The sequence below is a fragment of the Bacillus sp. FJAT-45066 genome (genome assembly GCF_002335755.1).
Classification (GTDB): Bacteria; Bacillota; Bacilli; order Bacillales; family Bacillaceae_I; genus Bacillus_CD; species Bacillus_CD alkalisoli.
This window is the reverse complement of record NZ_NISQ01000001.1, coordinates 1038087-1095757: the sequence shown is the minus strand read 5'-3', so window position 1 is coordinate 1095757 and position 57671 is coordinate 1038087. Positions and strand designations below refer to the sequence as shown.

Sequence of the window (57671 nt, the reverse complement as noted above, 5' to 3'; positions counted from 1 at the left end):
ATTTTATCTAGTAACTTGCCACCTAGTGACTCATAAAACAATTTGGACTTATTATCTTCTAACACAAGTACGAGCAGGGAATGTATTCCTAACTTTTCTAATTCTTTTATTACTGGTGTTACAAGTGCTTTGCCTAATCCCCGGCCTTGAAACTCCTCCAAAATATAAATGGCGCTAAGTTCTCCCATATACCCTGAATATTTACCACTTCTTTCTTTACAACCTGTAGAAAACCCGACAATTTCATCGTTATTGTTTTCGGCCACAAAAACGATGGAATGTGGAATATTATTAATCCATAATTCTTCACGTGTTTGATAGGATAGATTATTTAAGTATTCATTTGGGATGATGTTATTGTATGTAGTTCTCCAACTATCAACATGAACTTTAGCTATTCCACTGGCATCAGTTAATTTAGCCGGTCTAATAATCATATGAATGCTCCTTTCATTTTTAACAAAAGAAAGAAATACTAAGACGTGTGTTTTTTGTCATTATTTTCTTATTTCACTCTTACAGCAGCTAAATATTGTTATGAATTATTTTTTAAATTTTTCAGGATTTTCTATCCTTATCGATATGACCTCTCCGCAATTCAAGCAAAAAGTATATATTTTGGTAGAACCCATTGAAAACTTGCTATCTAATGGCTTTACAGGCATGTAATCAGTACCTTTTGCAAATTCTACCCCGTTACAATTAGTGCATTTTACTTCTTTCATACTAGCAACTCCTTTCTCTTACAGAATTTACGATAGAGTTTAAGAAAAGTTTCAAATTTAATGGATAATGTTTCTAGGAACAAATAATACCTTATATTATTAAATTGGCCTTGCACCTTCACTTCTCTTTCTGACATATGATAAACAAATTGGAAAGAACATGGGAGGTATTATATGTATACAAATCCATATTATCAATACGCACAACAATACTGGCGTACAACAAATGATTCGATATTAGTTTCTGATATCCAAAAAGCAATTAATGGAGAGTATAGCGCAGTTCAATGTTATGAAAAATTAGCTGAGATGGCGCCAACAGAAAAAGAAAGAGATCGAATATTAGAAATTCGAAAAGATGAAATTCGCCACTTGGAGGAGTTTAGTAGACTTTATTTAAACTTAACTGGTAGACAACCACAACCAGAAATAGGTGAAGAGTGCGCTGAAACATATACAGAAGCGTTAGAAGCTTCTTTTATTGACGAACAAGAAACCGTTGATTTTTACTTAGATATTGCGGATAAAGCGAAGGATATATTGATTAAAAAGGCATTTCGGCGAGCGGCGGCTGATGAGCAAAATCACGCGGTATGGTTTTTGTTTTTTTTTCAAAAAATATAGAATTAATAAGGTCAGACCGTCAAAACAAGAATTTCGGTGCAATAGGTGCACTTGGGGCGGAATCTCTAGATTTAGCACAGATGTTGACCTTTGCTTTGCAAGATGAATATTTGGCACAAGCTAGATATGACAACATTATAGCTACCTTTGGAAATATTCGTACTTTTGTTCAAATAAAGCAAAGTGAGTTAAGACACATTCAAGCGTTATTACCATTGTTTGAAAGATATGGTGTTCCGTTGCCCGAGGACATTTCAGCTTCTTTTGTCACCACTCCTGAAAATCTGAAAGCCGCATATCGCGCTGGTGTAGATAGCGAGATTGAAAACATTGCGATGTATGAGAAATTTTTAACGTTTGAATTACCAGTAGACGTACGAACTGTGTTTACACAAGTTGGTAATGCTTCTCGAAATCATCTTGCTGCATTTGAGCGAGGGTTGGCAAGGAAGTGAGATAGTATAGCTATGTTAAAGTCCCTAATGGCTTATCTATATTCTTTAGTTTTCAACTCTATTAAAATGGGTTATAATATGCGTATAATGACATATATTAAAAAAGACCGAATCGGTGCTCGAACACCGTTTCGGTCAAGCAATAGTCGCAGGTCCCTTCAAGGGGGCGGCTTGTCTAAATATAAGATAACCCACTCTGCCGTCAAGCTCAAGGGTGGGTTATTTTCTGTCTAAATACGAGACGATAGATACAATCAAACCGGCAAATGAAATCATAAGCACTAACGTCTGAAATGTCGTCATCACAAGCACCACCCCCTTTCGTTCTTGGGGTAATGCCGACCACCCTTGAGTTTACCTGAATAACTATTGCAAAATTATTATATCACAAATAAGAACGTATGTTTCATCGGTTTTTCTGAAACTTCTTCTCCTTTACCTCAATTATTATGTTAAAAGGACCTGCACTTCTGTTGGACTAATTCGTCCTAAATAGGTAATACTGTCGAAAACTTTATTTCTCTTAAGGAAAGACTCGTTTGTATTCGTGTTATCCCTAGTTTATTCAACTTCCGGATAAAATTCTCCAATTCTCTTCTATCTTTGTTAATCACCTTTAGCATGTAATCATGCTCTCCTGTTAACAAGTGGCACTCTAATACTTCAGGCATTGCCCCTAAAGCTTGCTCCAAAACTTCGAGTTGCTCCGCTTGATGGATGTTCGTGCTAATAAAAATAATAGACAACAAATCAAATCCGAGCTTTTCTTGGTTTAAAATGGAAACACGTTGCTGTATGTATCCTTCATTTTCTAACCTTTTAATTCGGACATGCGTAGCAGGCGGTGACAACTTAACTCGTTTTGCAATTTCTGAATTACTTAGATGTGCTTCCGTTTGTAAAATTTTTAATAGTTGTATGTCTATTTCGTCTAAAACTTTACTTACAATGGACTCCACTTTCAATCACACCTTTCAATTATTCTAAAAACATAACACCTGTTTCTCTAATACAAAATATTTTTAATTAATATTGATTATTCACATAACATTATTTTGTTTTTTTACTATTATAAAATAAATTAATCTGTAAATATACGAAAAATGTTAAAATTATTTCATCAAGTATTCAAGTATTACTGAGCGGAGTGGAAGTTATTTTATGGCATACAAATATTACGGATTACTACTTTTAACAAGTTTCCTATGGGCTGGCAATTTCATCGTGGGTAAGTTTTTAGTCGATCATGCTTCCCCTATGACGTTAACGATACTACGCTGGGCAATTGCGGTACTTTGTCTATTCCCAATAGTTTGGTGGAGAGAAAAGAAAATCCTACCATCACGAAAAGCAATTTTACCTTTATTTCTAATGGGTATTACTGGAGCAGCCCTTTTTAATGTCTTTCAATTTCTCGCTTTAGAAAGTTCCACTGCTATGAATATTGGATTAATTTCCACATTAAACATTATTACTATCTCTGTGTTTTCTTTTTTCTTTTTAAAAGAAAAATTAAATGGTCTGCAAATTTTATCTATGATTATTTCCTTATTCGGTGTACTCCTCGTTTTATCAAAAGGAAACATCCAACATCTACTTTCTTTTCAGTTCAATGTAGGAGATTTATGGATGCTGGCTGCGGTCTGTATTTGGGGTATTTACTCTGTTTGTAGTAAATGGGCTTCACACACAACATCACCAATGATGGCGATACTTTATTCAGGTATTTTCGGGTTGTTGATACTTTTACCTTTCAATGTGACGAGTTTACATATTACAAATGTTAATGCTTCTTTTGTGTGGGCTATTGCTTATACAGGACTTATCTCAACCGTTGTATGTATGGTTCTTTGGAATATTGGCGTTTCTAAAGTTGGAGCTACTACTTCTGGGCTGTTCTTAAACTTCAACCCCATCTTCACGGTTATTCTAGCATTTTTCCTACTTGGAGAGCAGATGACTTGGTTACAAGGACTTGGAAGTGTAATTGTTATTTTGGGAAGTTACTTTTTCACATATTTTACATCAAGATTTATTTCGATTAATATTGCGGTGAAGCCGAGGCTTGCGAAATAATAGAAAGTTTTAGGACAGGAGTTACGACACACCATTTAATAGATGGTACGTAACACCTGTCTTCTTTTTTATGTATGATATTTGTATTTTTAGAGAACGTTATGGAAGAAATCTTTTCATCGTTAGAAAGGGGTTTGTTACATCATGAATCAACACGAGCTTCACCAAGATATTAATACTTTTGCAGAATCACACTTGCCATTAACGTCATTAAACAACGAACTGGAGATTACAGTTGTTCCAGACGTTCATTGCTTTACAGATAAAATAGTGAACATTGTGTACATAGACCTTCCGGATAATCAGTTCGTGCTTGTTGATGCTGGTATGCCACATTCAAAAGAACATATTAAGGAAAAACTAGAAGAGAGATATGGTAAAGGCACTAAACCAGCTTGTATTTTGTTAACACATGGCCATTTTGACCATGTTGGCTCTTTAGCTGAATTATTAGAAGAGTGGCAAGTTCCTGTTTATGCCCATCTAGAGGAAATGCCTTATTTAACAGGAAAGCGTAACTACCCAGAAGCAAACACAGATGCGCATGGAGGAATAGTCCCGAAGATTGCACCGATGTTCCCTAATCACGGTGTAGATCTTTCAGGGTATGTGCAACCATTACCGGATGATTACAGTGTTCCAAATTTGTTAGGTTGGAATTGGGTTCACACACCTGGTCATACACCAGGGCATGTATCATTTTTTAGAGAAAGTGATGGATTACTAATTGCCGGGGATGCTTTTGTGACGGTAAGGCAAGAATCACTTTGGAAAGTGCTTGTTCAAAAACAAGAAATTAGCGGCCCTCCAAAGTACTTCACCTTTGATTGGGTTCATGCAAAAAGCTCAATAGAAAAGCTAGCCGCATTAAATCCTCAAGTAGCGGTTACTGGACACGGTTTACCTATGACTGGAGAAGAACTAACACATAGTTTACAAAAGCTAATTAATCATTTTGACACAATTGGGTTAGCATAAAAATAGGTACAGGTTAGCCTCTTTAGGGATTAACCTGTACCTTTTTCTTCTTATTAGACTTTCTAATCATGTTCTTCTATTCATTTAAAATGCGACAGTACCCCCGTCCCCAATTCACATTAATTTGCATTTTCATATTAAATGACAGCCTTCAATTTCTTCAACCACTCCTAATAGACTAATCTAATTTTTAGTAGATTATTTCAACGTAGGATAGAGTTAATCCTCTTTATTTTCTCTATCTAAATATATTGTTCAGCTATTAAAATCAACACTTTTTTGGGCGTCTTAATTCGAACCTATAATTTCATAACCATGAATGAGAAAAACACTATTAAACATAATAAGAAGGAATTTTTAAAATTGGAAGGAGTAGTTTTGGTGAAAAGATTATTATTAATTGGAATGATTTTGTGTTTTCAGCTAAACGTGCTGGTTGGACCGATTGGTGCTCATGCTCAAATAGAGGAACAATGCATTAGCCAATCACAGGTGAAAATCGAAAATGAATTCAGAAGACTCTGGATTGACCATGTATTGTGGACTAGTAACTATATTACAAGTGCAACTACCTCTGGCGCGGAGGATCAAAAACAAGTCCTAGCAAGGCTGATGAAAAATCAAGTAGATATAGGAAATGCAATAAAGCCAGTTTACGGGGAAAAATTCGGAAATAAATTAACGGCACTGCTAGAGGAACATATTGTTATTGCTGGCAAAATTGTTGATGCAGCGAAAAGCCAAAATGAAGATATGGTAAATCAACTAAATAAAGAATGGTATAGAAATGCTGATGATATAGCGGTGTTCCTAAATGGTATCAACCCGAATTTAAAAATGGAAGGTTTAAAAGAATTACTATATATGCATTTAGAATTGGTTGCAAATGATTTATCAGCAAGCTTATCAAAAGAGTGGGATGCTAGAATTGATGCAATTGATGATGGACTAACACATATAATCTTAATGGCAGACGCTATCTCCGCTAGTGTTGTTAAGCAGTTTCCTGAGAAATTTTAAAAATGTAGGTTTAAGAGACTTGAACTTCGACCTAGTATTTGCTGCTAGTTCGAAGTTCGTGCTCAAAATAATAATACTTCATTCCCCACCTATTACAGACAGGATTTCGGGGTAGGAGGAACTACCAATCATTTTTTGATGAGTCGAAACTCCTTCCCCCTTTATAGTATTTTAACGTTCAGGTTCTTACCTATTCTTAATAATTTCATCAACAATGCCATAAGCTTTTGCCTCTTCTGCAGTCATGAAATTATCACGATCTGTATCTCGTTCGACTTTTTCGACTGGTTGACCAGTTAATTGTGCTATTAATTTATTGGTGTCTTCTTTCAATTTTAAAATTCTACGCGCCGATATTTCAATATCGGTTGCTTGCCCTCTTGCCCCACCTAAAGGCTGGTGGATCATGATTTCACTATTTGGGAGAGCGAGTCTTTTTCCTTTTGTACCGGACATTAACAAAAGTGCACCAAATGATGCCGCCATTCCAATACAAATAGTTCTAACATCTGGCTTGATATAATTCATCGTATCTTGAATAGCAAAACCTGCAGTTGTAGACCCACCTGGACTATTAATATAAATGGAAATATCTTTATCTGGATCATCCGCAGCTAAAAACAAAAGCTGCGCAACTACGCTGTTGGCTATTTGGTCGTTTATTTCATCACCAATCATAACAATACGGTCTTTTAAAAGACGAGAATAGATGTCGTAGGATCTTTCTCCTCGGCTCGATTGTTCAATCACATACGGGATCATACTCATGATTAATTTCCTCCTTCTTACTATGCTGCCATCCTTAATCCATAGTGAGGAGTGTGTATACGAGTTGAACGATGCGAATAATTTAGAGCAGGAGCGTTTGATTGTAATGTTTGAATAGTCGGAATTGCTTGGATTAAAACAGTAGGATCTTGGATACGGATACTCGTATTTATTAATCTCGATAACCATTCTGTTTCCTCTTCCTCCCAAAAAGAATCGATGATAGAGGACTCCTCTTCCAAATTTCCTTTTTCGATTCGATTTTTGTATCGGTGAACGATGGATTTAACAGATCCCTCTGACATTTGTAATATCTTCGCAATTTCATGAGATTTGTAATGAAAAGCCTCTTTTAAAAGAAAAGTGATAGCTTGCTTTGGTGTAAGATTTTTTAATAATAGCTCCGTAATGATAAACGAGCTCTCCATTTTATCCACATACGCTGACTGTTCCACTTCTTCTAAAAGGTCCTCTCTTTTTCGTTTTCTCGTCGTGTCCACCCATTGATGATAAGCTGTTTTTTGCAAAAGCCGAGTACTAATAATGGAACTATTACGGTACTTATTTAAGATTTTCACAAACGTTTCTTGAGCAAGGTCATTACCATCCCATTCATTTTTAGTTAAAAACAAGCAATACCGTCTAAGTTTTTCATATTTTTTTAGTAATTGTTCCTCGACTATATCGTTGGATGCAACTGCTCGTTGTTTTTCTTTCATCGTTTTGTTCACTCCTTTAAACACCACTCATTATATTAACGTTTCAAACATAGAAAAATGATACGGGGGGAGAAAAAATATTTCACTTCCTTAAAATTTGAGCATTTGTTCAGTTGTGGAATTAAGTTTCTGGATAGGAGGATTTGCAACAGCCATGTTACTTCCTTTTCTTATCCATTATAAAATTCAAGTAAATACTTGGTGATCTAATATATTCTAATATAGCAAAGTCTGACTTAGACATTTACTTTTTAAAAGGCCTCCATATCATCTTACTACTCGGTGGGATTTTAAACAAAAATCCTAGTCTTCAGGTCTAACAGTTGCAACACCTGGACTAACCGATTGGGAAGCCATTGGTGGAATAGCATTTCTATTTTGATATTTCCGAATAGTATTTTCATGGTATATAATTATTAAAGGAGAAGCTTAGTGCTTAGCGGGCTCAGTAACTTCGATTCAATAGTTTGTTTAGATTACACCACAATCGACAACAGACATTTCTACGATATTAAAACTCAAAAGGAACAGCTACTAGACTTTTTTGGTTGCTGTTCTTTTATTTTAACGGACTGTTTCTCCTCTTGTCTTCCCTCATTCAGACCACAACTTGTGTATATACGCCTTCTTCTCACATAGCATATAGTCAATTCGAGTTTATGAAAGGTACTTTCTCCATTTTTCTTAATTAAAGTTCGGTTCATAGTGCTTATGAAAGGCACTTTCACCTTTTTTCTTACTCAAAGTACGGTTCATAATACTTATGAAAGGCACTCTCACCTTTTTTCTTACTCAAAGTACGGTTCATAGTGCTTATGAAAGGCACTCTCACCTTTTTTCTTATTCAAAGTACGGTTCATAATGCTTATGAATGGCACTCTTACCTTCTTTCTTATTCAAAGTACGGTTCATAATACTTATGAAAGGCACTCTCACCTTTTTGCTTATTCAAAGTACTGTTCATAATGCTTATGAAAGGCACTTTCACCTTTTTTCTTACTCAAAGTACGGTTCATAGTGCTTATGAAAGGCACTTTCACCTTTTTTCTTATTCAAAGTACGGTTCATATTGCTTATGAAAGGCACTCTCACCTTTTTTCTTATTCAAAGTACGGTTCATATTGCTTATGAAAGGCACTCTCACCTTTTTGCTTATTCAAAGTACTGTTCATAATGCTTATGAAAGGCACTTTCACCTTTTTTCTTACTCAAAGTACGGTTCATAGTGCTTATGAAAGGCACTTTCACCTTTTTTCTTATTCAAAGTACGGTTCATATTGCTTATGAAAGGCACTCTCACCTTTTTTCTTATTCAAAGTACGGTTCATATTGCTTATGAAAGGCACTCTCACCTTTTTGCTTATTCAAAGTACTGTTCATAATGCTTATGAAAGGCACTTTCACCTTTTTTCTTACTCAAAGTACGGTTCATAGTGCTTATGAAAGGCACTTTCACCTTTTTTCTTATTCAAAGTACGGTTCATATTGCTTATGAAAGGCACTTTCACCTTTTTTCTTACTCAAAGTACGGTTCATCCTGCTTATGAAAGGTACTCTCACCTTTTTTCTTACTCAAAGTACGGTTCATATTGCTTATGAAAGGCACTCTCACCTTTTTTCTTACTCAAAGTACGGTTCATCCTGCTTATGAAAGGTACTCTCACCTTTTTGCTTATTCAAAGTACGGTTCATAATGCTTATGAAAGGCACTCTCACCTTTTTTCTTATTCAAAGTACGGTTCATAATACTTATGAAAGGCACTCTCACCTTTTTGCTTATTCAAAGTACTGTTCATAAATTATATGAAGAGCATCTCAATTAAAGCATACTTTTCGGATCCAACGCCTTTTCCATTTCTGGTGTAAGCAGTCCTTTTTCTTCTAATACTTCCTTAATTGTTACTTTACGCTCATCTGCTTCCATTCCGATTTGCGATGCTTTGTCATAACCTACGATAGAACTTATCCCCGTTACTAGCGCTAAGCTAGCATTCATCCACTTCTCGCAATTTTCTTTTTCTGCATCAATTCCAGAAATACATTTTGAAACTAATGTGGAGATGGCGTTGGACATTATTTCAATCGCGTCTAAAAACGTATAGGCGATGAATGGCATCATAACATTTATTTCTAATTGTCCTGCCAGACCAGCTGTTGCTATAGCTGTTTCATAACCAATTATTTGACAACAAACCATATGGGTCATTTCTAAAATGGCAGGGTTTACTTTTCCAGGCATGATAGTAGAACCTGGTTGGACAGATGGTAACGCAATTTCTGCCAGACCAGTTCTCGGTCCCGAGGAGAGTAAACGTAAATCACTCGTTATTTTTATTAAATGTATAGCTAGTTCTTTTAAAACAAGCATCACGCGAATTGGGGCGTTTGTGTTTTGCATAAATGAAAATATATCAGTTGGAGAACGAAATGGTAAATTAGTATACTGACGAACCTCATTAATCACTTTCTCGCTATACTCTGGATGGATATTATTACGCGTGCCAATCGCCGTTCCACCTAATCCAATTTCATATAAACTGTCCGTAGCCTTTTCTAGCTGTTTATACATTTCTTGAATTGTTACTGCATATCCTGAAAATTCTTGTCCTAGTCTTATTGGAATAGCATCGTGTAGATGAGTTCGACCAGATTTCACAACTGGCATTAGTTCAATGGACTTTCTTTTAAGCTCTTTATGTAGCTGGTCTATTATAGGAAGTAACTTTTCTACTATCTTTTCAGCTCCTGCAATATGTATAGCAGCATGAAAAGTATCATTTGTTGATTGTGACATGTTCACATGGTCATTTGGGTGAATTCGTAGACCTTCAAGTTCTTCTCCTAAAATCTCTGTTGCTCTGTTAGCGATTACCTCATTAGTATTCATGTTTTGTGAAGTACCCGCTCCTGCTTGGAAAACGTCTATTACGAAATGGTGATCTAACTTTCCTTCAGCTACTTCTTCTGAAACTTTTATAATGGCATTTGCATAAGACGCTTGAAGGAGGCCATTTTCCATATTCGTTTTAGCCGCTGAAGCTTTAATAATTCCAAGTGCTTTGATAAACGATCGCGATAGTTTTCTTCCACTTATTTGATAATTATCCACCGCACGCTGTGTTTGCGCACCATAATAAGAGTCAATTGGGACTTTAACTTCTCCTAACGTATCCTTCTCTATCCGATATGAATTTGAAAAAGTCATGTTCTATCTCCTCGTAAAATAACATTAGTTCTATTGTCTCCATTTGCTTTCTATTTAAAACGAAAGAGAAATAGGATTTTTGTAATTACCCTCAGGGTTTACGACAAAAATTAGTGGAGTGTCGGATAAATAACGCAACCCTACACTCCATCACCTCTACTCACAATACCTTTGTCAATCTCTCACTCCGTAGCAAGGAAGCTACAGAACTATCAATCTCTTCTACTAATGCTTTTTTCGTCCATGATTTTTTGTAGGCTGCACTGTCATTGATGAGTACGTAAATGGCTCGTAATTCATTCACTTTGAACTTGCTTTTTTCGTTTTTATTAAGTTCTTTCCAAGAAATAAGTACATTCTTACTTTCACTTAAGAATGCGGTAGGAAGATTCAAGTTGTATTTTCTCAATAGTTCTGCAGGTGGCAAATAATTTAATAAATCTTGTAAAAATGCTTTTCCGTTCAAAGGTTCCTTTTTATTTGTTTTATTAGCAATCTTGGTTTCTTGGCCTACTCCATCTTTAATCGCGACAATAACTTCTTCTAATATATGAATATCACGTGCAAGTAACATTTTATCTACTGTTTCTAAAATTCTCTTACACTTTGTTAAAGTTTTTATGGCATCTTCTTTCTTCATACTCTCACCTCTATTAAACTAGGATCTAGTTCTCTTAAGATTTCCATTGCTAACTCTTTATACTTATACTGTTCTTCGCTGATACCCCCATTGGACATCGCGTCTGATATGTTGTTTAAATCTTTAATGACCGTTTTATACATTTTTAAATGTTTCAACTCCCCTAGTCCTTGAGGTAGAGATGTACCTTTTCGCATCGTTTCAAAAATTCCTAATAGTTTCGGCTTCTCCCCGAAAATTAGTTTTACAAAATGAGAATATTCCTTGTTGGAACAATATTTATCATAGATTTTATTTACAATCTTTATGTAGTGAGCTACACCTTTTGCACTCACCTTATCCATAATTGTTGGAATTAAATAATAGTCTGATAATAAAAAGCCGCTTTGGGTAATGAGATTGTTAGTTGGAGGACAGTCAAACATAATAAGATCATATTTTGCTTCTAATTGGTGGTCTTGAATAAAGTTATGGAGGATAAAGAGATTTTCTAGTCCGTTTTTTTCCGTTGTCATTTCCATCGCTATTTCGTCTAAACCACCATTACTATAGAACAGGTTCGATGGAATAAAATCGATGTTCGGATGATTTTTCATGCAGTTTTTAATCAACGTCTCTGTATTCAAGGAAAACCTCGTGTGATGTAATCTCTTCGCTTGAAGGTACATATCAAATACATAGTTTAACGATTCGTCATCCTCTAAATCGATTAAGTCTTTCTCTGTACTTTTCAAACACACTTCACTTAACGAACACTGTGGGTCTAGGTCAATTAATAAGATTTTGTAGTGTTTTGCTAAATAGTGAGCTAGGTAGTATACACTTGTTGTTTTACCTACACCGCCTTTGTAGTTGCCGATAAAGATTTTTCTAGCTTTCAGTTCTGTCATCCCCTTTAGTGTCATTGGTATCCTTTACCATATATAACGAAGGACGAGTTAAAATATTCTTATTAGATTTTTTTCACTGGAGAAATTGCGGAAACGACGTATATTTAATTATTGATTGTTTAACGGTGTGATATCTTAAACATGAGAAAAAGTGATAAAAACCCCGTCCCCAATTTCACAACATACAAAAAGACAAGCCTCAAAGATTTGGCTTGTCTTTTTGTAGTCTGTGTATAGATTTATTTTCTACTTGGATCATCTAACGCTTGGTATGCCTGTTGGTATTTTCCGCCTTCAGCTACTTTGGAATGGTACAAAGCCTTTAAGGCAAAGTTTTTTTCTAGTTGGTGTTCACTTATTAACTCTTTTAAGTTCTTTTGTAGTTCTTCATTATCTTTTACTAATTGTTTCATTTGTGATTTTAAGAATTTCATAATTCACTGACTCCTTCCCGACACAAAACGCATTCCATGATTATAGCATTATTCTACAATAAACTATATACAAAGTATTCCTAAGGTTTATATGAACGTATACATGACTGACAAGGAATTTCTTCCTTAAATATAGAATATATGTAATTAGGAAAAATATAGAAGGAGCAAATCAGATGGAGAATATAGAAGAACAAGGGAAAAAGGTATTATCAGCTGTTATTGGCTTACTAGTGTTTCATGGATTTATTTCAATTTTTGTCTATGCAGCTTTAAACGACCATACGCTAGGCGTTGCGATTATTGATGCAATCTTTTTAGGCATATACGCGCTTATTTTATCTCTCATACATAAAGGATACCTCTGGGCGAAAGTCATCAATGTCATCTTTTTACTCGGTGGAATTTTAGTCGGAATCCTATTCATTTGGTCTAACCATGGAACAACTGGAATGATTGTATGGGAAGCGATCTCCATAACTGTGTACGGAGTAGCCGTTTATATCTTGCTATTTTCGAAGAGTATTTCATGGTATATGCATTTTAAAAGAGAAGCTTAGGAGAAATGGGGACGGGGTTTATTTCACATTCTGAGGTCAAGTACTCCATTTTGTGTGAAAAGATCCCCGTCCTTACTTCACATCACTCTGGCCACATTTGATTGTTATACGCCATATCCCAGAACATGTATTCAAAACGTGTTGTGTTTAAGAAAATTTCTTCTAATTCTAAGAGTTCTGTTTCTGTTCTTCCTTCAGCTAATTGATCCATTAACTCGATACACCATTTCGCTAATGTTCCGAATTCTTCTGAGCTATACATGCTAATCCATTCTCCGTATAGTTCATGCGCGGCAGCTCCAGGAATCTCGCTTAGTTCTTTACCAATCTCCCAATAACTCCACATACAAGGCAATAATGCAGCCACTAGTTCGGCTAATGTTCCGCTTTGGCCTTTATGTAACATATAATGCGTATAAGCTAACGTAATAGGCGAAGCTTCCGCATTTTCCAACTCTTCTAAAGAAATGCCAAAACGAGCCGCATAGCTTCGGTGTAGAGCCATTTCTTCATGTAGAGTGGAATGCATTAATGCCGCAAATTTCTCCATCGTTTGTAAATCCGTTGCTTTAATTGCTCCGATACCAAACAACTTCGCGTAATCAATTAAATAAAGGTAATCTTGAATCATATAAAAACGAAACTTCTCCGCATCAAGCGTTCCATTGCCCATTTCCACAACAAACGGATGTGTGTGATTTTTCTTCCAAATATTTTCTAATTTCTGTTGTAAATGATCTGTAAATTTCATTTTCTTCATCTCCTAAACTATTTTTTTGTATGAGTCCAATCTAAAATAAACCGCAAAAGAACCTTCGTATAATCAACTAATTGTTGAATGGAAACTTGTTCATTAATGGAGTGAGCATGCTTTAACTCGCCCGGTCCATAAATCGCTGCTGGAATACCGGCATCGCCAAACCAACCTCCATCCGTTACGGTTGGGGAAACACTTAATACAGGCTGTTCTCTTAGCGTCGATTCATGACAACTTAACAACATTTGAACCGCCTTATGTTCAGGATCTACTTCTAAAGAAGGAAAAATCTCACCACGATCTTCTATCATAGAAGAGCCTCCCCATTCAAACGTTGGCGGATTTTCTCTTAACCACGGGTCTGCCTTAGCAACATGATGTATGTGTTCTTCTATCTCTTTTGCTACTTGCTCATATGTTTCATTAGGGTAAAAGTGAACCGTTAGCCATAAACGACATTCATCGGCTATGAATGCGGCATGCCTACCACCTTCAATCACGGCTGGATTGATTGTATTAGTTCCCGGCTCGTATCCTGGGTAGCTTTTCATCACAGACCAATGTCTTTCTAACTCTTGCAACCCTTGCATAACTTTCATCATTTTCTCAATGGCGCTTGCACCAAATAACTTTCCACCTGCATGAATCATATTTTTTCTTGTCGCGTCATGATGTGTTTGCTTACTTTTCACAGTTACCCAACCAGTAATGACTCCACCTTGACCTTGCACTTGTAGATTACTAGTATCGACGACAAGCGCAAAGTCTGCCGTGTAACCTCTTTTGCAACATTGTAAAGTTCCCGCTTCTCCTACTTCTTCTCCGATAACAGACTGAAACGTCAGATCTCCTGGTAATTCAATCCCCGCTTCATGCAAAAGCTGAATCGCTAATAAAGCTCCTGCAAGTCCGCCTTTCATATCGGCTGAACCTCGACCTATTACAACACCATCTCTTACGATAGGAGTAAACGGATCTGTTTCCCACTCTTCTGACTCATCTACCTCCGCAACGTCTACATGACCGTTAATAATAAGGCTTTTATATTGGTCTGATTTTGTTCCTTTTAGCACTCCGACAACATTCGGATCACCTGGGTACACGTCCCATGTATCAATGGCAAAACCTTTTTCTTGTAAAAATCCAGCAATAAAACGCTGAGCTTCCGCTGTATTTCTTGCTGGTGGTGCTGGAGTTTCGTACTGAATTAGTTTACAAAGTAAGTCCACTAATTCGTCCTGTCGCTCCTCTACAAGTAGGATAAGTTCATCTACATTATGCTTCAATGTATTACCTCCTTTTTCTTTTGGCTCTGTTAAGCACCGCTGTTGATTTCCGCGCATATCTCCGCTTTCCGCGGGCGGGCCGGGAGCCTCCTCGGCTTCGCCTGCGGGGTCTCCCCCTCCCCGCTTCTCCCGCAGGAGTCTCCGACATGCGCTTCAATCACAGCTAGATACTATTAAAAAACGACAATAGCCTTTAACATAATCTTACTTTTGAATCAATTAAAAAAACCACTTCTGCATAAAGAAGTGGTTTGGGTTTTAAAAAGACAGTACTATCCCTGTTACTCCACTTCCCTTCGCTAGCATTACCTAGAGCAGGTTCAAGGGTTAAGACAATAGTCTCTCTCAGCTTAAAAAGCACCCCTAGTGTTGAAAAATATTCTATTATAATTAAACTTTAGCAAATTATGTTAGCGATTACAAGTGAGAACTGGGAAGTGAGAAATGGGGACGGGGTTTCTTTCACATTTCTGGCCAATAGACAGTTATCACGTGAAAGAATCCCATTCCTTAAATTGCTACACTTAATTTTTTGTAGCTTTTATTATCATCGTGCTTGGGAATCTTCTTGCTTTGTATAAGGAATAATAACGATCCGATACTGCTTCTTCAACTGATTCATATTTTACCGATACTTCACTTTCTATCACACGATCAATGGTGAAGCCTGCTTTAATCAATTCATTTATATATGTACTAACCTTTCTTTGAGGAATTACGACAGGTGCCTCTTCCCCTTTAAATCTTTCGTATGTTGTAAAACCTTCATTTTGGTAAGATCCATTGAGATAAAGTTGTCCATCTTTACTTACTAAGTGAGTGTATAATGGATGATCCCAACTAAAAATAAAACTTCCACCATGTTTCAAATAGGAGTAAATTAACTGAAAAGTAGTTGGCAAATCAGTCGTCCACCCGATTGCATATATGGAATACACATAGTCAAAATACATTTTAGGTATTTCAATTTCTTCTTCCATCGGTGCGCAATACAAGTGAGGATTTAATCCGTTTAAAGTTACTTTTGCAGTTTTTATTTGTGCCTCAGATAAATCAACACCCCACAGTTCACTAGCCTTCTTCTCAGCCATAAAGCGTAAAGAATGTCCACTTCCACAACCAATATCAAGAACTTTTTTACCTTTAATTTCTTTAAATAATCTTAATTCCTCTTCGTTTTGGCTAAATGGCCCATAACTAGGTAAAGCATCTACCCCGTTAAAATGATGGGCTACTGTATCCCAACTTTTCTTATTTTGTTTAATAATATCGATACTCACACTTTTCCTCCAAATCAAATCGCTATTTTCGAGTTTTTCATTAACAATTCTCTACATTTATGTAATTCGACAACATTCACCACATTCCTATCAGTAGAATCACATATTAATAAATAGAAAGGTTTATAGACGATTGCTACTAAGAGCAAAACATTGGATAAATTTGAAAAAAACTAAAATAATAGCCAATATATGTTAATATTACAATAGAATAGAAAGGAGTCACAAAGTATATGAAGAAATTTACCATTATCATCAGTACAGTCTTCCTTGCTTTTATTGCCCTCATTATTTTTATCAACATAAACACATCTGACGCAATTATTTCGAAACGTTTTAATGAAGACACCGTTATTAGAAGTGTTACTGTCACAAAGTATGCACCACCAAAAGACCGTTACAGCCGTTCTGAAGAAATTGCTAAAGTAACAACGGAAGATGAAGAACTAATAGAAGAAATGATTAAAAGTTTCTCTGGCTTATGGTTAAGACGGGAAATAAATGCGAGAGAAAGATGGGATGGAGAATACAGGTTAGAAATTAAGGTTAGTAACGAGAGAGAGCCTGGTAAACTGTGGACGAATAACATTTTGATTAGCTTTGATGAAAGCGACCGTATCGCCATCTCAGCAAAAAGTGGTGGACGTTATTTTGTCATAAACGGCAATGATTACTATGAAAAGATGAAAAAAATTATTGATAAATTAGATTGGAAGTAGTGCAAAATGGGGACGGGGTTTCTTTTACATTTGTGGCCAATTGAGCCTTACCATGTGAAGGAAACCCCGTCCCAAAATTAGCACTATTTAATTATTTAAATCATAAAGGCCTGGAGCATGTTCGTTAGGCATATCAGGCATTTCTGGTACAGGATATCCATTTGGTGGTGCAATGACTGATAAATTCCCACCATTTCTGCTCGGAGTTGTACCTTGGAATATTTCGCCCATTCTCGTCTCATCTAATCGGAAATTGAATTGGGCATTATGGAAGCCCATTTCCACATATTTGCGACATTCTGGATATTTGTTTATATCATAATTTGGGACCGGAAAAAGTTTGCCCCAGTCTACACCTAATGTTTCTAGAGCTTTTGCAAAAGCATTTTGGTGGGCATTATCTCGAACAATTAAGAACGCGATCGTTTCTCTTAATGTTTTATTATCGCTCATTTCGTAAATCCTTGATTTTTGAAGAACACCAGTGGATTCAAGTACGACGTTATTTAGTAGGTTTGCAACAAGATTTCCATGATCATATACCCATGATCCATTCCATGGGTTGCCGCCCGCATCAACAGGTAGCGAAGCTTTAGCTCCAATAATATAATGATGTGGGTTTGCACCCGCTTGGATTACATCATCTAAAGGAGCACCATCAGAAGCTTGATTACCTGGCATATCTCCACCGGTATCATTTAAAAGCTGGTTAATCGTCGACTGAACGAGTTCCACATGACTGAGTTCTTCTAAAAACACCCCTCGAATAAGGTCCCGATATTGTTTCTCTTTCCCTCTGAAATTGGCGCTTTGGAACGAGAACTGCATCAGTGTTCTCATTTCACCAAATTGACCACCAAGGGCTTCCTGAAGTACTTTGGCCGCATGAGGATCTGGTTTATCTGGCACAATCATATTAATCAAGTCTTCTCTGTAAAAATACATGAAAATCCCACCTTCTAATTTATTCCTATTTAGGATGCCAGTTAACAAAAGGAATATTCTGAAATGGGGTTCTAATCTAAATTAAAATTCTTGGTGCCAAATCGGGACGGGGTTTATTTCACATTTGTTTGTGGCCTGTATAGCCTTATCATGTGAAGTAAACCCCGTCCCCAATTTCATATTAATTCTTTTAATAATCTACTATCTTTAACACTATATCTAGTCTTCAAGTTCCTTTTCAATTTTACTCATTGTTCCCATTATTGGGTTGAGTTAGCACACATTGGATAAATTCCGTTTTCTCTTTCGTGTATGCTTCACGATCATTGCAGTATTTCTTAGCTAATTCTCTTTTCAAACTAGCGTATTGATCAGTAAATTGCTTATTGTTTCGTAATAGGTCGCGGAATAATAATTGTACATCCCAACGTTTTTCGTATTCAAGTATTATATGTAAATGAGCTACTCGTTTGTCGTTTAAAACTTTCACAAAAAATCGTCGCCATGAACGACCGTCCAGTTCAGGAGGTACATAATTCCAGTTATGTTGAGCTAGAAGCAAAGAAATTTCGTTTATTAGTTGAAATGAATCTATTTTAGCCATAAGATCTATTACTGGCTTTGCTGGTAGATTAGGAATAGCCGTGCTACCATAATGCTCCACTTCTGTAACTCCGAATCGTGAGAGATGTTTGAGGAGTAGTGCTTTTTCTTGTCTACCTTTTTCTTCCCACATTGGATCCGGATCGACTATATGTATTTTTTCTTTAGCCCAAACTGGCCAAGTACTTTGATCATGTATAACTTTCATTTCACTCACTCTCCACATTTTTTCCTGTGTGGTGTAACTCCGGACACTAAAAGTAACATTCATTTAATACTCCATAATATACCTCATCTATATTCTTTCCTTTCATGGTCTATTAATATCTCTTCTTGTTAATTTCATTGCCTTCCTCTCCTTTATGTGGTGTTTGCTCCACAGTACTTTTTTAGCAGGTAGAGCAGTTGAGTTTAGTGGTCTGAATTACTTCTTTGTTTTCAACTCTTTGAATATCAGTTATAATATAGATATAATTTCATATAATAAAAAAGACCAACCAGTGCTTCAACACTAGTCGGTCAAGCAATAGTCGCAGGTCCCTTCAAGGGGACGGCAACTTTTGTGTGGAACCCACTCTGTTGCCGGCAAAGCTCAAGAGTGGGTTATTTTCTGTCTAAATAAGAGATGATAGACACAATCAAACTTGCAAATGAAATCATTAGCACAAGTGTTTGAAATGTCGATATCACTCGCATCACCCCCTTTCTTACTTGGGGTAATGCCGACCACCCTTGAGTTTCCCTGAATAACTATTACGAGAATATTGTAACACAAAAGGAACGTTTGTTCTATTTAATTAGAATATAAAACTCGTGCTATATTTTCTTTTTCTATTCCGAATGAAAATAAGTAGTTCTTTCCTCCGAACTATACATGATACTCTTCTCTAAGTTGATCTTTTTGTTTCTTCTATCATGTCTAGAATTACTTCTTTTACTAACTTAGGCTTTTCGCAATGAATAAAATTACTAACTTAGGCTTTTCGCAATGAATAAAATGCCCGGAATCTTCTATGATGATTTGTTTTCCCTTTGTAGATTTTTTCGCTATTTTCGTATGTAGATTTGACCAAATTTCTTGGGCACATTTAATAGTTTCAACTGATAGATTACCTTTATGGAAGGTTCCTCTAGTAATGACATACACTGGAACAGTTATAACTTCTTGTTGAGTTTGAGAAAGCTGCTTGATGCTTTCATTAATATGTATTAACTCATTATAGGCTGTTTTGTATGCACTTTTTCTATAACCAACTTCTTTGGCTGACTTTATCTTACTCTCGGGTAGATTGACGTATCCCATAGGCATTTTTAGTAATCTTAAAATACCAAATGGAGCTAAGTAATTCGCGAGTCGAATCATTCCTTTTTCCTTATCTAGCTTTGCTTTATATTCTAATGGAGAGTATGTATTTCTTCTGGAGTAGGATCTACCAGGACTAAACCAATAACTTCATTAGGGTATTTTGCCTGATAAAGTCGCATGTTTATTGCTCCAAAAGAGTGTCCTACTAAAATATATGGTGGGGGAATTTCGGCTTTCGTCAGTAACTCTCGTAATTCCTCTACCATTTCGCCACTTGTTCTTGTTTGTTCCGTAGATTCACTCCATCCATATCCTGCTCGATCATAAGCAAATACCTTCGCTTCACTAGATAACTCTTCTTGAATCCAACTCCAATCCAAACATGTTCCACCAAGGTCGCTATTAAAAAAATGCCTTCCTCCATCCCGAAGTCAATTAAGTTTGAAAATGGGACGGTCTATACTAGAAACCCAAGGTTACCCGTCATGGCTGTTATCCCTATTAGTCGGGTAAATTTCCTTCGCATTAAACCATTGACTCAAAATCAACACCATATTAACCCAAATAGTCGCATCTCCCGTGCCGATTAAATATTCTAGTATGCGAAATGGGGACGGGGTTTACTTCACATTTTCAGCCTGTAGAGCCTTATCATGTGAAATAAACCCCGTCCCCAATTTATCCTGAATTAAATAAAAAAAGGATAACTTGCCAGACAAGCGATAAGAGTTATGCAAGATGCAATAAAAAAAGGATTTAGCGAGCTCATTACTTTCTCGGTATTGGATGGAACATAAGCACCATTCGTATTTATCGCAACATTTGCTTCTCCAAAATTAGTAGCACCACCACCATATGTAATAAAACAAGCGATAATACTAGTGATGAAAGCTACATTACTAAAACGATATTCAAAATAAGTAGAAACTCCAAGTATGAAAGCAAGCAAAATTACAATTGTTAAGAAAAACAAGAGGAAAAACTTTTTCATATAGTTACAACTCCTTTTGAAAATTCCTTTTTAATCTACGAGTTAGCTTTAAGAATTATTTTTGCATGTCTATGGGTACTTTTCTGGCCGCTATCTATACTTTTTTGAACTCTATTGGTACTTTTTTGACCTCTATCTATACTTTCCTCTCCTATGGCTACTTTTTGCAGCTCTATGGATACTTTTTTGAACTCTATCTATACTTTTTGATAGAAAAATGACGCTTTTTGGACCTCTATCTATACTTTCCTCTCCTATGGCTACTTTTTGCAGCTCTATGGATACTTTTTTGAACTCTATCTATACTTTTTTAGACTCTATCGGCACTTTTTTGACCTCTATCTATACTTTCCTCTCCTATGGCTACTTTTTGCAGCTCTATGGATACTTTTTTGAACTCTATCTATACTTTTTGAGAGTCTATCGGCACTTTTTGGACCTCTATCTATACTTTTCTCTCCTATGGATACTTTTTTGAACTCTATCTATACTTTTTGAGAGTCTATCGGCACTTTTTTGACCTCTATCTATACTTTCCTCTCCTATGGCTACTTTTTGCAGCTCTATGGCTACTTTTTTGAACTCTATCTATACTTTTTGAGAGTCTATCGGTACCTTTTTGTTCTCTATCTATAATAATTCCACAAGAATCATTACCATTATGTTCCTCAATCATTAAGTCAATATCAGAAAATTCATCCGTATATCCTACAACTCCAGAACCTAACTGGATGATGCCTTCTACTAGACTAGAAGATTCTAATCTTTTAATCGTACGATGAAAATACGTGTTTGCTCGGAACTATAATTAAGAAATCATGATAATTCTCTCCAGTAGACTTTTTGGTTAAGATTGAGAAAATTCCCCTCACACTTTACTAAATAGAACCGAACAAAGATGAACCACTCGCTAACTATGAATCGTTCACTTAAACTTCTCTGGATTTGATACATAGCTTTCAATAATAAAACCGCAACCTGTACAAAGTAAGTATTCTACATTTGAACCGAAACTAAGTTTACCAATTGGAGATATGACAGCATAGCAGCTATGTTTTCCTTTTCCTAATTCGTTTCCACCCAAGGTTTACGTCCACCGCCCGCAACTTCCGAACGTCCTTTTACTTTGTGAGTTCCTTGACACTTTGGACATTCCGTTTCCTTATAGTTATTTTTCATTATAACTCCTCCATTGTTGTTGTCATTCTGCCGGTATAAAATACAATGCTTTATTTCTTATTTTCCACTATATTTAAACGCTCTTGTATAATAATTTGTAGTTCATTTGCTAAGCTATCTTTTTGATTTGTTATATCGTTCAATACTTTAGTTACACTTCCTAACGTACTTTGTGTTTGGCTATAGGATTCATTTATTTTACCATGCACTATCCAGTCGACAATAAAGCTATCAAAGAAATAGTCAACAAATGTAAGCATGCCGCCAATTTCTACGTTTGCTTCATAATGAGTTTTAATATCTAGCAACTCTTCTTGGAACTGACGTAATTTACTTTGAGCAGAATGAATATAATGCTTCGCATCATCAAAATTACTATGCTTCATGGCGGTTGTAATAAGACCACCACCGAACATATCAACCGTAGACCAGTTTTTTGCAGCTTGAAGAGAACTTAATGCCATATTCAGCGTATTAACCGCTTGCCTTCCTGCAGCGATTGCCTCACCATATTCTTTTAACGCACCCGTTAAGTTAGCTTCTTTTTCGGCAATGTCGTAAAGCTTTTCACTCCAAATAGATTCTTCATCGTGTATAAGTCCTTCTTTTTCTTGAAGAACTTGTTGGTACTCCTCATTTACTCTCGATACAGAGAACAACTTTTTCTGGAATTCTACCATTTCTTGTTCCATATCTCTAAGTGTTTCTACAGACTCAGAGTACTTTAATTTAGCTGCTAGAACTTCTTGTTGCTCTTTATCGACCTTTGCTAGTTTTCTACCAGTAATAGTGTAAAAAATATTCGTGAGTGTAAATGTTTCTAGACGTGTGACATCTTCTTTTTCTTTTTCTAATTGAGATCTAAGCTTATATCTATTTTGCTCTTCTTTTTTTATGTAACTATATAGCCTATCTATATGATCTTCATATTTTGTTTTTAACCGCATTTTTTCTTTTACTTCTATTAGTCGTTCATTTAATTGTGTGAGCATGCTGTTCTCCCCTTTATTATTCGTTTCTTTCAATATGTGAATGTGAATCAACTTCATAAATACGGTTCGTTTATTGAAAAAAAAAGAATTATTTTCTTTATGAACTTTTACTATGTTCGTGTATTACGACGTTTTTCAATAATATATAAGTTAAATAATTCGTTTTTCGTATAGTATTCATACATTGTAAAACGGAGTCTGTAGTAATACGAGATTATAATAATAAAAGTTTCAAAATATAGGAAAATAGGGAGAATATTTTAGATTATTTTAGTGAAGTTTGACGTGGTAAAAGCAAAATTAAAAAAGAGTGCATTCGTAAGGTACGAAGGCACTTCCTGTTTAAAGGCGTAACAATTTAATTGTCCTTCTGATAATTAATAGTAGATAAATAGTGAATACATAAAACGTGAAACCTATTATATAACTAACCGCTTGATTCGTTGGTATTATTTTAGGCTGTATTCCATGAGCAACATTGTATAATTCCGTTTGAATATGGGACCACCATATAACCAATATTGTTATTAAAAACAATAACAATGCAAAAACCGCTTTTTTATGAAAAGTAGTAAGAATAAAACTATTTTTCATAGCAACAGTAAAACTTTTAGATGCAGATTGTACAAAATCTTTATGTACTTCATTTCGCATTGGTGTTAAAAAATAGATCATTAATCCACCTAAGATAATGGCTAATACTAACATCCTCTATTCTCCCCTATACAGTATTGGCTTCATTTTTAACTTCCTCCAAAAATGAGTTAAAAAGAGTATTCCCTAAAAATAATTCATTCCCTTCCATTCCCACCTTTTCTGCACAAAAAAACGTACATAATCAAAAATTCACCTTCAAGCTTCTAATCGACACTCTTCAAATTAATATTACCTTCTAATCGCTTCTCTTGGACCATTAATATTCCAATCAAGCCTATTATGGAAAAAATAACAGGGGTAAAGAACCCATAGTAATATCCATTAATCGTACTACCTGATACAACTTGAAAGTGATCTAATATTTTTCCAAAAATAGTCGGTAACAAGACAGCACTTAAGAAACCTCCCGTATTCGCGAAGCCAGAAACAATACCAGCTTCTTTAATCGGGAATGTTTGACGAACGGCAGCAAAAGTTAATGCATTAGCTCCATAAGCTAATCCTATAATAAAGAAAAGCACTGTTAACATGTTAGAAGGTGGACTTCCATTAAAGTAAACGAATACAGACCAACAACATACAAGGACGACGTGTACGAAAATATATGGTCGCTTTATTTCATTAAACCTGCTAGATAGATAACTTGCTAGTGGTGCTCCAATTAACGCTCCAATAAGACCTACCATCATTAGGTGACTCGCCTCAGCCAGTGTCATACCGAACACAGTCATTCCATAAGGAACTCCCCAAGAGCTAATAAACCCTACATATGTTCCGACAATTCCGAAGTGACATAGAAATAATGCCCATGCTTGCCTTGTTGAAAAGATCCGTTGAAGCAAGGCGGTTGGCTTCTCAGGCATTTTTTCTACTTTTATGAAAAAAGTGTGGTTTGGTATTTTTATTAATACAAGATAAAGAGCAATGGCACATGCACAAAGTAATACACCGGTTAAGAAAAATGCCGGTCTCCACCCAAACAAGTCAATCACAAAAGCAAAAGGAACTGTCGCTAACAAAAAACCAAGACTTCCTGTCATCGCTGTAACACCTATTAGTTTTGTAAATTCTCTCGCTGTAAACCATTGGCCTAAAATTAGCACCATATTGACCCAAATAGTAGCATCTCCAACTCCAATCAAAATCCGTGCAAAAAACAAAATAGATTCCTGTGTCCCAATGCTATAAATGATAGTTCCTACACCGGTCAAACTCGCACCAATAATGAGGAAAAAGTTTGGCCCATACCGGTCTGCCATAAATCCCATTGGTATTTGCAACCCTGTATAAACAAAAAACTGTATGCTTGCAAGTAACCCTATTGTTGTTGCCGTCACATTAAACCCGAGCATAATTTGGTCTGTTATTAAACCAGGAGCTGTACGCTGGCTCGAAATGATAACATATGTAAACAATACAGAAGCAAAGACAACCCATCTAAACGGACTAGTTTGTTTATCCACCGACATCTACCCCTGATACGCTTTTATTCATGTATATGGGTATTAGTCGTAGGAAGGAACACTTTTTTAAAATTTATGTGAAATTAACCCCGTCCCCGTTTCACACATTCTTACATTTTAATAGAAAAAGACAATTTCCTCCTTTTGTAATAGAGAAAATTGCCTTTTACTTATTTATTCGCATTAAGATGTTATTTCTAGTAGTTGCAAACGCTCTTGTTTCGTAACATTAAGCTCTTCATTCAGCTATTTTGTTTTTAATATATAAATTTCTTTCTCGAGTCTATTCATCTTATCAGTAATAAAATCAACATCAGTGATTCTAGCTTCGGCTGTAAGTTCAAACTGATTATCTATTCCTTCTAACATCGAATCAACAGAATCAAATCTGATATGCATCTCGGACCTTAATTCATTCATATCAACTTTTAAATCATTAACTTCTACTTTTAATTCATTGACATCTACTTTTAATTCATGAACATCTACTTTTAAATCTTGAAAATCTGTTCTTAATCCTTTTAATTCTTCGATATCGTTGCTCATTTTTGTCATCTGTTTACTCATGTCCGTAAGTATTTCAAGAATTTGCTTGTCCATTTTATCACCTCACCTTCTTCCATTATTATAATAGAACTTAGAACTATGGTGAAAAAACACTACCTAATTATTTCTCGGTAGTTAAAAAGAGTAGCAAAGAGACTGCGTTTAAACTGATTTTCCATCCAATCTTAGGAACAATTATGTTATGATGTAAACAGAAAAATGTTAACCGAAGGAACATTATAGTTTACTTTTAATCAGTAACATTTCAGGGGGATACATATGTATAGGTTACGAGGCCATCATCTTTTTTGCCTGTTAGGATATCGAGGCATGGGATACTCAAAAGAGTACGTAGAAAATATGACAAACATACATCAAACACTTAGAAATAACCCTGATACATGGATACAAATTGTTAAAGGTCCTGATCATTTATGTGAGAAATATCCAAATACAGGTGAATATCATTGCCAGGACAAAAATATTTATGAGCGCGATGCAGCGATACTAGAAAAAATGAACATTCGCATTGGACAAATATTAAAATGGAAACATGTTGAATCTGCTATAAGAAAACATGTCATCCCCTCTGATATTGGCACAGTCTGTGAAACTTGCTCATGGAGGTCGTATGGTGTCTGCGAAGAGGGAGTCGAAGAAATAATAGCTGGTAAGGGGTTAAGAGTGGTGAAATAAAGGTTTAGAGGTCATGAGTTATTTGCATAAATCCTGACCTCTAAAATATATACCTCATCCGACATTTGAGTATACGATTTGGTTTCTTCCTCGATGCTTCGCTTCATATAGAAGCTTATCTACTTTTTCTACTAATTGATCTGGCTTTTCGCCATTTTGTATACAGCTTCCGAAACTCATCGTGACAGAAAAGGATTCACCGCCATCACAATAAAAAAGATGACTAGCAATAGCTTCTTTAATAGTAACTAAAAGATTGTCTACTTCTTTTTTTCTATTCATATGAAGAATAATGGCAAACTCTTCTCCCCCATAACGAAAAACTTTCCCTTGTTTTGCTGGGATAATAGTCGAGATAATTTCGCCAATTTGGCGTAATACTTTATCTCCCGTTACATGTCCGTGTTGATCGTTAATAGATTTAAACCTATCGATATCTGCTAAAACTAAGTAAAAATCAGAGCCATTTTCTAAGTCCTTACGTAAATTTTCTTGAAACGAACGGTGATTTAATAGATTGGTAAGATAATCTCGATTTGCCACTTCTGCTAACTCGTTCTTTTCTGAATGTTGTTTTCGTTCTCTTGAAACGATAATTCCACCTAACCCCCCAACTAAGTACAAAAAGAGAACATGGCAAAAATAAACTACTAAATTACTTAACGTATATACATCTGAGACTTGCATATAAAAGATGATAGAGTAGAAGGTACAAAATAAAGTTGCAGCTATTAATCCACCGACGATTCTCCAATAAACAGCAATATGTAAAAGAATTAAATATGCCACTGGTAAAAGTGGACTTTCAATCCCACCAGTTAACGGGATAAGGGCAGAAAAAGCAATAAAGTCGAAGAATGGGCCTCCCTTTGTCATGAATGTATACATCGTTGAACCTTCAGGTGACTTATGTAAGTAATAATCGGAAACGCCCATATATAATATTCCAAAAACAACTAAAGCAACAAACAAGTAAAACTTTAAAGGATCTGGGTTTTGAGTATATCGTACGGTAAAGACGACAGTAGACAATAGTAAAAAAACCCATCGTAGAGAAGAAAAAATAATTTCTAGGCCATGGTATGACAGGTAAGCATTCTTTAACAAAGGTTTCAATTCTTTCACATCCAGTTGATAGTTTTCACTTTACTCCATTATATAACAAAAGTAAGAGAATTAACTATTTTTTAAAAGAAATGTTTTAATATTCCATTAAATTATATTCAAGGGAATCAATTTCATAATTATGATTCGTTTAATGAAAAAAGGAGGACTTAAGGAGCAAAAAAACGACAAACTAAATATCATAACCCTTGGTACAAAAGACAATGTAAAATCTCATATGTTTTTTAAAAATATACACCATAAATTGTCTTAAAAAATAGGGTAATCGTGAGTGAAAGGAGAGGATTACAATTATTCGGCAAAAGAACTTTTAGATGAAATCAAGTATAGTAATGATGAAAGTACATACACATGTGTACTTTCTTTTTAAATTGTAAATAAAAAATCAATTGCATCCTCAATTTCTTGTGGTACATAAAATTGAGGGGCGATTGATTGAAAGTTGTTCGGATATACAAATTATTGAAATCCGTTAATACCCTATGAACCACAGGTTTGTTCTCCAAATAAACCTCTCTATCGCCCGTCATGCTTAATGAAATCTTAATAAAAATTCACACTGATTTTATGATAGTTCCTTATCCATCCAATTTTTTTATGACAATTGAAGCATTTACGTTTGTTTGTGTGCCTCCAGCTAAAGTCTGAAGGGTAACAGCTGCCGAAGAGGTATGATTTCGAAGGGTAATTACATCTCCAGCTGATACGGCGATTATAGCCTGACCGTTATTTTGCTGAGTTCCTGCACCTGATCCATAGACCGTTCCTGCTACAGGTGCACCATTTAAAAATAATGCGAATTGGTTTGGTTCTACACCCGACACAGAGAAAGTAACCTCATAGATTCCCGGAGTGGTAACTAAAATTTCTGAGGTTCCAGGGGCATGCGTAATTCCAGGTGTAATTATTCCATTTGAATCAAAAATGACGTCAGCCTCTATAGGCACAACCTGAGCACCGAGATTGTAAATGTATGCATATTCGGATAATCCACCTGCTGCTCCTGTCGCTCCTGTGGCTCCCGTTTCACCTGTTGCTCCGGTTGCCCCAGCTTCTCCGGTTGCTCCTGTGGCTCCTGTGGCTCCCGCTTCTCCGGTTGCTCCTGTTGCTCCAGTTGCTCCAGTTGCTCCGGTTGCTCCTGTTTCACCTGTTGCACCTGTTGCCCCAGTTGCTCCTGTTTCACCTGTTGCACCTGTTGCTCCCGTTTCACCTGTTGCTCCCGTTGCTCCTGTTTCACCTGTTGCTCCGGTTGCTCCTGTTTCACCTGTTGCTCCGGTTGCTCCAGTTGCTCCCGTTTCACCTGTTGCTCCGGTTGCCCCAGCTTCTCCGGTTGCTCCTGTGGCTCCTGTGGCTCCAGCTTCTCCGGTTGCTCCTGTGGCTCCAGCTTCTCCCGTTGCTCCGGTTGCTCCCGCTTCTCCGGTTGCTCCGGTTGCTCCTGTTTCACCTGTTTCACCTGTTGCCCCAGTTGCTCCTGTTTCACCTGTTGCACCTGTTGCTCCCGTTTCACCTGTTGCTCCCGTTGCTCCTGTTGCTCCCGTTTCACCTGTTGCTCCCGTTGCTCCTGTTTCACCTGTTGCTCCGGTTGCTCCTGTTTCACCTGTTGCTCCTGTTTCACCAGTTGCTCCGGTTGCTCCCGTTGCTCCGGTTGCTCCCGTTTCACCTGTTGCTCCGGTTGCTCCTGTTGCTCCCGTTTCACCTGTTTCACCAGTTGCTCCCGTTGCTCCCGTTGCTCCCGTTGCTCCCGTTTCACCTGTTGCTCCGGTTTCACCTGTTGCTCCGGTTGCTCCGGTTGCTCCCGTTTCACCTGTTTCACCTGTTGCTCCAGTTGCTCCGGTCGCTCCAGTTGCTCCTGTTTCACCTGTTGCTCCAGTTGCTCCTGTTTCACCTGTTGCTCCAGTTGCTCCCGTTGCTCCGGTTGCTCCTGTTTCACCTGTTGCACCTGTTGCTCCCGTTTCACCTGTTGCTCCCGTTGCTCCTGTTTCACCTGTTTCACCAGTTGCTCCCGTTTCACCTGTTGCTCCCGTTGCTCCTGTTTCACCTGTTGCTCCGGTTGCTCCTGTTTCACCTGTTGCTCCGGTTGCTCCAGTTGCTCCGGTTGCTCCCGTTTCACCTGTTTCACCAGTTGCTCCAGTTGCTCCGGTCGCTCCAGTTGCTCCTGTTTCACCTGTTGCACCTGTTGCTCCTGTTGCACCTGTTGCTCCAGTTGCTCCTGTTTCACCTGTTGCTCCAGTTGCTCCGGTTGCTCCTGTTTCACCTGTTGCACCTGTTGCCCCAGTTGCTCCTGTTTCACCTGTTGCACCTGTTGCTCCCGTTTCACCTGTTGCTCCGGTTGCTCCCGTTGCCCCTGTTGCTCCTGTGGCTCCCGTTGCTCCTGTGGCTCCCGTTGCACCTGTCCCACCAGTAGTTTGTTGTTTTTGCAGGACTTTAAGTTGGAGGTCTAAAATCATTTTCTCTGAAAGCTGAGTAAACACGCCTTCTCCTATTGCAGTTATACCCGATGCACCAGGTATCGGGAAACGATTCAAAGCTTCATCCCACTCGGTGATATCAGCTCTGAGCAATTCACAGAAAACCTGTTCATTGAAAAATTCAGTACTCTGCTGATGAAATTGCGAAATATCTGTTGACAGTAATTGATCTTTTTCAGGAAAGCCAGTACCGAGAGGTCTAGACACTAAGAAGTCAAACTCATCACGACTATTTAGGAAAGGTCCGACTGGTGGATTTAGAAAACTAGAATTGTCAATTGACACAGTGCAGTTGAAAGGAACATCAACAGTAAAAGATTTCATAGTTGAATCTAATCCAATCGTGTTGCCAACAATTGGATTCGCAGCGTATTGAATATTTTTCCGTACATATCCAGCAAGAAATAACTGACTTGTATTACCAATTCCAGGTTGGAGTAGACGACAATGCGTAACATTTACTCTTTTTTTAATAGTTTTAATTTCTAAAACGTCTTGCCCTTCTGGGAAATCAATTTTTGCATGCATCGGTATTTTTACAGAAATTTCAGTTAAAACAACAGGGACTTTTACCAATGTTGGCGCGGAAACAGGGCTAGGAGTAATAACGGTTGCCTCACAATGACCTATGGTCGCTGAGGCTTGTTTACAAGGTTTTGATGACATTAAATTTTCACCTCTTTCATTTGATACTATTAAGTTATGTAAAAAAAAGTATAAATCTTGTGCGCTTGCCAAAGTCTAGTAAAAAATAGTAGATTCAAACGTTTGACCACCATTTCTAATTACTTCTTACTATCACAGTAAAGCTCATCTTTACAGAAAATATGTGAGAACGATATTTCCATAATTGTTCTTTCGAAAGTATTTGTACTACTAAATCCTGAATAGGCACAGTTTGAATAATATCTAACACTTCCATTTGTTAATGCTACTAGATCTGATTCCTATGGCTTAGCACCTTTTTCTAAAGGAATTAATATGATACATTGGAGGCGAAAAAATGAATATAAATTATCCAATAACTATCAGTCTTTGTATGATTGTAAAAAATGAGGAGAGAGTAATTGAAAGGTGTTTGTCATCTGTAAAAACAATTGTAGATGAAATTGTTATTGTTGATACTGGATCTACTGACCGTACAAAGGAAATTGCAAAGACATTTACAAATTATATTTATGATTATAAATGGATTGATGATTTTTCTGATGCGCGAAATTTTGCATTTTCTAAAGCAACAAAGGACTATATTTTATGGCTTGATGCAGATGATATTATTACTGAAGAAAACAGAGAAAAGTTTTTACTGTTAAAACAAAATCTCTCATTTGATGTAGACGCTATTTCCATGGCGTACCATCTTACATTTGATAATGAAGGAAAGCCAAACTTTAGTTCAAGGCGAAACCGTCTTGTTAAACGCGAGAAGCAATTCAAATGGTATGGAATCGTCCATGAATATCTAGAAGTAAGCGGTAGTATCATTAATTCTGATGTGGCAATAGTCCATAAAAAAGAGAGTGCTCTTAGTGATCGAAACTTGCGTATTTATGAAAAAGCATTAGAGGACGGTAAAAAGTTCTCTCCAAGGGATAAGTATTATTACGCGAACGAATGCATGGATCATAATATGTATGAGAAAGCCATTAAATGGTACCAAGCATTTTTGGACGAAGGAAATGGGTGGATAGAAGACAATATTATAGCCTGTGGAAATATGGCAGATTGCTATATAAACTTACAAAAGTGGCCTGATGCAATTAACAGTTGTCTGAGATCTTATAATTATGACGCACCTCGGGGTGAAAACTGTTGTCGATTAGGATTCATATACTTGCAGCAGAATCTTATAAAACAAGCGATTTCTTGGTATGAGCTAGCAACTGTACTAAAAATCCCAGAAACCAAAAGCCCTTTTATTAATCGAGCTTGCTATACATGGCTCCCCCATTTACAACTATGTCTCTGTTATAGTATTTTAGGTGATTATAATAAAGCTCAAAAACATAATGACCTCGCAGCTTCCTTTGTCCCACATAACCCCAAAATCCAACATAATCAAAAATTCCTTAGTTCCATTCTTAAAATAGGCAAAGAGAAAGACGTTTAATATTTTGTTCAATTATCTTTAGCCACTGTCCGTTCAACATTCAAATGAATCAAAAGAAGCAAAGGGACGCACTCTTTGCTTCTTTTGCTTACTTAGAAATCACACTTTTTAATACTTCTTATCGAATATATTTACCTTCACAAAGCATTCTCCTTCCTTCACTTAGAATTCTCGAGAATACATTCCCAGTTTTTTCACTACACTGTTTCAATAGTAAAACAAATATGAACGCTTTTTTATATACAAATGGTTAATGGCAATGTAGTAATGTTGACAGAACAATATCTAGTCAAAATAATAATGTGAAGTGGTAGACTAAACGGAGGAAAAGGAGGCGATAGCGGAACAGTGCTATAGCTCCCTTTTTATGAGGTCATGTTTTCCTCTGCCATATACTATAAGAGATATTGCTTATTAAACAATCCTGCTTCGATATAAATAACTACAACATAAAAAACGTTAACCATTCTTAGATTAACGCTCATCGTTACTATAAATACTACATATCACATGCTACTTTACATACTAATTTTGTTTGGTTATTTAACTTTAAACTCCGCTATCAAAAGGTACTTATCATAGTCCCCTGATTTTCTAAAATCAATAATATCTTTCACTATACGGTATTCACCAGTATCCAGACTTCCGTAGAGCCATTCCCAATCGATTGGCATTTCCTTAACATCAGAAGAAGGCAAGTCATAACCAATACTATTGAACCCGTATTCTCCATCTAGGGCAACAGGGACTTGATACCATTTACCTTCGATTTTCTTTTCCAACAGAAAATATTCACCATACATACAATCCTTGTCAGAATTATTCTCAAATATTACAGTTAATCCAGTAGAGGATACCGTTCCTTCCTTTGCGATCATAGAAACTCCTTCAATATTGTTGACAGTTTCATATATTGTAGGTTCCCAGTCTGTTCCTTCAGTTGATTGGCCATTACTAGAACTTCCGCATCCTGGTAAAAGTGTTAAACTTATTGCTATACAGAATAGCAAACACAAATATCTTTTCATAAAATCTCCCCTTTTTCATATTAGAAGTATAATGCCAAATTTAGTTTCTTTATGATGCAATACTGCTGACTTTTTGTAAGTAATCCCGTATCTATATTCCTCCGTTAGTTTTCTCCATTTATTTTTTCTGACATTCTCAAGTCATTCTCCGCCAGTTTATATTTTCCCATATTTTTATATGCAGTGGCTCTTGCCTTGTAGGCTCTTGCAATACCTGAAGTGTTTTGAATTTGGGTGAGTAATTCAATAGCTTTACTAGAATAGTTTAAAATCTGTTCATTGCTACTAGCTATCATTCCTTTGTTTCCTAAATCGGACATGATAATCCAATACCAGCCCAATCCTTGTTTATGCTCCACAGAATTCTCCGCTTCAAAATGTTTTTTCGCTTCCAATAACAACTGTAACCCTTCTTCTATTTCTCTATTGGAAAGGAGATTTACACCTGTTGAAAATAAACTTTGGGCATAGGAGATTGAATTTCCTGAAAGTTTAGCACTCTCTATTTCTTTTTGATTAGCTTCGTTTGCTTCTTCTTTTCTACCCAGCTGGCGTAGCATACCAGCTTGACGTAAATAGCATTGAGCTAACAGTTTATGAACTTTTGTAGATTCCACTTCGGTATGCTCCATCATTTTAATAACTTCTTTTTCCACTTCATTATACTGTTCTAATGCCAATTCATATTTTCCTAATTGCTCGAACAAAATTAAAGCTTTCTCTAATTTTCCCTCTAAAATATGTAAGGAGTTTGCCATTTTATCACCCCATAAGACGAGTATTTTATATTCCTTTAAACATTGTTTTCAAAACTAGTAATGTTAAACTCTATCATTCTTAAATTGAATATGAACTATGTCTTTTTTACTACCCTAAACCCAATCATTTACTCTGATTTTCCAAATCATATGATCATACCCTTTACCCCAATAACCCTTTAACCAGTAATCAGGTTCTCCAAATTTCTTTTTCCATATTTTTTGTGCATTTATATATCCACTATCTAAACAAAATTTACCTATTCCTTTATTCTGTAAAGTAGAGTACATTTTATTCAATAGCAAATTCCCTACGCCCAACCTTTGATAGTCAGGTAGAATAAAAACTGTCCCTACCTCCAATAGCTCTTTGAAATTATTGTTTGTACAATCACAAATGAGTTCGCTTGCTGGTCCAAATTCAATGGTACCAATTATTTTATCAACATCTAAAGCTATTAAAAAAAAGCGTTTTTCACCGTTGCTTTCAAAATCACTTTCTAAGTAACTCTCTTTTACGTTTATTTCATTCTTAATATCATCCAACTTTTCTCCAATGCCTTCTTTATTAAATGTATCTATAATTACAATCTTAAAAAATTCTTTTAATTGTTTAATTTCCTCCATTCTAGGTCTTCTTATCTGTATATTGATTACCAAAACACCTCCAAATTCTTATATTATCCATTGTATTAACACAAATGATAGCTCATTCGAATTGAAATCCTTCGTTACATCAACTGAAATCCGAAAGGGAATGAGAGTAATGCATGCTTCTTATCATTAAAGATAACAAAATCCAGTTTTTGGAGAGGCGTTAGGTCACCGTCTTCCACTTCCGTACCCATGAAGGCAACGCTCGATAAGTTAGTCAATGCAGATATAAATTGTATGCTAGGTATTTTTCTGCAATTTTCCAAAATAATTACTTTCAAGTTACCCAATTTATTTAAAGATTCTATGTTTATAAGTTTTTTGCAGCTTTCTATTCTAACTTCTTCCAAGCTTTGTGAATGTTAAAATCCACATGGTCTTTTTGATAGTAGAGTTCGTTTATTTGAATTTTTTTGACATTATTTGTACGAATGTAATTGATATAGTCTTGTAAGTTTTCTTCTTCCATAACAATTCTATCTCCATTGTATTTCCGTATGCGTTTTAGCGCCATTACTATAGAGAACCTCCTCAAGTGATAGGAGCAAAGGTATCGCCCTCGCTCCTACCAATACTTTCTTATAGTAATTCTATTACCTCTTTCCAATTTCTAGATTGAGATTCAACAGTAAATACATGATCAGACTCCCATTTTGCTTTTCCTAGAAAAGAAGAATAAACAAATGGTGATGGCAATGTTTCTACTATCTTTCTTTCAAGAAGCAAATATCCGTTTTTATCATAGATAGCGCAGGTCATTTGAAAAGATTTAATATCCTCCATACATCTCACTACTGAAAGCTTATCTTTTTTTGATTTTTTTGTGGTGTTCCCTTTAATAGAAACTCTCTTTTAAAGCCTACTTTCTCTGAATTTAAAAGGGCAATTTCCAAATCGCCTTTATCCCAATTTTTATAAGTAAATACTTCTTCAAAAATTTCACCAAAAATACTTCGAAACTCTTTTCTTTTGAGATCATCTTCCTTGATCGATAAAAATTTGTTTGGATCATAAGGAACGTCGATATCCCAAAAACCATCTATCACCTCATAAAATTTGAACGTATCAATATTACTTATGCAATTTATATTAATTTGACTAATGTTTTCTTTCGACTTATCTTTAAACAAAAAATAAGCAAAAATAGCAGTTGCAGCTGAAAGTTGAGATTCGAAGTCTTCTTCGATACTATTTCTTTTTTTTCGAGAATTGGTACCATCATAGAATCGTATATCCAATTAAATTTCTCCCTCTATATGTATATTTCTGAGTTTTTATATACACGCTACCATAAATCCTTTCTATTACTTCTTCCTTTTTATTTTAACATCTTTTTCCAACTTATGTTATAAAAAACATCCTATAATTGCTATAACGGGTTCGGTTCAGGAAGAGAAAATCAAAACGCTGCAATTATTAAAAAAATAAGATTGCAGCGTTTCTTTTAGCCTATCTAGCTTATATTCATAATACTTCCTGATTACTCGGATTCGACTCTGTTAGGTCTTTGCATAACTCCCATACTTTACTTCTAATTTCTTTATTCTCTGCATAGGCCGGATACTTACTTGTGCCTACTACTTGTTTAATTTGTTTTAAAAAACCCTGTGATTCTGCTAAGGCGGGTTTCATCACATCTAATTTATCGTTGAATAGTTTGCCAGTTTTATCTTTAAATCTATCAGATGTACATATTTCATAATAGTTATTTGCCATATAGCTAGGTTGGCGGAAAAATAAATTTTGTACCGAAGCAACCATTCTATAACCAGGTGTAACTTTCTTTAATGTTTCCTTTGACATTTTTGCACCGTTAATCTGCAAGGCATTTACTTTGATTCCTTCACTCTCATACTCCTCAGCCATTTTAAATGTAAGCATCATCAATGCCATTTTGGATTGACAATACATTTTATAAACAGTAAAATTTTCACTACTTTTATACTCCCCAGTTACGTTATCAAAATCAATTTCTCTTTTAGGCTCAAAAAAGTGCTTAATAATGTTACTGCCTGCATTTAGGATTCTTGCATCATCCGACTTTTTTAGGTGATCCAATAGCAAATTCGTTAGTAAATACGGACCGACTACATTTGTCGCGAAAGTCAATTCAATCCCTTCTGGAGTAAGAGTATGCTTAGCCCCATGATTAAAATAAGCTGCATTGTGAATTAAGATGTCTAATTTTTCATACTTACTTTTAAATTCATCGGCAAATTGATACATTGATTCGAAAGAAGATACATCTAATTTCATAAGCTCAACTTGAGTATTATTTGTAGACGTAACTATCTCTTCTTGAGATTTTCGGCTAACCTCGATATTGCGACAAGCCATAATAACTGTATAACCTTCTTTAGCAAATTGCTTAGCAGCAGCCTTTCCAATCCCCGAATTTGCACCAGTAATGACAACAATACGATTTTTCATTTTACTCCCCCACTCCTAATTAAAATAATTACCCTAATTGCCCATTCTTGCGTAAACGCGCAGCCGCAATAACATCTTCTGCCGTGCTGTCTAGAAGCTCTACCACCTTATTATCGTTAAACTCTTTCGGAAGCAATCCATTAGCAACCATTATGGATAGGCCCCCTTGAAAAATTCTCATCTTCAATAAAATATTCATCAGCTCGTCATCTGTAAACCCTTCATGGTGAAGGCTCTCTTTCATTAGCGAAACAAGGTCATTACCTATCTCTTGGTTATAGTCCTTTATATACTCGTTCTGTTTCATCATTAAGTCGATAAAAAGGACACTATATTCCCTTGCAAACCGCAAACTAGCAATACCTATATCACGAAATAGGTCTCCACTATTTTGTTCTAGAACCATTTGTTGATTTACATCAATAGTTCTTTTTACGACCTCCCGGATGAGTTCTTCTACATCATTGAAGTTTACGTAAATCGGAGCAATTGAACTTCCTAATTTGTCAGCAACTTTTCTTATTGTTATTTTATCTAGCCCTTCTGTTTTTGCTATTTCAAATGCTGCATCTATAATTTGTTCTTTGGAAAACTTCTTTTTCGGTGGCATAGTAATCCCCTTTTCACTTACATACCGTGTACATGATTATATATATCATGCGTTATATAACAAACGATATACAACATCCACTTGTCTAGTCAAGACTATTTTTTCAAAAATAAAAAAAGTTACACTCTCGATCAGTTTTGATTAATATAGTTTTTTTCCACAGCCAAAAAGACATTGCTTGGAATACCAAACAATGTCTTTTTTACTTATAAACATTATCCCATACGGCATTAGCACTCCAAGCTAACACAACTTGCAGCAAAAATTTATGTTATAAACGAAACGGATAAGTTCACTTTTTCAGTTGCAATCTTTTTTCAAGGATAGCGATGGATGCTGAAAACATTATAAACCTCTATCTCTTATTTCTTTGATGATAAGTTCAACAATTCGACCTGTAGGTAATGTTCCGTCAATAACTGTATCTGCATTAGGTTTTATTTTGTACTCCATTTCTAGATATGCTGTTCTTCCATATTGCAAATAAAAATGTAAATCGTTATGGACTTCGCTAATTTGGCTATCTGTGTGATCTCTAAGTATTCTTCTGTCCATTGCTACATCTAAAGGAGTGTCGATAAAAATAGATAGGTCAATGTGATTTTTCATTTTATCGTTCATATAGGAAAACGGATAATCCAGCAATATGTAGGAAGGTACTTCTTTAGAGACTTTTAACGATTCAATATCTGATATTATTGGATCTAAGTTCCAAAGGTTGTAATTTGCTCCCTGATTCACCCACTGTATAAGGTCATCAGGTGCCTGTTCAAATTCATAATCATCAAAAAACAATGCTTGTGTTTCTTGTAACATGGAATTCAATTTTTTAGTTATTGTAGTTTTTCCTCCACCAGAAAAAGCCGAAATGGAAATAATTTTTGGTTTAATACTAATTCGTAAAAGCCCCTATCTTCATAATTAAATGTCACAGCTGTTAAGGATTTACGTTTTCTATTTCTTAACAACCCAAAAGATAACGAACCCTAACCCCAGTAAAATGATGCCTAAATGTATAAACCAATAATCAATAAAAAATTCCCATTGAAGCTTCTGTATTTCTTTAAGTCTTTCAAAATAACCCATTTGTTCACTCTCCACTTTACCTAGTTAATGTCTATACTTATCGTTATTAAGTTGAACATAAAAATGATTCACCCTAGTATATTACTTTTAGTAGTAAACATCCTCTCACCCTGTTTCTGTTATTTGTACGAATAAACTCCGAAAAAGTTCCCTCAACTATTTAAGCTTTTTTTCTATTGAAACGACAGACAAGATAGATGGATGCACGGGAACTGTTCTCTTGCTTCTGAATCAGTAGAATCGTCCCTTTGCATTCCATGAATTTTTATTATTTCTTTTTCCGTATACTTTTACACGTTGTTGATCTCCTCACATATCTTAGCTTTCCTCGAGATAGGTTGATTAATTTTGTGACGATGTTTCTATTTTTATCTCTTTGGTAATACCCTTTTCAGGTATCAGCCACTTAAGCGTTAATAGAAAACAAATAACTGAGCCAAGCCAAAATAAGTTTGTTAATCCAATTTTCCCTTCCAATGTATATCCAAGGATCGGTCCAAACGCAGCTCCTAAATCAACAACAACTGTATAAACAGTCATAATTAGGACTTTATTCTTTTCCAACGTTGCTATTTCCGTAACTATGGTGTCCAAGATTGTTGTAACACTAGATGTGACTAATAGATGAACTAATAATATTGGTACCCAAATAATGAATGGTACCTGCAACGGTATGATCAATAACGCTATCGAAGCAATAACCAAGAAGAAACTCAACATGTAGCCTTTACGATTTGTTCGATCTAATACTCCACCAAGTAAGGGTGAAATGAAAGGGAATATTCCCCATCTAATAGCTTGTAACAATCCTGCTAATGATGCTGCTCCAAGAACAATGCCGAACATGTTATATTCATTATTGAAGTTAATATTTATGATATGGCTAAGTGTTGCATTTAACATTCCATCTAAAATCATAATAGAAAAAAACGCAGTGACAACGATCCAAATTAATTTTGCATTGGAAAAGATGTGCAAATAATGTCTAATTGAAATCCTTTGGTGCTTATTTTCCTCCCTCTCTATCGCTTTAGGTATAAATTTATAGATAAATGGGATAGACATGAATGATAGTAAACCTACTAAAATACTAATTATCTTTATCCCATATATGTCTGCGAGCACCCCTCCTACTAACATACCAACCAAACTTCCTATTCGATATAATCCGTTGTATGTGCCCACAAAATGGCCACGATTTGAGTCTGAAGTTAGTTGAAGAATTAATAAGAAAGCCCCCAATTTAAATAGTGACCACGCAATCCCCCATACCGAACGAAGAATAAGCCAAAGACTAAAGTTGTTAACTAGTCCATAGCCAACCGTTGTTATTCCTGCAAGTAAAACAGCTAGTAGTATTCCATTACGTAAGTTTATTCTCGTATAGATAAAGCCTATTAAAGGATTAAGTGGTAACCTAACAAAGCGATTGATGGAAAGTAATATTCCCACTTCTATTAACGAGCTTAATCCAGCTTCTTTCCAATGAATGGGAAGAACAATATAGAGCATGGAGTCACCGATTAAGCAAACAGCAGTTATCAAGGCCAAGGCAACAATCGACGGTTTCTTATTTTTTTCCATTAACTATATTTCCTTTACATTAGACTTGATAGTAAAAAAAGACCGGCCATGAGGATTGACCAGTCTTTGACTTTTTAACTACAGGTTAGTTATTTATATTCTCACTCTTTTTTACATTATGACTATGTTAAAGCTTGTTGTTTTTTTGTAAATCTAGCGGTTGATTTTCGCGCATATCGTAGACTCCTCGAAAATGCTATCGCATTTCCTTCGTGCGATGTATTGCTCCCGTAGCCTTCCTTGTCCTGCGGGAGAAGCGGGGAGCGGGAGACCCCGCAGGAGCGAATGCGACGAGGAGTAGGTTTTTTCACGATAGTGAAAATAACCTTCCTTTACAACACCCGCGGAAAGCGAAGATATGCGCGGAAATCAACAGCGGTCTTTAACACAGCCTACATTATAAAAGCTTTTCCATAGCCATCACGTCAACAAATTGTCCATCTAGAATTCCTTGATTTCTAAATATCCCCACTTCTCTGTATCCTTTTTTTCTATACAGTGTTTGACCCAGTTGATTAAAATGAAAGGTTGATAGGATTATTTTATGAAAGTTATTCCTTCGGGCAATGACCTCAATCTTATCAATAAGCTTTCCACCCATTCCTTTACCTCTAGATTCTCTTTCGATATAGATAGACAAATCAGCTACGCCATCATAAGCACACCGGGAATTATAGATATTTAATGATGCCCAACCAACTACTTGCTCTTTGTTCTCAGCAACAATCACTTGATAACGATCTTGGTGCATCTTATACCATTCTCTCATGTATTCCGTATCTTTAAGAACAGTTTCTAGAGTAGCAATTCTGTCTTCAATCCCTTGATTATATATCCTTAGTATTGCCTCGATATCCTCTTGTTTTGATTCCCGAATTGTAACATCCTTAACGATATCAATAAGTTGATTAGCACTTTTCATCATTACACTCACCTAGATTCGTATGAATCATTGCCTTAGCCAATAGTTTTATAGAACGTTCTACGGTTTCTTGTTCAAATGGAGTCAGCTGACTAAATATCACTTTTAAATCATTATTTACTTGTTGATCAATAACCAGAGCTACTTTCTTCCCTAATTCAGATAGGACTAGAAGCGTAACTCTTTTATCCTCAGGTGATGATACTTTTTCAATTAGTTTCATTTTAACTAAGGTTTGGACTTGCCTACTAAAAGTAGTAATATCTATACCTAGTAAATCGGCCACTTGTTGTATAGAAGGATTTGTATTCTTTTCAATTTCATATAAGGTATGACTTTGAATAACAGATACGTCTATACCATCTACCGTGCAACAAGTCTTATTGAGTAGACCAAAACGACGAGTTATAGTCTGAAAATACTCTCTCATTCTCTCACTTCCTATAAAGTTATATCTTTACTTTTTCAAGCTGACGAACAATCGATGGAATAATGGAATTTGCCGTTTTTCTTAGTCCCAGAATAAATCTAAAGGTTGGTCCATGACTATGTGACGATAAAGGACCAGCAAAATATAAGCCCGGTAAACTAGATTCAAACGATTCATTTAGCTTTGGAAACTGAGCAAATCCATTTTCACGATCTAATAAAGTTAAGATTTCTTGATTAAAGAAAGGAACCTTATCTACATTAATATGAAAACCAGTAGCTGCAATAATATGATTCACTATTTTTTCTGTTCCATCAGAAAGCAAAAGGCGAGCTTCCTCATCGTTAACCTGTTCGATCTTTTCAATTACACTATTGGCATTTTGAGGAACCAACCCTTCCACATATGGTTTTAGAAAATGAGCGACACTTCCTTGTGATTGTCCCCAACCTGGCTTCTTCTCTTCTAGAGGAAGGTTGTAAAAGATATCGCCAACATCACGAAGAGCAATTTCATTTTCTCGACTTCCTGCATAGTTTGGCCCTTCTTTACGATATACCAATTCAACTTCAGCACCTTCACGATACAATAAACCAGCAGCTTCCCATGCACTTTGGCCACTGCCAAGCACTACTACCTTTTTGCCCTTAAACTCTGAAAAGCTAGTATATCCAGAAGTATGGGATACAAACTGAGAAGGAAGCTCTTTTAAGAAGTTTGGAAGATATTTGTAATGTTCAACCCCAGTAGCGACAATAACATTTTTTGCTGTGTACGTATCACCTGTTTCCGAAATAACTGTAAATCTACCGTCTGTATAATCAACCTGTGTAATAAGTTCCGGTGTAAATTCAACTCCTGCCCTTTTTGCAAACCAGTTTGCATAATCTACAAAGATTGGTCTTGGAAGTGGAGTCATTAATTCAGTTCCAGTTTCTTCTGAAAATTGCTGAATTGTTAATTCATCTCTTTGATCAGAAAAACTCACAAACTCATGTGGAGTTCTGATGAACATATCCTGCGGCATTTTATTTTTCCAAAAATCCATCGGATAACCAAATAATTTATAAGTAAGATTGTTTGCCACTGCATGAGCACCTAAAGAAATACCAAATGGACCCGAACCAATAATAATTAAATCTAACATAACGAACATCTCCTTTTAATTGTAGCTTTCAAGTTTTTATTTACGCTATTAATCAAATGTTTTTGATTTATTAACTAATTTATACCATTTTAAGTTGCAAATTACAAGTATTATTTATCAACTTTTTTTGATTTATTTTATAATTTTTTATTAAATGAGTCTTTTCATAATGTTTTACTACTATACGAAAAACGAATAATGACTAATATACATTGGGAAAGTAATGTTATAAATATGTACATTCAAGTGAAATACTTCTACTTCCTATTATATACATACAAAAAAGCATTCCTTATTGATGGAATGCTCGGTAATTATGTAAAGTACTTCACAATATTATTATTTTTCTTTAAAAGCTAAACCCTCTTCTTCTAAGGAGGTTCTTAACACAGGTAAGGAAGCTGGCCCAATACCATGTATTTTTAATATTTCTTTTTCCGTATAGTTGGATAGTTCTTGTAAAGTGTCAATTCCTTCGTGAACCAATGCATTTCTCGCAGGTGAACTAAGCTCGAGAGGAAGCCGCTATTCGGTTGACTCTCTTTATCACAGGTAGGACAACTTGGACAATCGCTACTTTTGTAAAACTAATGTCCTTTTTCACAAACCTTCAAACTTTTATTTGATGTCAAACTATTTCCTCTTTTGCTTCAAAAAACTCTATCTCTTATTTCTTTGTTGATAAGTTCCACAATGCGATCTGGAGGTAATGTTCCGTCAATAACTATATCTGCATTAGGTTTTATTTTGTCCTCCATTTCTAGATATGCAGTTCTTCCAAATTGTAAATAAAAATGTAGATCGCTATGTATTTCGCTAATTTGGCTATTTGTGTGATCTCTAAGTATTCTTCTGGCCATTGCTACGTCTAAAGGTGTGTCAATAAAAATAGATAGGTCAATGTAATTTTTCATTTTATCGTTCATATAGGAAAACGGATAGTCTAGCACTATGTAGGATGGTACTTCTTTAGAGACTTTTATCGATTCAATATCTCCTATCATTGGATCTAAGTTCCAAAGGTTATAATCAGCTCCCTGATTCACCCACTTTATAAGGTCAACAGGTGCCTGTTTAAAATCATAATCATCAAAAAACAAAGCTTGTGTATCTTGTAACACCGATCCTAATTTTTTCGTTATTGTAGTTTTTCCTCCACCGGAAAAAGCTGCAATTGATATTATCTTTGGTTTAATACTCATTTGTATAAGCCCCTATCTGCATTAGCCGCAATAAAACCCAAAGCCTATTATAATAAAAAGAAAAAATTCATTGTTCAGATTTAATGTTTTTTTTTCTTGTTTGTGTTAAAGACCGCTGTTGATTTCCGCACATATCTTCGCTTTCCGCGGGCGTTGAAAAGGAAGGTTATTTTCACTAGCGTGAAAAAACCTACTCCTCGTCGCATTCGCTCCTGCGGGGTCTCCCGCTCCCCGCTTCTCCCGCAGGACAAGGAAGGCTTCTCAGCGATACATCGCACGAAGGAAATGCGGGAGCATTTACGAGGAGTCTTCGATATGCGCGGAAATCAACCGCTAGACTGACAAAAAACAACAACAAGCTTTAACATAGCCTATTTCTTAAAAACCACAAAAATGACTATTCCTAAACCTAATACAATGATGACTAAATGTATAAACAGATAATCAATAAAGAGTTCCCATTGAAGCTGCTGTATTTCTTTAAGTGTTTTGAAATACGCCATATGTTCACTCTCCACATTACCTAGTTTTGTCATTATGTATTGTTATTAAGGTGAAGATTATAATTTTATTATTGCCCGCTCGTATATTCCTTTTTAAGAATTCCCATAGTAATAATGTCATGCCACTTACCATTTCTATATAAGCTCTCTCGGACTACTCCTTCTTTCACAAATCCAAGTTTTTTATAAATATGTATAGCTCTTTCGTTAAGAGAGAATACCCTTAGTAAAACACGATGTAGATTTAATTCTAAGAAAGCATAATCAAGTAATATCTTTAGAGCTTCTGTCCCATACCCCTTGCCCCAGTATTCCTTTTCTCCAATATCAATAATACACTCAGCATTTCTATTTTTTGTATCGATATTAATAAGAGATGTTACACCAATTATAAAGTTATCCTCTTTCATTTCTATTATATAGCTCTTAGACGAATTAGAATTTAGTATAACTTTCTCTACAAACTCTTTCGTTTCTTCAAAGGTATAAGCATCTAGGGCTAGACTAGTAGTTGCCATAACATCTATATCATTTCTCCATAAATGATATTTTTCAATATCTTCTTTGTCCATTTTTCGTAATCGAAGGTTTTTTGAGTTTAACATGGTCAACATCCTCTCACTTTATTTCTTCTATTTATACGAATGAATCTCAGAAAAGTTCCCTGCTGCATGAGGACGTTATTCGATTCTCATCTGTTACTGTTTTCTTCCTATTATATATATTTAAAAGTGTTTCACTTACTGAATAGTCAAAATATGATATACTATTTTATTGCATTGAAGGTTTTGATTCGAATGGGAAAACTGAGTAACTTTAATCTTAAAAGAATAAGTAAAGCAAAATAACAAAAATACTATTTTGCTTCTTTATTAAAGGAGGAGCAATTGTATGAAAGAGATTTTTGAAAACAATTTCGATAAATATGAAAACCCTGAGAAATACGATGAAATGTATGGGAATTATCATGAAGATTTACTGTATATGATGGAGTATGCAAATGGTATGGAACAACGGGTTATAGAGCTTGCATGCGGAACAGGTAGATTAACAATCCCCATGGCTAAAAGTGGGATTAATATGGTAGGTATAGATTTACATGATGGTATGTTAAGTCGAGCCAAACAAAAAGCAGCTGAAGAACATGTAAAAATTGTTTTTGAGCAACAAGATTGTACGCAATTGGAATTACCTTATAAATCGCCTCTAATTTTTATGACCGGTAATTCTTTTCAACATTTTTTAACAAATGAGAGCCAAGATTCATTATTTCAATCAGTAAAAAAACATCTATTACCAAATGGGCAATTCATCTTTGATACACGAAATCCCATCTTAGCTGAATTATCAATGGACGAAGAATATGAGGAGTCCTATATTAATAAGGACAAACAAATTGTAAAAGAAAAGCACTATGAAAAGTACAATCATGAAAACCAAATTTTATATTGTGTCACACATACTGATATTTTGGAAAATAAGCAATTAATTCATACTAAAAGAGATTCAATTTCCCTTCGCTACGTTTTTCCAATGGAGTTACAAAGATTATTAGATATACTTGGATTTGAACTATTACATCTTTATGGTTCATGGAAGAAAGACGACTTCACAAAAGATAGTATTTCTATGGTTGTTCATTGTCGGTTAAAACAATGACAAATACAGTTAAAGAAGAACATTAATTACAATCAGAGTATTGGCATTTTTCGTTAATGCTCTTTCTGCTTTAAAGGAAAATTCAATTGAACATACTACGTTTATCATTATATTGTCCATATTTATTCTATGCATTAAAATTTTCATTTGAATAGTGTTTTTGTACTGTGTAAAAAATACATAAAACATAAGATTATTACCCAACCTATATGCAGAGAGGTGATTCTATTGAACGACAAGTTAGAAAAAACAATTGAAATTTCGGCTTGTGTAGTTACTGCACTATTATTGATCAAATTTGTTCCTAAGAACAAATTTCGAGAAGCTCAAGTAGCTTTTATGTTTAAACAATTAGTTACATCGCTATTTGGATTACTAGTAGTTGAAAAAAATCTAATTTCCTATCCTACTCGTCTTTTTTTCAAGAAAACCATTAAGTCAAGTTTTACTTTCGAATACTTTGTTTATCCCGCGTTATGTACATTATTTAATTTGTATTATCCTGAAAAGAGGAACAGTGTTATAAAACTGCTATATATTTTTTTCAACTCATCAATTATTACCTTTTTCGAAGCATTCGCTGTTAAGTATACTACCCTAATTAAGTACAAAAAATGGACGTGGTACTGGAGCTTTATAACAATGTCGTTATCTTACTATATATCACATATCTACTATAGATACTTTTTTAAGAACCAAGTCAATTAACAAAATAATTTCGAACATCTATAAATACTCAAAAGGGTAGTCGATATTTATAGCATTCACTACTCTTTTTTTGTTGCATTGACGATCAATCAGAAGGTAACCTCTCATATTCACTAACCTGCTTTGTTAGTATAAGAAGCGACTGCTCTTATTGAACAATCGCTCCCAATAGTTGAAGCTACAATTCCATTAGTTATGGATTAGTTTCTTAATCTCATCTTTATTTTCTTCAATTAATTCATTGAGATGCTTATTTGCTTGTTCATCATACTTTTCAATATCCTTTGTTGGTTCACCTAGAACCCTTTGTATATAAGCATTAATATACGCACTTGTTTCACTTGTCTTCTCAATGTACATTTTATAATATTCTTCTGGAGCTAGACCGAGTTTTTCAGCTTGTGGTTTAGCAAACTCACGAATTGAATTTGCTGTCTTAGTATCTATATGGTCAGGTGGGTAATCACTCAACGCTTCAATCGTTTCTTTTACTTCTAAGGACACATCGATGTTCATTTTTTTTGCTTCTTGTATTATTAATGTAGCTTTTATCGTCCCGTCAATCATACTAAGTATTTTTTCATCAGGATATAAAAAACGTAATTCACCAATTGTTATCTCTTCTCCTCTTACTATTGCAGCAACATCTTCATCATTATACTTTGGTGAATCCGAGCATCCCGTTAAGAAAATTAAATAAATAACAATAATAGAACAAAAGATTTTATACATTACTTACACCTCTTTTCACAACCGTAACTTGTTAGTACTATTTACGAATAACCTTACACAAAGTTTCATTCTGTCACTGACACTAAATACTTTTAATTTTGTATCCATAACAATATCTGCACTTTCGCCTTCAAAAACATCAGTAAACACTTCTTCAGATAATGGTTGTAAACTTGAAAAGTGCACATACTCATACACTTCTGGAAAAAAAGCTTCTAAAAACTGAGGAAAAAATGTGTGAATTAATTGTTTGAAAAGCTGGTCATGATGAATATAACTCGTAGGAGCTTCCTTTTCTCTAACTAGTGCTATCACAGTAAACTAACACATCCTTTTGGAGAAATAAAAGAGAAGAAATTACTTGGTGTTATACTAAATAAATTATACAACAAAATAAAATTAGGAACAAGTGTTCTTATTTCATTTCCTACATCTTTTTTCGAACTCCAGCCATAATGTTAGATCATCACACTCTTTACTTTAATAAGAAATATTAAATTACTAACAAGGTTAACTCATCAAGACTATGTATCACTTTTACACCTTTATGTGTAGTGTTATTTTTTCGATTTATCCATACTCCTACCAGCCCTGCATCTGTACTTCCAATTGCATCAACTTCTAATCTATCTCCTATATAATAACTTTCATAAAATGAAACGTTCGCTTGAACACATGCTTCTTGAAAGATAATAGGATTAGGTTTAGCCACTCCTATTTCACTTGAGGTAATAATACAATCAAAAAAATGCTGGATCCTTATTCGCTCTAACTTTTCTACTTGTTGATTATAATCACCATTACTTATTATACCAAGATGATACCCTTGTTGTTTTAATTTTTCTAAGCAAGGAATCACATCTTCAAAAGCAGACCAATTACTTTTATATAATTCCAAATAATTATTGAATTTTGTATCTGCTTGCTTGTCGCTTAGATGATGACCAAACAAATCTTTAATTCTCATTCTTCTTTGTTCTTGAAAGGACATTTCTTTTGCTAAAAACTTTTCGAAATATTTATTAGATAAGGTAAACCATCTTTCAACAAATTCGTTTTCACTACACTCTATTTCGTTTTTGTAATTTCTTAAAAAATCAATAGCGCCATTTTTTTCAGCTTTGTCATGGTCAAGTAATGTTCCATCTATGTCAAAAAATATCACGGTATTATACTCCCTCTGTTCCTATTTCCTTTAGATAATATTAGTTGGATAGTTCCACTAAGCGTTTATCCTTTGTTGGTATGAAGCACACGGTAATGCAACAAACCTGATTTCTTAGTTAAAAAACTTATTAAGTATTCCTACCTTATGAAACGCCAGTGTTAATTTTGTAACGCTGTTAATTCCTTCCTATGTTCCTGGGCTTTCTTATCAAACAGATTCAATATGCTCACCCAAAAATCTTTCGTTATGCTCGTTCGTGATAAACTATCTCTATCTTCAGTTGCTGTGTAATCTAAACCGTGGATTTCAAATCCTAAAATATTTTCTTTTAAAACTTCAATCCACTCTTGGTTTAAATTAGATATAGTAGTAACATTAATCAAAAAATTCTCATCCAAGTGATTATATCGTAGCTTGTCTACGTTATTGCTTTCCCCAAACTAATCTTTTATCGTCCTTTTTGTTACCTTGAATATAAATTTTTTTAATTTCATTGGTTGGCTGCGTAATAATTATATTAAAATCACCAGCAGGGTTAAATATACTTACGATGCTATACTTTAACTTAATGTAAAGATTTTCATCTTCCAAAAAGTACGTATGCTTACTAAAACCATTTCCACTGTCAGAAGAAATGCCTTTTATAAAGATTTCCTCTTCTGAAACTTCTATTTCTTGCACCCCAATTGTATTCGTTGAAACATACTGCCCTTCAACGAAAAACAAGTACCCAAGAAAAATAAAAATTGCTATTATTGTTACACCAATACTTAACAAAACTCTTGATATTTTCACAATCCATCTCCCCTTTTTATCTTTTTTCTACAATTATTCTGATTCGTTAGTTAAAAACTTCAGCAAAAAGTAAGCGACAACCCTTCTTAGATCATCGCACCAGTTACTTTAAGTACAATCCTTAACAGTCTAAAAGTTAAAAATCATTAATAGCCGAAATTACATCTTTTACTATTTCAATAGATTCTATCGGCTCACCATCAAGCTCTAAACTGTGATTTGCCCCTTCTACTACTTTTAAAAGTAGATGAGAATTATTTTTCAACTTTTCATAGCGTTCTGCAATGAAGCAGCTATCTTTATCTCCAATAATACAAAGTCCTTTTTTATCACTACTAACCATTGCGTTCCATACATCATCTCTTTGTAATAAAGGGGTCAACCATATTAATTTTGCATTTTCAAACGTAGTATGTTGATGCAGATAACTTAAAGCTATTGTTCCTATTGATTTAGCCACTATATAAAAATTACGATATTTCTTGTTTTTTAAGGCCTCGTCGATTGCACGTTGTACAGCTGTTGTAAAATTCTCTTCACTAAGAGCATCCATCTCTTGCTTATTAAAGGAATAGTTAATGTGTAATACATCAAAACCTTTTGTATAAAATAAGCCTGTAGTAAAGTGTAACAATGGAGCCTGCGTTGTGTAACTAGCACCGGGTAAGATAATAACTAAGTTACTTGATTCTTCTTTTTGTTCTATTAATCTAAAAGGGATGTTTTTATTATTTGTCTCCATCTTCTCACTCCTAACTTTTATATAGCTCTCTATTCTGTAATATGATTCATTATTCCTTCTTCAAGTTATTTTTCCTCTATTCTAGGCACATCTTCTTTGCTGCTAGTTCAACTCAGATCAATACATATTTTCCCCCTCAATCGGGAACCCTAAAAAAGCAATTAAAGATAAGGAGGACAATGAAGAATGGACGATACAAAACAATTTATCGACAAACTACAAGACAAGCAACAAAAGGATGAACAAAATAGACAGCGTCAAGGAAAAGGACATCCAGAAAAGAAATTACCGAATAAACAACATTAAGTAATCAAGAGCAAAAAAGGATTTGTCCAGGACAAATCCTTTTTGTATGTTTTCTATAACATCCCGAAAATATTTTCCACTACTGAATTCACTTAACCTATTCTTTTGTGACCAGCTGTTACCTTAAAAAATAGGAATTTGCATAAGTGCCTGTTTTATTTAGATGGATTAGGAAGAATAAGATCTTTATAAAATTCTTTGTGGCAACTCAGATTTCCTTTTGGTGGTCAAAACAATCAACCTTACCATTAAACTTCTTATTTGCCATACAATATTGTGCTACTTTTTCCGTTACTTTTTTCTTACACAAAGCACATTCATAATTTGTTATAGAAATTTTTTCGGTGTAATCTCATTTAGTGCTTTTACATGTGCTTGCCTTAACTCTTTATCTGTAATATTTGCATGTTGAAGCGATTCGTATATTTCGTTAATTTGCTGATCGTTTAAAATAGGTGTTTGCTTGGTAAGCTTCAAAACAGAAATTTTTCTATTAATAAACTCTGAAAGTTCTACGTCGTATACAACTAGATGATCAGAATCTATTTTTCTATAATCCAATTCGTCTAATCTAAACGTACAACGTTTTGTAAAAGATACGACAGAGAAAAAATGATCCATTTGTGTCGAAATTCCTTTTAAGGCTTGAATATGACCATAATTTTGTATAAAAGGACTCATAAACCTTATCTTTCCGTTTACTAACCATTGCTTTCTATTTTTCCCACCATATATCGTGCCTTGATAATTTTTAGTTTCAATAACAAATACGCCATATGATGTAATAAGGACATGATCTATTTGCGAGTAGCCTGACTTCGACTTATCATTCTTAATCATAATGTCCGTTACATACTTATATTCTTTAGGCATTTGAGCTAACTGTATATCAATTTTATATTCTCCAAGTTCCCCTTTACGTTCGGCTATCTTCTCTTTTTTCATTTCCGGTTTTACTTCTTTAGTTTTCGTACTTTGTTTTTGTTTCTTTTTAAATATGTTTAAGAATAAGAACATAGGGCCTCCAATTACTTATATCGCTTAGTTTTGGTCTGTACATATCTTCAGTCCTAATAAGGCGCGAAGCCTTCTTGACTAAAAAATATGTTTTCATCTTTAAATGAGCTTTTTAATAATTTCATAGCATGCTTATGTGCATGTTCACCATACCAGTCTTTTAAATCATCGTGGTCATACAACTCTTTAATATTAAGCTTCTCTGTTCTTCTCCCTTGACTTCCATCACCAGAAAAGAAATCATCTACTACGACTCGGTCGACAAGCGCTGATAAGGTTTTTGGAAACTGGTCCGAGAATGGTAGGACAGGTGATATTGCTATTTGAACGGGAATGTTATGCTCTTTTAGCTGTCGCAAAGCCTTAAGTCTTGCTTGTATGGGAGGAGCGAAAGGACTAAATTTTTTTCTAACTGATTCCTTATCCGTTTCCACTGTCATACTAACTCTTACATTATCTCCTAATCTAGCAATCAAATCGATATCCCTAGTCACTAATGGGCTTCTAGTTTGAATAAATAGAAAGTCTGGAGGCACTTCAACCATTGCCTCTAATAACTGTCTTGTAATTCTTTCTCGATATTCAATTGGTTGATAGGGATCTGTACTAGAAGACATAAAAATGGTTATTTCCTTATTCCTCTTTCTTAAATTCATTAATTCACGTGATAATTTTTCTTTTGTTACTTGCTTAATATCAACCCATGTCCCCCACTCTTGTTTTCTAAAAAGACCTACTGGACTTTTCCTTACGTAGCAATAAGAACAGGCAAAAGAGCAGCCAGTATATGGATTAAGAGAATGGCTATAGCCCTTTAGAAAACCACTAGTAGGAGTTAATAATTTGGAAGGTACTTTATGAGTAAATTCGATATTTTTCTTCATATTCGCTCCTATCATCCATCTCTAATTATTTTTATTAATATATTACCCCCTAAACAGTAATAGGGTGCTTTTTGTTCCATCAGTGGCTTTGTTGTCAACAACCACTAGGGACTTAGACATAGACTGGTCAAAATCACTGACCACAAACAAATCTTTATAGTATTATTATTTAAAAAAAACGATATTATATAAATAAAAACAAGCAAATACTAAAAAAGACCTTTGGTGCGCTAACACCATACGGCCCACACAATAGCAGGTTCCCTTCAAGGGAGTCAGCAATTCAGTTAGAGTCCACCCTTTTTCGCTGTCACGCTCAAGGTTGGGTTATTTTTTGTCTTTTACGCTAGATACAACTAAACTAGCAAATGCAATCATAAGCACTAATGCTTGAAAAGTTGTCATAATATCGGCATCACCCCCTTCCAACTGGGGTAATGCACTAATTTGATTATATATCAAATCAAAATAAGGAACAAGTGTTCTTATTTTAGAAATAACATAATCTGTCGGTGTCTCCTAAAGCTATGAGTAAATTTCGTTTTAGAATTAGGGTTACGATAGCCTTTTGAATTATTGTAGCTTTCCTCTGCACAGAATCGGAATCTCCTCTACCACTTCCTCTCCAGATAATAGGTAGGCGTAATCGTATAAATTGCAAACTGGGCAAATATGATTTGGGATAATTTCTAGTTTTTCCCCAATTGTTACTTGATTACTGAATGTTTCATTATAAATTATTGCGTGTTCGTCATAAACTTGATCAATATAAACGTCATCAAAGTCTTTAATATAACCTAAGCCTGTAGTTGCACATATTCCCTGACTGCGCGACTGCATCGTGAGCCCTTTTGCACCAACATCAGTAATTACACGTTCCTTTGTAGGTTTGCTGATAATCGTTGTTAAAACAGTTGCAGCACAATTGGCGAATGTACCCATTGCATTTCCTTGAGCTACGTCCATGAGGATATAGGTTCCCACACGAAGCTCAGTAATCCCCTCCATTACCCCAAAATCATGCAAAAGAGGCGGAGTAGATCCAATGCTAATCGTTTCTAGTTTGGACCCTTGTTTTTCCGCTAAATGTGCAAAATGAAGTGTTCGAATTTGAGCTTCGTTATAGAGTTTTCGACATTCCTCAAGATCTTTTGCTTTGTAAGTATGACCATCATGAGAGAAGATTCCTTTTAAGTTCAGATGAGAGCAATTCTTTATATAATCTACTAAAAGTATGAAATCATTTTCTTCAATAATACCTGAGCGATTTTCACCCACTTCAATCTCGATAAGAACTTGAGCCTGCTTCTGACTGTCACTAAAGACTTTTTCTATCATTTTGCATTGATCAATACTATCAACACCAAAGGAAATATCAATTGATTCGGCAAGCTTTTTTATACGGTTTAATTTACCTTCTCCTACTATTTCATTTGCTATAAATATATCGTTTAGTCCGTTCTCAGCCATTACTTCTGCTTCGCCAACTTTTGCTACTGTAATACCTTTTGCACCTATCTCTTCCTGCAATTTAGCGAGAGCAGGCATTTTATGTGTTTTTGTGTGTGGACGAAGTTGAACGTTGTACTTATCGGCATATAATTGCATCCTACGAATATTTCCCATCATGATTTCTCGATCAATTAATAAGCATGGAGTGTCTAATTCCTTTCTTTTCATCATCATCATCATCATCTCTCCCTATAGAAAAATTTAAATGTATGTAAGGTAGCCTTAGCATACGATCCTCTAAGATTTAATCCCTGCCCCACAAAGAGGAATTATTATTTTTTCTTCTGGTGAGTTCTTATATTTTAAGTAGCCAGCATAGTTAACAGCTGATGTGATCTCGACATAGAAACCTTTAGTAGCGAGTATGGACCGGGCAATTTGTATTTCATCTTCGTTAATGGCTAAAAACGTACCGTTAGTCTCACGAACTGCTTCAAGAATTTGTTTTCCGCGTGCTGGTGATGCAATGGCGATTCCTTCTGCTAGTGTCCCTTTGTTTACGACAGCAGTAGTAGTTTCCTCCCCACTTTCAAAAGCACGGACAAGAGGTGCACAGTTAGCTGCTTGGATAGCAATTAGTTTTGGCATTTTTTCAATCAATCCGTTTTCTAATAACTCTCGAAAACCAAAGTAAGCCCCAAGCAATAGGGTACCATTCCCAACTGGGATAATTAATGAATCCGGTACACCTTTTAGTTGCTCGAAAATTTCATATGCGTACGTTTTCGTCCCCTCATAAAAGAAAGGATTGTACACATGACTTGCATAAAACACGTTTTCTTTCTTTACTGCTTTTTGTGCTGCAGCGGCCACGTCTTCACGAGTACCATGAATTTCCTTAATCGTTGCACCGTGTGCTTTTACTTGAGCAATCTTTTTTGGAGAGGTTTCAGCACTTAAATAAATGTCGCACAATATGTTACACCGTGCGGCATAGGCAGCAATCGATGTTCCCGCATTACCACTACTATCGGCTATCACTTTTGATGCGCCAAGTTCCTTTGCCTTTGTCATTAGAATAGCGGAACCTCGGTCTTTAAACGATAGGGTTGGCATCATGTAATCTACTTTTACATATGTATGAGGCTCTAGAGGATCAAGAACGATTAAAGGAGATTGACCTTCACCCATTGTGATCAATTCCCAAGTCTTTGAATCTTTTGAAAATGGCATGGTTTCGAAATAGCGCCACAACGAATTCGGATACTGATTCCAAACAGTTACATCAATTGTTGGTTTATCTTTCACTAAATCTAAGACTCCCTCACAATCACAGCGCCACCTAGTAGCCGTAACAGTATGCTTTTGTCCACAACTGTTGCATCTATATTGTTCCATATGCCGACCCCTCCTCTATATTTTATATAAAATATAAACCACTATATAAAAATAGTACTAAATATAGGCAATCGCATCTATTTCAATTTTGAAACCAAAATGCAATTCATTTGTTGGCACCACTGTACGTGCAGGTTTATACTCTCCAAAGAATTCTCTATATACCGCATCCACCTTACCCCATAATTTAACATCTGGAATGTATAGTGTCATCCGTATGATTTGGTCTTTTTTACTTCCTGCTTCTTCTAAAATCATTTCTACATTTTTAAGCGCTTGTAATGTTTCTTCTTCTATGGTTCCAAATTTCTTTTCACGGGTTGTCGGATCAATAGAAAACTGACCAGAAACATAGACCGTTTCATTATGAATTGTTGCCAGAGCATAATGCCCATTTGACTTTAATTTTCCAACTTCAAAAATACTTTTCATTGAATTCTCCTCGTTTCTTTAAAATTCAATAAGGAAGCCCCCTCAGCATATCTACAAAAGTAATAATTTCCCTTGTTCAAATGTAATACCTTGAAAGTGTATTTATTACTCAATTTGATCGTGCTAAAAGCGATTATCCAGTAACCAAGATTCCTTATTATTAGTGTAAAGAAGAACCCTTCCTGTGCCCATCACTTTTTATAAAAATACCTATTACAATTCCTAATAAAGCCTATAGTAAAGTGCTATAATTCAACCGCAAGTTTCTGTGTTACTCTAGATTTATGATGGTGATTTGTATATGTACGGTAAAGGGGTGACTAGGATGGAATTGCAAAGAATTAAAACAGAAATGGTGAAAGAAAGAGTCGTGAAAATGAGAGATATAAAAGGGAAAGAATATATAAGAGGAATACTTTTGACATTGATCTTGGCACTTGTGGCCAATCAGATCGTGCTATTGCCCTTCTTTTCAATCATGGGAATCATGATTATCTCCATTTTGCTCGGGATGCTTTGGGCGGGTATCATGGGAGCTCAACCGCAAGCTAATCAAGGCATAACATTCAGCAGTAAATACCTGCTTCGAGCTGGCATTATTCTTATGGGCTTACGTTTAAATCTTAATCAAATCTTTGAAGCTGGACTTACCATCCTCTATATTGATGCCATTGTTATTGTATTTACTTTAGTTTTCATGATTGGATTAGGAAAGTTTTTGAAAGTAGATCTTCATCTGAATACGTTAATTGCGGTAGGAACTGCTATTTGTGGAGCAGCCGCCATTGTAGCGGTAGCCTCTGTTATTAAAAGCAAAAAAGAGTTTACTGCTTTAGCCGTTGCATGTATTGCGATATTAGGCACAATCGGTGCTTTAGGTTATATTTTCTTGTACCCTGTTTTAAATCTCGATTCTTATAGTTATGGAGTTTTAGTCGGTGCTACTTTACATGAATTAGCACATGTGATAGCTGCAGCAGTGCCTGGTGGTGAAGTTAGCAGTGAAACAGCCCTTATCGTTAAATTAGGAAGAGTCGTATTATTAATCCCTGTAGCTATTATTATTGGATTTATTTTTTCAAAAATGGGGAAAGGTAACGTGAAAGAAAAATCTTCCATCAAAACTTTACCGGTTCCTTGGTTTATTTTTGGATTTCTAGCAATGAGTTGTATCAATACCTTTATTTTGCTACCTGAAGAGTTGGTGAACGGTCTTTTATTTGTCAGTGTATTTCTCTTATCCATGGCTATGGCAGGTTTAGGTTTAGGCATTAAATTTAGCGATTTTAAAAAGGTTGGATTTAAACCAATATTAGTAGGTATAGTCGGTTTTATCGCCTTAACATTACTTGCTCCATTCTTGCTTTTACTAATTGAGTGAGTTTCATAATGTACAATTACTAAACGAAAAACGAATATTAAACCTTTTCTTTCATATAATTTACGTTTTATATCGATATAATAAACGGAACCTTCGTTTTTCAGTAATCGAACAGTAATTATGAAATTGATTCAATTAACTATTGTAATGAATTCTGATTTGTTAAAGTACAAGATTAAACCTTGGCCGTCTTTATGATAATGCTCTGTTGAAAGGGCTGTTGATTTCCGCGCATATCTTCGCTTTCCGCGGGCGGGCCGGGAGCCTCCTCGTCGCATTCTCTCCTGCGGGGTCTCCCGCTCCCCGCTTCTCCCGCAGGAGTCTACGATATGCGCGGAAGTCAACAGCTAGAAAGGTATTAAAAATCAACACTAACCTTTAACACAGCCTATGATAAAGATGGTCTTTTTCCACTTTTTACAAACG

The 57671-nt window shown here is 35.4% G+C and carries 67 protein-coding genes, 1 pseudogene and 1 riboswitch (1 of these 69 only partly in view); of the genes and pseudogenes, 13 read left to right on the top strand and 55 right to left on the bottom strand.

Translation table 11 applies throughout. The features are described from left to right. Positions 1–437, bottom strand: partial view of a GNAT family N-acetyltransferase gene (locus CDZ92_RS05550; protein WP_096154246.1) — the 5' portion only. Its footprint begins 85 nt before the window's first position; only the first 437 of its 522 coding nucleotides appear in the window; it begins with the start codon at positions 435–437; its stop codon lies beyond the left edge, outside the window. A 105-nt stretch (positions 438–542) separates the two neighbouring features. Next, the gene (locus tag CDZ92_RS05545; protein WP_096154244.1) at positions 543–725 is read right to left on the bottom strand and encodes a hypothetical protein; all 183 of its coding nucleotides are present in this window, start codon (positions 723–725) and stop codon (positions 543–545) included. Positions 726–899: 174 nt separating this feature from the next. Between CDZ92_RS05545 and CDZ92_RS19605 the strand changes: the two genes are divergently transcribed. After that, the gene (locus CDZ92_RS19605) at positions 900–1349 is read left to right on the top strand and encodes a ferritin-like domain-containing protein (RefSeq protein ID WP_141395201.1); all 450 of its coding nucleotides are present in this window, start codon (positions 900–902) and stop codon (positions 1347–1349) included. Then, positions 1319–1804, top strand: a complete 486-nt coding sequence (locus CDZ92_RS19600; protein ID WP_141395200.1) for a ferritin-like domain-containing protein — start codon at positions 1319–1321, stop codon at positions 1802–1804. The genes CDZ92_RS19605 and CDZ92_RS19600 overlap by 31 nt, the downstream gene beginning before the upstream one ends. Before the next feature lie 219 nt (positions 1805–2023). Here the strand turns inward: CDZ92_RS19600 and CDZ92_RS20255 are convergent, their stop codons facing one another. Both CDZ92_RS20255 and CDZ92_RS05535 read right to left on the bottom strand, forming a co-directional pair. Then, complete coding sequence (locus CDZ92_RS20255) at positions 2024–2107, bottom strand: putative holin-like toxin (protein ID WP_227521586.1); 84 nt, start codon at positions 2105–2107, stop codon at positions 2024–2026. A 185-nt stretch (positions 2108–2292) separates the two neighbouring features. After that, entirely contained in the window at positions 2293–2763 is a 471-nt protein-coding gene (locus tag CDZ92_RS05535; RefSeq protein ID WP_096154242.1) for an Lrp/AsnC family transcriptional regulator, read from the bottom strand. A gap of 202 nt (positions 2764–2965) precedes the next feature. On the opposite strand from CDZ92_RS05535, the gene CDZ92_RS05530 reads away from it, so the two are divergent. The 3 genes from CDZ92_RS05530 (at position 2966) to CDZ92_RS05520 (ending at position 5878) form a co-directional block, all read left to right on the top strand. Continuing rightward, positions 2966–3880, top strand: coding sequence for a DMT family transporter (locus tag CDZ92_RS05530; protein WP_096154240.1), 915 nt, complete (start codon positions 2966–2968; stop codon positions 3878–3880). Between the two features lie 144 nt (positions 3881–4024). Next, entirely contained in the window at positions 4025–4858 is an 834-nt protein-coding gene (locus tag CDZ92_RS05525) for an MBL fold metallo-hydrolase (RefSeq protein WP_096154239.1), read from the top strand. Between the two features lie 381 nt (positions 4859–5239). Further along, positions 5240–5878, top strand: a complete 639-nt coding sequence (locus CDZ92_RS05520) for a glycosyltransferase (protein ID WP_096154237.1) — start codon at positions 5240–5242, stop codon at positions 5876–5878. A gap of 186 nt (positions 5879–6064) precedes the next feature. On the opposite strand, the gene clpP is transcribed toward CDZ92_RS05520, so the two are convergent. From clpP to CDZ92_RS05490, 6 genes are all read right to left on the bottom strand, one after another. Beyond that, positions 6065–6646, bottom strand: coding sequence for an ATP-dependent Clp endopeptidase proteolytic subunit ClpP (gene clpP / locus CDZ92_RS05515; protein ID WP_096154235.1), 582 nt, complete (start codon positions 6644–6646; stop codon positions 6065–6067). A gap of 20 nt (positions 6647–6666) precedes the next feature. Next, the gene (locus CDZ92_RS05510) at positions 6667–7365 is read right to left on the bottom strand and encodes a sigma factor-like helix-turn-helix DNA-binding protein (RefSeq protein WP_096154233.1); all 699 of its coding nucleotides are present in this window, start codon (positions 7363–7365) and stop codon (positions 6667–6669) included. A gap of 1819 nt (positions 7366–9184) precedes the next feature. Continuing rightward, entirely contained in the window at positions 9185–10570 is a 1386-nt protein-coding gene (locus tag CDZ92_RS05505; protein ID WP_096154231.1) for a class II fumarate hydratase, read from the bottom strand. A 160-nt stretch (positions 10571–10730) separates the two neighbouring features. Beyond that, the gene (locus tag CDZ92_RS05500; protein ID WP_096154229.1) at positions 10731–11210 is read right to left on the bottom strand and encodes a hypothetical protein; all 480 of its coding nucleotides are present in this window, start codon (positions 11208–11210) and stop codon (positions 10731–10733) included. After that, on the bottom strand, positions 11207–12100 hold the full coding sequence (locus CDZ92_RS05495) for a ParA family protein (RefSeq protein WP_176483718.1): 894 nt from the start codon (positions 12098–12100) through the stop codon (positions 11207–11209). Before CDZ92_RS05495 ends, CDZ92_RS05500 begins: the two co-directional genes overlap by 4 nt. Before the next feature lie 239 nt (positions 12101–12339). Then, positions 12340–12534: a hypothetical protein gene (locus tag CDZ92_RS05490; protein ID WP_096154226.1), complete on the bottom strand. Its 195-nt coding sequence runs from the start codon at positions 12532–12534 to the stop codon at positions 12340–12342. A gap of 176 nt (positions 12535–12710) precedes the next feature. On the opposite strand from CDZ92_RS05490, the gene CDZ92_RS05485 reads away from it, so the two are divergent. Then, on the top strand, positions 12711–13094 hold the full coding sequence (locus tag CDZ92_RS05485; protein ID WP_096154224.1) for a DUF5336 domain-containing protein: 384 nt from the start codon (positions 12711–12713) through the stop codon (positions 13092–13094). Between the two features lie 82 nt (positions 13095–13176). On the opposite strand, the gene tenA is transcribed toward CDZ92_RS05485, so the two are convergent. From tenA to CDZ92_RS05470, 3 genes are all read right to left on the bottom strand, one after another. Beyond that, a complete protein-coding gene (tenA, locus tag CDZ92_RS05480; protein ID WP_096154222.1) occupies positions 13177–13845 on the bottom strand; it encodes a thiaminase II in 669 nt (222 codons plus the stop codon). A 17-nt stretch (positions 13846–13862) separates the two neighbouring features. After that, positions 13863–15137 (bottom strand): acetylornithine deacetylase, encoded by a 1275-nt coding sequence (locus CDZ92_RS05475; protein ID WP_255249788.1) that lies wholly within the window; start codon positions 15135–15137, stop codon positions 13863–13865. Between the two features lie 274 nt (positions 15138–15411). Next, positions 15412–15512, bottom strand: a riboswitch (TPP riboswitch). A gap of 149 nt (positions 15513–15661) precedes the next feature. Then, on the bottom strand, positions 15662–16417 hold the full coding sequence (locus CDZ92_RS05470) for a class I SAM-dependent methyltransferase (RefSeq protein ID WP_096154218.1): 756 nt from the start codon (positions 16415–16417) through the stop codon (positions 15662–15664). Positions 16418–16650: 233 nt separating this feature from the next. Between CDZ92_RS05470 and CDZ92_RS05465 the strand changes: the two genes are divergently transcribed. Next, complete coding sequence (locus CDZ92_RS05465) at positions 16651–17136, top strand: hypothetical protein (RefSeq protein ID WP_096154216.1); 486 nt, start codon at positions 16651–16653, stop codon at positions 17134–17136. A gap of 87 nt (positions 17137–17223) precedes the next feature. On the opposite strand, the gene CDZ92_RS05460 is transcribed toward CDZ92_RS05465, so the two are convergent. The 11 genes from CDZ92_RS05460 to CDZ92_RS05415 form a co-directional block, all read right to left on the bottom strand. Further along, the gene (locus tag CDZ92_RS05460) at positions 17224–18081 is read right to left on the bottom strand and encodes a manganese catalase family protein (RefSeq protein ID WP_096154214.1); all 858 of its coding nucleotides are present in this window, start codon (positions 18079–18081) and stop codon (positions 17224–17226) included. Between the two features lie 244 nt (positions 18082–18325). After that, complete coding sequence (locus CDZ92_RS05455) at positions 18326–18892, bottom strand: GrpB family protein (RefSeq protein WP_096156925.1); 567 nt, start codon at positions 18890–18892, stop codon at positions 18326–18328. A 395-nt stretch (positions 18893–19287) separates the two neighbouring features. After that, entirely contained in the window at positions 19288–19380 is a 93-nt protein-coding gene (locus tag CDZ92_RS20480) for a putative holin-like toxin (RefSeq protein ID WP_227521485.1), read from the bottom strand. Positions 19381–19621: 241 nt separating this feature from the next. Beyond that, positions 19622–20047, bottom strand: a complete 426-nt coding sequence (locus tag CDZ92_RS05450; RefSeq protein ID WP_096154212.1) for a hypothetical protein — start codon at positions 20045–20047, stop codon at positions 19622–19624. A 32-nt stretch (positions 20048–20079) separates the two neighbouring features. Next, positions 20080–20370: an alpha/beta fold hydrolase gene (locus tag CDZ92_RS05445; protein WP_096154211.1), complete on the bottom strand. Its 291-nt coding sequence runs from the start codon at positions 20368–20370 to the stop codon at positions 20080–20082. A gap of 308 nt (positions 20371–20678) precedes the next feature. Beyond that, on the bottom strand, positions 20679–20981 hold the full coding sequence (locus tag CDZ92_RS05440; RefSeq protein ID WP_096154209.1) for a hypothetical protein: 303 nt from the start codon (positions 20979–20981) through the stop codon (positions 20679–20681). Between the two features lie 925 nt (positions 20982–21906). Continuing rightward, on the bottom strand, positions 21907–22065 hold the full coding sequence (locus tag CDZ92_RS05435; protein ID WP_096154208.1) for a transcription initiation factor TFIIIB: 159 nt from the start codon (positions 22063–22065) through the stop codon (positions 21907–21909). Positions 22066–22210: 145 nt separating this feature from the next. Continuing rightward, a complete protein-coding gene (locus CDZ92_RS05430) occupies positions 22211–23152 on the bottom strand; it encodes a hypothetical protein (RefSeq protein WP_096154206.1) in 942 nt (313 codons plus the stop codon). A 342-nt stretch (positions 23153–23494) separates the two neighbouring features. Then, positions 23495–23860 carry a hypothetical protein gene (locus CDZ92_RS05425; protein ID WP_096154204.1) on the bottom strand — a complete coding sequence of 122 codons (366 nt, stop codon included), beginning with the start codon at positions 23858–23860 and terminating at the stop codon, positions 23495–23497. Between the two features lie 152 nt (positions 23861–24012). After that, positions 24013–25272, bottom strand: coding sequence for an MFS transporter (locus tag CDZ92_RS05420; RefSeq protein ID WP_096154202.1), 1260 nt, complete (start codon positions 25270–25272; stop codon positions 24013–24015). 246 nt (positions 25273–25518) lie between these two features. Then, positions 25519–25872, bottom strand: coding sequence for a hypothetical protein (locus CDZ92_RS05415; RefSeq protein WP_227521484.1), 354 nt, complete (start codon positions 25870–25872; stop codon positions 25519–25521). A 225-nt stretch (positions 25873–26097) separates the two neighbouring features. On the opposite strand from CDZ92_RS05415, the gene CDZ92_RS05410 reads away from it, so the two are divergent. Continuing rightward, positions 26098–26514: a DUF1284 domain-containing protein gene (locus CDZ92_RS05410; RefSeq protein WP_096154200.1), complete on the top strand. Its 417-nt coding sequence runs from the start codon at positions 26098–26100 to the stop codon at positions 26512–26514. A gap of 54 nt (positions 26515–26568) precedes the next feature. Here the strand turns inward: CDZ92_RS05410 and CDZ92_RS05405 are convergent, their stop codons facing one another. Further along, entirely contained in the window at positions 26569–27639 is a 1071-nt protein-coding gene (locus CDZ92_RS05405; RefSeq protein WP_255249787.1) for a GGDEF domain-containing protein, read from the bottom strand. 578 nt (positions 27640–28217) lie between these two features. Further along, the gene (locus CDZ92_RS20245; protein WP_255249786.1) at positions 28218–30773 is read right to left on the bottom strand and encodes a CsxC family protein; all 2556 of its coding nucleotides are present in this window, start codon (positions 30771–30773) and stop codon (positions 28218–28220) included. A gap of 343 nt (positions 30774–31116) precedes the next feature. Here CDZ92_RS20245 and CDZ92_RS05395 point away from each other — a divergent pair, with 343 nt between their 5' ends. Then, positions 31117–32217 carry a tetratricopeptide repeat-containing glycosyltransferase family 2 protein gene (locus tag CDZ92_RS05395; RefSeq protein WP_096156923.1) on the top strand — a complete coding sequence of 367 codons (1101 nt, stop codon included), beginning with the start codon at positions 31117–31119 and terminating at the stop codon, positions 32215–32217. Between the two features lie 539 nt (positions 32218–32756). Here CDZ92_RS05395 and CDZ92_RS05390 read toward each other — a convergent pair. The 16 genes and pseudogenes from CDZ92_RS05390 to CDZ92_RS05315 form a co-directional block, all read right to left on the bottom strand. Then, a complete protein-coding gene (locus CDZ92_RS05390; protein ID WP_096154197.1) occupies positions 32757–33245 on the bottom strand; it encodes an immunoglobulin-like domain-containing protein in 489 nt (162 codons plus the stop codon). A 104-nt stretch (positions 33246–33349) separates the two neighbouring features. Continuing rightward, positions 33350–34003, bottom strand: coding sequence for a hypothetical protein (locus tag CDZ92_RS05385; protein ID WP_096154195.1), 654 nt, complete (start codon positions 34001–34003; stop codon positions 33350–33352). A gap of 114 nt (positions 34004–34117) precedes the next feature. Beyond that, the gene (locus tag CDZ92_RS05380) at positions 34118–34630 is read right to left on the bottom strand and encodes a GNAT family N-acetyltransferase (protein WP_096156922.1); all 513 of its coding nucleotides are present in this window, start codon (positions 34628–34630) and stop codon (positions 34118–34120) included. 358 nt (positions 34631–34988) lie between these two features. Continuing rightward, on the bottom strand, positions 34989–35171 hold the full coding sequence (locus tag CDZ92_RS05375; protein ID WP_096154193.1) for a hypothetical protein: 183 nt from the start codon (positions 35169–35171) through the stop codon (positions 34989–34991). A gap of 65 nt (positions 35172–35236) precedes the next feature. After that, positions 35237–35440, bottom strand: coding sequence for a hypothetical protein (locus CDZ92_RS05370; RefSeq protein ID WP_096154191.1), 204 nt, complete (start codon positions 35438–35440; stop codon positions 35237–35239). An 8-nt stretch (positions 35441–35448) separates the two neighbouring features. Beyond that, on the bottom strand, positions 35449–35895 hold the full coding sequence (locus CDZ92_RS05365) for a hypothetical protein (RefSeq protein ID WP_096154190.1): 447 nt from the start codon (positions 35893–35895) through the stop codon (positions 35449–35451). A 226-nt stretch (positions 35896–36121) separates the two neighbouring features. Further along, positions 36122–37087: an SDR family NAD(P)-dependent oxidoreductase gene (locus CDZ92_RS05360; protein WP_096154188.1), complete on the bottom strand. Its 966-nt coding sequence runs from the start codon at positions 37085–37087 to the stop codon at positions 36122–36124. A 28-nt stretch (positions 37088–37115) separates the two neighbouring features. Next, positions 37116–37697, bottom strand: coding sequence for a TetR/AcrR family transcriptional regulator (locus CDZ92_RS05355; RefSeq protein ID WP_096154186.1), 582 nt, complete (start codon positions 37695–37697; stop codon positions 37116–37118). 345 nt (positions 37698–38042) lie between these two features. Continuing rightward, positions 38043–38594 carry a hypothetical protein gene (locus CDZ92_RS05350; protein ID WP_096154184.1) on the bottom strand — a complete coding sequence of 184 codons (552 nt, stop codon included), beginning with the start codon at positions 38592–38594 and terminating at the stop codon, positions 38043–38045. Positions 38595–39125: 531 nt separating this feature from the next. Continuing rightward, positions 39126–40367, bottom strand: coding sequence for an MFS transporter (locus CDZ92_RS05345; protein ID WP_096154181.1), 1242 nt, complete (start codon positions 40365–40367; stop codon positions 39126–39128). Between the two features lie 397 nt (positions 40368–40764). Continuing rightward, a complete protein-coding gene (locus CDZ92_RS05340) occupies positions 40765–41292 on the bottom strand; it encodes an arsinothricin resistance N-acetyltransferase ArsN1 family A (RefSeq protein ID WP_255249785.1) in 528 nt (175 codons plus the stop codon). Beyond that, a complete protein-coding gene (locus CDZ92_RS05335) occupies positions 41276–41719 on the bottom strand; it encodes a MarR family winged helix-turn-helix transcriptional regulator (protein ID WP_096154177.1) in 444 nt (147 codons plus the stop codon). Before CDZ92_RS05335 ends, CDZ92_RS05340 begins: the two co-directional genes overlap by 17 nt. 19 nt (positions 41720–41738) lie before the next feature. Beyond that, positions 41739–42866, bottom strand: a complete 1128-nt coding sequence (locus tag CDZ92_RS05330) for an NAD(P)-binding domain-containing protein (protein WP_176483717.1) — start codon at positions 42864–42866, stop codon at positions 41739–41741. Positions 42867–43205: 339 nt separating this feature from the next. Next, positions 43206–43498 (bottom strand): annotated as a pseudogene (locus CDZ92_RS05325) (RNA polymerase alpha subunit C-terminal domain-containing protein). Between the two features lie 18 nt (positions 43499–43516). Then, positions 43517–44068 (bottom strand): hypothetical protein, encoded by a 552-nt coding sequence (locus CDZ92_RS05320; RefSeq protein ID WP_096154173.1) that lies wholly within the window; start codon positions 44066–44068, stop codon positions 43517–43519. Positions 44069–44639: 571 nt separating this feature from the next. Next, positions 44640–45176, bottom strand: coding sequence for a GNAT family N-acetyltransferase (locus CDZ92_RS05315; RefSeq protein ID WP_096154171.1), 537 nt, complete (start codon positions 45174–45176; stop codon positions 44640–44642). Positions 45177–45462: 286 nt separating this feature from the next. Here CDZ92_RS05315 and CDZ92_RS05310 point away from each other — a divergent pair, with 286 nt between their 5' ends. Both CDZ92_RS05310 and CDZ92_RS20410 read left to right on the top strand, forming a co-directional pair. After that, entirely contained in the window at positions 45463–46230 is a 768-nt protein-coding gene (locus CDZ92_RS05310) for a class I SAM-dependent methyltransferase (RefSeq protein WP_096154169.1), read from the top strand. Between the two features lie 219 nt (positions 46231–46449). Further along, positions 46450–46938, top strand: coding sequence for a CBO0543 family protein (locus tag CDZ92_RS20410; RefSeq protein ID WP_303621589.1), 489 nt, complete (start codon positions 46450–46452; stop codon positions 46936–46938). 189 nt (positions 46939–47127) lie between these two features. On the opposite strand, the gene CDZ92_RS05300 is transcribed toward CDZ92_RS20410, so the two are convergent. From CDZ92_RS05300 to CDZ92_RS05275, 6 genes are all read right to left on the bottom strand, one after another. Further along, the gene (locus tag CDZ92_RS05300; protein ID WP_096154166.1) at positions 47128–47670 is read right to left on the bottom strand and encodes a hypothetical protein; all 543 of its coding nucleotides are present in this window, start codon (positions 47668–47670) and stop codon (positions 47128–47130) included. A gap of 15 nt (positions 47671–47685) precedes the next feature. Next, a complete protein-coding gene (locus CDZ92_RS05295; protein WP_176483716.1) occupies positions 47686–47985 on the bottom strand; it encodes a hypothetical protein in 300 nt (99 codons plus the stop codon). A gap of 178 nt (positions 47986–48163) precedes the next feature. Further along, on the bottom strand, positions 48164–48835 hold the full coding sequence (locus CDZ92_RS05290; RefSeq protein ID WP_096154164.1) for an HAD family hydrolase: 672 nt from the start codon (positions 48833–48835) through the stop codon (positions 48164–48166). Positions 48836–48996: 161 nt separating this feature from the next. Further along, positions 48997–49221 carry a hypothetical protein gene (locus CDZ92_RS05285; protein WP_096154162.1) on the bottom strand — a complete coding sequence of 75 codons (225 nt, stop codon included), beginning with the start codon at positions 49219–49221 and terminating at the stop codon, positions 48997–48999. 40 nt (positions 49222–49261) lie between these two features. Continuing rightward, positions 49262–49633, bottom strand: coding sequence for a hypothetical protein (locus tag CDZ92_RS05280; RefSeq protein WP_096154161.1), 372 nt, complete (start codon positions 49631–49633; stop codon positions 49262–49264). A gap of 136 nt (positions 49634–49769) precedes the next feature. Beyond that, complete coding sequence (locus tag CDZ92_RS05275; RefSeq protein ID WP_096154159.1) at positions 49770–50375, bottom strand: alpha/beta hydrolase; 606 nt, start codon at positions 50373–50375, stop codon at positions 49770–49772. A 186-nt stretch (positions 50376–50561) separates the two neighbouring features. Between CDZ92_RS05275 and CDZ92_RS05270 the strand changes: the two genes are divergently transcribed. Beyond that, the gene (locus CDZ92_RS05270; protein ID WP_096154158.1) at positions 50562–50681 is read left to right on the top strand and encodes a DUF4023 domain-containing protein; all 120 of its coding nucleotides are present in this window, start codon (positions 50562–50564) and stop codon (positions 50679–50681) included. Between the two features lie 327 nt (positions 50682–51008). Here CDZ92_RS05270 and CDZ92_RS05265 read toward each other — a convergent pair whose 3' ends face one another. The 6 genes from CDZ92_RS05265 to CDZ92_RS05245 form a co-directional block, all read right to left on the bottom strand. Beyond that, positions 51009–51698: a nuclease-related domain-containing protein gene (locus tag CDZ92_RS05265; protein ID WP_255249784.1), complete on the bottom strand. Its 690-nt coding sequence runs from the start codon at positions 51696–51698 to the stop codon at positions 51009–51011. 53 nt (positions 51699–51751) lie between these two features. Next, entirely contained in the window at positions 51752–52582 is an 831-nt protein-coding gene (locus CDZ92_RS05260; protein ID WP_096156921.1) for an SPL family radical SAM protein, read from the bottom strand. A 327-nt stretch (positions 52583–52909) separates the two neighbouring features. After that, positions 52910–52987, bottom strand: coding sequence for a putative holin-like toxin (locus CDZ92_RS20475; protein WP_227521584.1), 78 nt, complete (start codon positions 52985–52987; stop codon positions 52910–52912). Between the two features lie 168 nt (positions 52988–53155). Further along, positions 53156–54262 carry an alanine racemase gene (locus tag CDZ92_RS05255; protein WP_096156920.1) on the bottom strand — a complete coding sequence of 369 codons (1107 nt, stop codon included), beginning with the start codon at positions 54260–54262 and terminating at the stop codon, positions 53156–53158. Between the two features lie 69 nt (positions 54263–54331). Beyond that, positions 54332–55432: a threonine synthase gene (locus tag CDZ92_RS05250; protein WP_096154156.1), complete on the bottom strand. Its 1101-nt coding sequence runs from the start codon at positions 55430–55432 to the stop codon at positions 54332–54334. A gap of 57 nt (positions 55433–55489) precedes the next feature. Further along, entirely contained in the window at positions 55490–55864 is a 375-nt protein-coding gene (locus CDZ92_RS05245) for a RidA family protein (protein ID WP_096154155.1), read from the bottom strand. Between the two features lie 325 nt (positions 55865–56189). Between CDZ92_RS05245 and CDZ92_RS05240 the strand changes: the two genes are divergently transcribed. Next, complete coding sequence (locus tag CDZ92_RS05240) at positions 56190–57245, top strand: YeiH family protein (protein ID WP_096154153.1); 1056 nt, start codon at positions 56190–56192, stop codon at positions 57243–57245. A 131-nt stretch (positions 57246–57376) separates the two neighbouring features. Here the strand turns inward: CDZ92_RS05240 and CDZ92_RS20240 are convergent, their stop codons facing one another. Beyond that, the gene (locus tag CDZ92_RS20240; protein ID WP_096154152.1) at positions 57377–57589 is read right to left on the bottom strand and encodes a hypothetical protein; all 213 of its coding nucleotides are present in this window, start codon (positions 57587–57589) and stop codon (positions 57377–57379) included. Positions 57590–57671 lie beyond the last annotated feature (82 nt).

Excerpts from the sequence above, each read along its gene's own strand:
- CDZ92_RS05315 (WP_096154171.1), bottom strand. The coding sequence starts at position 45,176 with ATGTTAAACTCAAAAAACCTTCGATTACGAAAAATGGACAAAGAAGAT.
- CDZ92_RS05275 (WP_096154159.1), bottom strand. The coding sequence starts at position 50,375 with ATGGAGACAAATAATAAAAACATCCCTTTTAGATTAATAGAACAAAAA.
- CDZ92_RS05320 (WP_096154173.1), bottom strand. The coding sequence starts at position 44,068 with ATGAGTATTAAACCAAAGATAATATCAATTGCAGCTTTTTCCGGTGGA.
- CDZ92_RS05355 (WP_096154186.1), bottom strand. The coding sequence starts at position 37,697 with ATGCCACCGAAAAAGAAGTTTTCCAAAGAACAAATTATAGATGCAGCA.
- CDZ92_RS05375 (WP_096154193.1), bottom strand. The coding sequence starts at position 35,171 with ATGGCGCTAAAACGCATACGGAAATACAATGGAGATAGAATTGTTATG.
- CDZ92_RS05415 (WP_227521484.1), bottom strand. The coding sequence starts at position 25,872 with ATGGACAAGCAAATTCTTGAAATACTTACGGACATGAGTAAACAGATG.
- CDZ92_RS05360 (WP_096154188.1), bottom strand. The coding sequence starts at position 37,087 with ATGAAAAATCGTATTGTTGTCATTACTGGTGCAAATTCGGGGATTGGA.
- CDZ92_RS05310 (WP_096154169.1), top strand. The coding sequence starts at position 45,463 with ATGAAAGAGATTTTTGAAAACAATTTCGATAAATATGAAAACCCTGAG.
- CDZ92_RS05330 (WP_176483717.1), bottom strand. The coding sequence starts at position 42,866 with ATGTTAGATTTAATTATTATTGGTTCGGGTCCATTTGGTATTTCTTTA.
- CDZ92_RS05300 (WP_096154166.1), bottom strand. The coding sequence starts at position 47,670 with ATGTATAAAATCTTTTGTTCTATTATTGTTATTTATTTAATTTTCTTA.
- CDZ92_RS05335 (WP_096154177.1), bottom strand. The coding sequence starts at position 41,719 with ATGAGAGAGTATTTTCAGACTATAACTCGTCGTTTTGGTCTACTCAAT.
- clpP (WP_096154235.1), bottom strand. The coding sequence starts at position 6,646 with ATGAGTATGATCCCGTATGTGATTGAACAATCGAGCCGAGGAGAAAGA.
- CDZ92_RS05525 (WP_096154239.1), top strand. The coding sequence starts at position 4,025 with ATGAATCAACACGAGCTTCACCAAGATATTAATACTTTTGCAGAATCA.
- CDZ92_RS05510 (WP_096154233.1), bottom strand. The coding sequence starts at position 7,365 with ATGAAAGAAAAACAACGAGCAGTTGCATCCAACGATATAGTCGAGGAA.
- CDZ92_RS05530 (WP_096154240.1), top strand. The coding sequence starts at position 2,966 with ATGGCATACAAATATTACGGATTACTACTTTTAACAAGTTTCCTATGG.
- CDZ92_RS05545 (WP_096154244.1), bottom strand. The coding sequence starts at position 725 with ATGAAAGAAGTAAAATGCACTAATTGTAACGGGGTAGAATTTGCAAAA.
- CDZ92_RS05455 (WP_096156925.1), bottom strand. The coding sequence starts at position 18,892 with ATGAAAGTTATACATGATCAAAGTACTTGGCCAGTTTGGGCTAAAGAA.
- CDZ92_RS05490 (WP_096154226.1), bottom strand. The coding sequence starts at position 12,534 with ATGAAATTCTTAAAATCACAAATGAAACAATTAGTAAAAGATAATGAA.
- CDZ92_RS20480 (WP_227521485.1), bottom strand. The coding sequence starts at position 19,380 with ATGCGAGTGATATCGACATTTCAAACACTTGTGCTAATGATTTCATTT.
- CDZ92_RS05255 (WP_096156920.1), bottom strand. The coding sequence starts at position 54,262 with ATGAAAAGAAAGGAATTAGACACTCCATGCTTATTAATTGATCGAGAA.
- CDZ92_RS05340 (WP_255249785.1), bottom strand. The coding sequence starts at position 41,292 with ATGATGAAAAGTGCTAATCAACTTATTGATATCGTTAAGGATGTTACA.
- CDZ92_RS05495 (WP_176483718.1), bottom strand. The coding sequence starts at position 12,100 with ATGACAGAACTGAAAGCTAGAAAAATCTTTATCGGCAACTACAAAGGC.
- CDZ92_RS05425 (WP_096154204.1), bottom strand. The coding sequence starts at position 23,860 with ATGTTAGTATTAGCCATTATCTTAGGTGGATTAATGATCTATTTTTTA.
- CDZ92_RS05505 (WP_096154231.1), bottom strand. The coding sequence starts at position 10,570 with ATGACTTTTTCAAATTCATATCGGATAGAGAAGGATACGTTAGGAGAA.
- CDZ92_RS05265 (WP_255249784.1), bottom strand. The coding sequence starts at position 51,698 with ATGTTCTTATTCTTAAACATATTTAAAAAGAAACAAAAACAAAGTACG.
- CDZ92_RS05380 (WP_096156922.1), bottom strand. The coding sequence starts at position 34,630 with ATGGAGGAAATTAAACAATTAAAAGAATTTTTTAAGATTGTAATTATA.
- CDZ92_RS05385 (WP_096154195.1), bottom strand. The coding sequence starts at position 34,003 with ATGGCAAACTCCTTACATATTTTAGAGGGAAAATTAGAGAAAGCTTTA.
- CDZ92_RS19605 (WP_141395201.1), top strand. The coding sequence starts at position 900 with ATGTATACAAATCCATATTATCAATACGCACAACAATACTGGCGTACA.
- CDZ92_RS05390 (WP_096154197.1), bottom strand. The coding sequence starts at position 33,245 with ATGAAAAGATATTTGTGTTTGCTATTCTGTATAGCAATAAGTTTAACA.
- CDZ92_RS05465 (WP_096154216.1), top strand. The coding sequence starts at position 16,651 with ATGAAGAAATTTACCATTATCATCAGTACAGTCTTCCTTGCTTTTATT.
- CDZ92_RS20255 (WP_227521586.1), bottom strand. The coding sequence starts at position 2,107 with ATGACGACATTTCAGACGTTAGTGCTTATGATTTCATTTGCCGGTTTG.
- CDZ92_RS05260 (WP_096156921.1), bottom strand. The coding sequence starts at position 52,582 with ATGAAGAAAAATATCGAATTTACTCATAAAGTACCTTCCAAATTATTA.
- CDZ92_RS05430 (WP_096154206.1), bottom strand. The coding sequence starts at position 23,152 with ATGCTCACACAATTAAATGAACGACTAATAGAAGTAAAAGAAAAAATG.
- CDZ92_RS05450 (WP_096154212.1), bottom strand. The coding sequence starts at position 20,047 with ATGATTCGACTCGCGAATTACTTAGCTCCATTTGGTATTTTAAGATTA.
- CDZ92_RS05460 (WP_096154214.1), bottom strand. The coding sequence starts at position 18,081 with ATGTATTTTTACAGAGAAGACTTGATTAATATGATTGTGCCAGATAAA.
- CDZ92_RS05410 (WP_096154200.1), top strand. The coding sequence starts at position 26,098 with ATGTATAGGTTACGAGGCCATCATCTTTTTTGCCTGTTAGGATATCGA.
- CDZ92_RS05345 (WP_096154181.1), bottom strand. The coding sequence starts at position 40,367 with ATGGAAAAAAATAAGAAACCGTCGATTGTTGCCTTGGCCTTGATAACT.
- CDZ92_RS05370 (WP_096154191.1), bottom strand. The coding sequence starts at position 35,440 with ATGGAGGATATTAAATCTTTTCAAATGACCTGCGCTATCTATGATAAA.
- CDZ92_RS20475 (WP_227521584.1), bottom strand. The coding sequence starts at position 52,987 with ATGACAACTTTTCAAGCATTAGTGCTTATGATTGCATTTGCTAGTTTA.
- CDZ92_RS05270 (WP_096154158.1), top strand. The coding sequence starts at position 50,562 with ATGGACGATACAAAACAATTTATCGACAAACTACAAGACAAGCAACAA.
- CDZ92_RS05245 (WP_096154155.1), bottom strand. The coding sequence starts at position 55,864 with ATGAAAAGTATTTTTGAAGTTGGAAAATTAAAGTCAAATGGGCATTAT.
- tenA (WP_096154222.1), bottom strand. The coding sequence starts at position 13,845 with ATGAAATTTACAGATCATTTACAACAGAAATTAGAAAATATTTGGAAG.
- CDZ92_RS05440 (WP_096154209.1), bottom strand. The coding sequence starts at position 20,981 with ATGAAAAAGTTTTTCCTCTTGTTTTTCTTAACAATTGTAATTTTGCTT.
- CDZ92_RS20245 (WP_255249786.1), bottom strand. The coding sequence starts at position 30,773 with ATGTCATCAAAACCTTGTAAACAAGCCTCAGCGACCATAGGTCATTGT.
- CDZ92_RS05485 (WP_096154224.1), top strand. The coding sequence starts at position 12,711 with ATGGAGAATATAGAAGAACAAGGGAAAAAGGTATTATCAGCTGTTATT.
- CDZ92_RS05500 (WP_096154229.1), bottom strand. The coding sequence starts at position 11,210 with ATGAAGAAAGAAGATGCCATAAAAACTTTAACAAAGTGTAAGAGAATT.
- CDZ92_RS05250 (WP_096154156.1), bottom strand. The coding sequence starts at position 55,432 with ATGGAACAATATAGATGCAACAGTTGTGGACAAAAGCATACTGTTACG.
- CDZ92_RS19600 (WP_141395200.1), top strand. The coding sequence starts at position 1,319 with ATGGTTTTTGTTTTTTTTTCAAAAAATATAGAATTAATAAGGTCAGAC.
- CDZ92_RS05240 (WP_096154153.1), top strand. The coding sequence starts at position 56,190 with ATGGAATTGCAAAGAATTAAAACAGAAATGGTGAAAGAAAGAGTCGTG.